Raw genomic sequence first — 44,351 nt, 5'->3', positions numbered from 1 at the left:
ATCAAGCCCGCAGCGCTCTCACGCCAAATCCTGGCCCTGACCGCCGACCTGGAAACACTCGCCCTCGCGAAGAAACCCGCAACCCTCAAACCCATCACCAGCGCCTGGAACCACACCCCAAGAACCCACCCATGATGCACTCCCGGCCATGACCTCATCCGGAGAAATTCAAATGAGGCAACGAATCAGTCTTCCCGGAGGTATTGCAATGAGGCAATAGGCCCCCGGATCCGGGCTGGAAAAGGGGGCCGCGGTTGGCTGCGGCCCCCTCTCCGTCCGGGACATTAGTCCTCGCGGTTCAGGAATTCGCGGATGCGGGTGCGGGCGGGTTCGCGGTCGTAGCTGTTGACCAGGGCGGCGGCCATGCGGACGGGATCGCCGAAGAAGAAGTATTCGTAGAGCGACTGGCGGCCGGAGAAGCCGGAGATGGAGGCGTCGAAGGCGAGCTTGAACAGGCGCACGCGTTCGGGTCCGGTGAGCGTCTTGCCCTGCAGGTACTTCTCGATGTCGGCGCGGGCGTCGCTGTTCACGTCGGCCTCGCCGGGCAGGGCCATCAGGCCGGAGGCGGAGAACTTGCGGATGATCTGCGGGAAGCGCTGGGCGATCTTCGGGTACCAGTTGCGGGCAGCATTGAGGGTGGTCCACTTCGGCAGCATGATGCCTTCGTCGCTGAGTTGGGCGTCGGCTTCGGCGGCGCGGACCAGGGCCTTGCCGATTTCGACGTCGACAATAAGTTCCGCGATGTCCTCCTGGATGTGCTGGAAGCCGTCGATGCCGATGGCATCGGCCAGTTCCGAGGCCAGGCCCAGGAAGAATTCGCTCTTGGCGACCGTGCGGGTGACCACCTGATGCGTCATCAGCGCGCCGGCCCCTGTCTCGGCGTACCACGCGTTGCACAGGTCCGGGCGGCCCAGCATGAAGATGCGCTCGTTCGGCACGAAGACATCCTCGAACACCACCACGGCGTCCATTTCCTCGAAGCGGGAGGCCAGCGGCTCATCGAAAGTGCTGCCGCCGTTGTGCAGGGAGGTGCGGCACAGGTAGCGCATGCCCGGAGTGTCGTTGGGCAGCGCGAAGGCGAAGGAGAACGGCGCATCCTCCGGCGTCCCGCGCAGCACGGTGGAGGGGAAAACCAGCAGCTCGTCCGCGATTGGGGCGATGGTGGCCAGCATGCGGGCACCGTTGATGATGATGCCGTCTTCGCGCTCTTCAGTGATGTGGGCCGCGAGCTGGCCACCGAGCTGCTCAGAGCCGGAGACGGAGCGGTTGACCTGCGGCGGGATCAGGGTGTGGGTGGCCAGCAGGTCGTTCTCGCGGGCGAATTCGTAGTACTTCTCGATCCGTTCGCCGAAGACCGGATCGGCCTTTTCGAAGAACTTCTTGGCCGTGCTCAGCGCGGTCAGGGACGAATTCATGTAGTCGCCGGTGCGGCCCAGGAAGCCGTTCGAGTACTGAGCCCAGGTGGAGATCGCGGCGCGCCGCTTCTCAAGGTCCTCGATGGTCCTCGGCACCAGGAAGGAGGCATTCACCAGGTCACCCGTGGTGGGGGACGTATAGGTCAACTTGTCCTGGTACTTGGGGTCGTGCTGCATGTCGAACAGGTGAGCATAAGTGCGCGCATTGTTGCGGAAGGCCGGATGCTCGGCGATCTTCTCGGAAACCACCTCGCCGTCTATCACGACATGGGGGCGCATGGCATTGAGCTTGTCCAGGTACTGCTGTCCGGTACGGATACCCATTGGTTTTCTCCAGTTTCCTCTTTGAATGGCTCTGACAGATGGGAAGGACGACGCCGGCCTACAGGAGGTCCTCGACGCCCAGTTGGCTTTCGGGAATGGTGGTGAAGCCGCTGTTGGCGAAAGCCAGGGCGTCGCCGCTGCGGTAGTTGAAGTCCGTAACCTCGCCCAGGTAGAGGGTGTGGTCGCCGCCGTCGTAGGCGGCCCAGGGATTGCATTCGAAGTACGCGAGAACATTTGACAGCCGCGGGGCCACCTCACCCTCGATCCACAGCGGATCCTGCCCGGGCTTGCCGGCGAAGTGTATCGCCAGGTTGCGTTGCTCCGCACCGAGGATGTTGACCGTGAACGGCCTGCCGGCGAGCTCGTCGTGCGCTTTGGTGCTGCGGGCGATGCTGACCAGGACCAGCGGCGGCTCCATGGAGACCGAGGTGAAGGAATTGACCGTGATGCCGTGGCGCTTGGACACACCGTCAAAAGTCACGATTGCCACACCGGTCGCAAACCGGCCGAGGCTCCCGCGGAAATGGTGCTCCCGGGGCCGGAGGGCTTTGGGCGGAATTCCCGGTTGGGCGGAAATAGCTGACTTGGGGGCGGCAATCATCATCGATCCTCAAGTAGTTCTATAGTTGAACACTTCGTCCTGATATAGAACAATAGACTACTGTGATCCGCTGCACAACCGCAATGGCCAAATTCAAGGCAACCCGCAGGATGCGGGTGATTAGGATGTTCAGATGACCGAGAGCGCAACCAAGACCGGTGCCGCCGCGGCCGCGCATTCCCAGACCCTCTCGCGCGGCATCCGCGCCCTGGAAATTCTGGCCGAGGCCCCCTCCCCCATGACCATCGCCGAGCTGGCCAAAGCATTGGGCGTGCACCGGTCCGTCGCCTACCGGATCCTCCGCACCCTGGAGGACCACTCGCTGCTGATGCGTGACGAAACCGGACGCGTCCAGGCCGGCCCGGGACTCGCCGCACTGGCCCGAGGGGTCTCCCGCGATCTGCAGTCGGCAGCGCTTCCGGAACTGGCGGAACTGGCCAATACCCTGGGCATGAGTGCCTTCGTCGCGGTCTGGGACCAGCACGACTGCGTGACCCTGGTGAATGTCGAACCCAGGCATTCGTCCGCGGCCCTGGTCCAGCGGCCCGGCACCCGGCACTCCTTCAGCGCCGGCGCACCGGGCATCGCCATCCAGTCGGCCCTGACCGAAGCCGAATGGGCACGCCAGGCACCCGGCAAGCCCTACCGCCCCGAGGCACGGACGGCACGGGAGGTCGGGTATGCGGTCAGCCATGACGAAGTGATTCCGGGCGTGTCCTCAGTTGCCGCCCCCATCAAGGTGGCGGGGCAGCTGCCGGCGGCCATCGCCGTCGTCTATATCCGCACCGACCGGCATGTGCTGGAAATCGGGCAGCTGCTGGTGCGCAGTGCCCGGGCCATCGAGGCGCAGCTGCGCTGAGCGCGCCGGCGCGGTTCAGCGCCGGCGCCTCCGCAGTGCCAAATGCGCGGTGGTGCCCACCGCCAGCAGCAGGACGGCAGCCGCTGCGGGGACTGTGAAGGCTGCCGCGTGGTCCGCTGCCTCGGCAATCGTGCCGGCCGCCGCCGAACCGAGGGCCACACCGACCACCACGCCACTGGCCAGCAGCGTCATTACTGTTCCCAACCTCTCCTTCGGAGATAACTGGCTGGCGATGCTGAACACGGTCACCATGATCGGCCCCACCGGCAGGCCCAGGACCAGCAGTACCAGGACCATCGGCGGGACCTCGCCAGGCAGGAACACCAACGGCACCAGCAGCACCATGAACCCGGCGGAAATGACCCAGCGCAGCGAATAGCCGATGGTCTGTGGCCAGTAGGCCACGGACAGTGCAGTAACGGCCGAGCTCAGCCCGATCACCGCATAAAGCAGGCCGCCGGATTCCGGCGCGCCGAAACTGCCGGCGAAGGCCGTCAAGGCAGCCTGCATCGAACCGAAGAACGTTCCCATCAGGATCATTCCGAGCACAGGAACCGCAATCAGACCCCAGCCGGCGGCCTTCCGGGCACCGGCCCGGACAACCTTCCGGCTGCGCTGCTGCTCGACCAGCGACCGGGGCATCGGCACCACGGCCCGGTGTGTTGGATGCACGGCAAAGGCGACCACCAGGGTAACGGTCAGGACCGCCGCCAGCGCCAGCGGCAGCCATGGTGCCGCGAGGCTGGCGAGCACTCCTACCAGCGCCGGGCCGAGCACGAAGGTCAGTTCGTCGGCGGTGCTCTCATAGGACAGTGCCGCATCGCGGTCGCTGTTGCCTTCCTGGCCCGCGGTCAGGGCTATCCAGCGCACCCGTGCCAGCGGCCCCACCTGCGGACAGGTGATGCCCGCGGCGAAGGCTGCGGCCAGCACGACGGCGGCCGGCAGCATCTGCCCGGCGGCCAGGTACGTTGTGACCACCAGGGCGATGACGGCCACGGCGTTGGCCAGGGCGGAAATGATCAGGACGGGGCGCTGGCCCTGCCGGTCGGCCAGGTAACCGATAGCGGGAGCGCCCACGGCGGAGCCGATGCCGACGGCTCCGGCGGCCGTACCGCCAATGGCATAGGACTGGCTGGCGGCGGTCACCATGGTCAGCGCGCCCACGGTCAGCATGCCCACAGGCAGCCGCGCGAAAAAGGCAATGGGAAGGAAACTGCGGCCGACGAGCCGCGGCAGGCGGGCGTAGCGGCCGGCTACGGAGGTGAAAACGGATGATGCAGACATGTTTTTCCGGTCGGTCAAGGGTGCGCAACGTCCCGCCACCCGATGCGCCCGACCCGGATACACCTCAATCTTACCCGCCTCGATCCTACCCTCCGGGCCGGCCAGGGCGGCGCAGCCTCAGCGTCACCAACTGGAACGGCCGCAGCTGAAGCTGCACCTCGGACCCTTCGCGGGCCAGCGAGCATCTGGTGTCGGAATACGGCCGTTCCAGCAGGTCTGTCTCCTGCACATCCGCAATGTCGAATCCCAGCGAAACCACCGCCCGCGCCCGTCCGCCATAGGCCTCGTACAGCCGGACGACGACGTCGCCGCTGCGGTCCTCCGCGGCTTTGACCGCTTCGACGACGACGGCCGGGTTGTCCACGCGCAGCAGCGGCACCAGCGCTGCTCCGGCCACGTCCCGCACCTCGCGCAGCGGCAGGTTCATGCGGTACCCCTCCGCAACGGCATCGGCGATCTGTGCGCCGATCCGAAGCGAGACGCGCATGCTGTTGGGACCCTGGTCGGCTTCCGGATCGGGATACAGGGGCGCCCGCAGCAGCGAGACGCGCACCTGCGTGGTGGTGCCGCCGTCGGCCCTGCCGACGCGGGCAATGTCATGCCCATAGCTGGCGCTGTTGGCAACCGCCAGCCCGTAGCCGGCCTCGCCAATGTGGACCCAGCGGTGCGCCACGGTTTCGAAGCGGGCCGAGTCCCAGGACGTATTGGAATGCGTGGGGCGGTGGATGTGGCCGAACTGGATTTCCGAGGCCGCCCGGTCCGCGTGGATGTCCGCCGGTATGGCGAGTTTCAGCAGTTTCTGGCGTTCCTGCCAGTCAATCTCGTAGGACAGCTGCACACTGGGCAGGCCGCCGGTGAGGGTGATGATCTCCTCGAGCCGGGACGAACCGAAGGTGCGGGTGATATGCAGCGATGCTTCGCCGTCGTCCGTTTTGAGGATGACTGAGTCGGCCGTGCGCAGTTCCTGGACGTTGCGCCGGTAATGCTCATCGATGTCCCACGCATCCCACTGGTTCGGCGTGTCCCTGAACAGCTGCAGCAGGTTCCCCACCGCGCCGGGCGGCAGCACCTGGCGGTCGGCGCGCCGGTCCAGCAGGGAGATGATCAACCCGTTGGCATCCACTTCAAGTTCCACATACTCGTTGCCCAGGAGGTATCGGCCGCCGGCCTCGCGCGCCGTTACGTTTCCCCGCGGCTTCCGGCCCCCGGCACCCAGGGCCGGTACGCCTTCCACCGGATACGGTCCCGCATTGACGGTGGTCCGGGCGTCTCCGCTGCCCAGCAGCGAACGCAGGGACGCCGCGATCCGGGACTCCAGGATGCCCGCCACCCGCCGGTAGTCCGCCTCGGCCTGGTCATGCACCCACGCGATCGAGGAGCCGGGCAGGATGTCATGGAACTGCAGCAGCAGCACGGTGTGCCAGGCTGCTTCCAGCTCGTCATAGGGATAGTCCGCGCCGCTGCGCACCATGGCTGTGGCGGCCCAGAGTTCGGCTTCCCGGAGCAGATGCTCGCTGCGGCGGTTGCCCTGTTTGGTGCGGGCCTGCGAGGTGTACGTGCCGCGGTGGAACTCCAGGTAGAGCTCCCCGCTCCACACCGGTGCCTGCGGATATTCGGCCTCCGCGGTCTCGAAGAAGCGGCGCGGACTGGACAGTTGCACCTTCGGCGACCCTTCCAGGTTCCCGGTCCGGCGCGCGGCGGCAATCATTTCCCGGGTGGGCCCGCCGCCGCCGTCGCCCCAGCCAAATGGCGCCAGCGAGGTGTTGGCCGCCCCCTTCTCGCGGTACTGCCGCTGCGCCCGGGCAAGTTCGCGTCCGGACAATTCGGAGCTGTAGGTGTCGATGGGCGGGAAGTGGGTGAAGATCTCCGTGCCGTCGATCCCGGACCACCGGAAGGTGTGGTGCGGCATGATGTTGGTTTCATTCCAGGAGATCTTCTGGGTCAGGAACCAGCGGGAACCGGCTGCCGCCACGATCTGCGGCAGGGCCGCGGAGTAGCCGAAGGAGTCCGGGAGCCAAACCTCCAGCGGCTCAATGCCGAATTCCTCCATGAAGAAACGTTTCCCCGCCACGAACTGGCGGGCCATCGCCTCTCCCCCGGGCATGTTGGTGTCCGCTTCCACCCACATGCCGCCCACAGGCACGAACCGGCCGGCGGCGGCTTTGGCCCGCACACGTTCGAACAACTCAGGGTACCGCTCCTTCAGCCAGGCAAATTGCTGCGCGGAGGACGCGGCGAAGACGAAGTCCGGATCCCGCTCCATGAGGTCGACGGCATTGGAGAAGGTCCGCGCCACCTTGCGGACCGTTTCGCGGACCGGCCAGAGCCAGGCGCTGTCGATGTGGGCATGCCCCACGGCATGCAGGCGGTGGGCCGAGGCGTAGGCCGGACTGGCCAGCACCGGAGCCAGGGCCTGGCGGCCGGCGGCCGCCGTACCGCCGACGTCGTGCGGGTCGATGAGGTCTATGGCGTGCTCCAGGGCGCGCGTGATTTCCGCCCGGCGGGGCAGGTCCTGCGGCAGTTCGTGCAGCAGCCCGTGCAGAGTCCAGAAGTCCTGCGCCAGCTCCCAGACCTGCCGGTCCAGCAGCGCCATCCGGATTTCGCCCAGCCGGTACAGCGGCTCCGTCCCCGCCGTCGCCGGGTCCCCGTTGGGCGTGGGCCGGAACTGCCAGCCCTGGGTCAGGTCCGGGTTGGAAGCGGCCTCGACCAGGAACTCGACGCGTCCACCGGGAGCAATGTCCAGCGGTACGGCCCGGTTCAGCGGCTCGACGCCCTTGAGGACGGTGCCGTCCGGACCGTAGACGAGTCCCTCGGTCTGGAAGCCCGGTGCGGTCGTGCTGAAGCCAAGATCGACAGTGGCCTCCAGTTCCAGCCCGCCGCCCAGCGGCCAGTCCGCCGGCACCACGCCGGTGGCGCGGAACCAGGTGGTGCCCCAGGGCCTGCCCCAGGGCGTGCCGGGAGTGATCGGCCGATACGTCTGTCCGGCGGCTGCGCTGAACGGCACAGGTTCCCCCGGTGCATCCCAGGCCTCGACGGACAGGGCCCGGGCCTCCCGGTAGATGGCCGGCGCGAGCCGTTCGGCCATGAACCGGTCGATCCGGCGGTATACCTGACGTACGTCGTCGTGCATGCGTTGGACACTACCTTCCGGGCCACGGGATTCCGCCGTCGGATCGGCACTTGCAACCGGCACCCGCACCGGGACTTCGCCGGTCCGCGCGGCTTGGCGCCGTGCTCCTTGGTACCGGACACCAACTGAATTCCGAGGGCCTGAACGGCAGACCGATCAGCGGCTACTACACCCCTAATAATAAAGTCAATAGAATTATGGGCCAAATGCCTCCCACCGACCGCAGGGCCCGGCCTGCAGGGCCTAGCCCGCAGCGCGGCCGGTATCCCTGTCCGCTTCCAGCAGGAGCCGCTGCGAGCTCGGCGAATACGCCTGCTCCAGCACCAGGCAGGCCGCGCCCACAGCCCCGACGTCCTCGCCGACACCGGTGCCGACCATCGTGACCTTGTGGATCTGGTGGACAATGTTCATGCTGTCCAGCAGATCCGGAATCCGCTCGAAATACGCCTTGGACAGCCGCCGCCAGAACGGGCCGCCGAAGACCACACGGTCCAGATCGAGGACATTCGTCAGCACGGAGACCGCCTTGGCGATGCGCATCGCCGATCGATCGATGATGCCCGCTGCTGCGGCGTTGCCCGATTCGGCCAGCGCGCACAGCTTGGTGAACTGTCCGTCGACGGTTTGCGCCTCGCCGTCGAAGCGGACGTCCTCGAGGACGCCCTCCCGGATGGCTTCGGCCACAAGATTCTGCGGCAGGCAGGAAACCGCGATGCAACCGCGCATGCCGCAGAAGCAATCGGGCCCGTCGGGATCGCCGATAATGTGGCCGATCTCCCCCGCATTGTCGGAAGAGCCCCGCAGCACCTCGTCACGCAGCACCAGGCCGGCACCAATGCCGGTGCCCAGGTAGAAGAACACGAAGCTGCCCATGCCGCTGGGACCGCCGGCCCACATTTCCGCCACCGCAGCCGCTGTAACATCTTTGTCCACCAGGACGGGCAGCCCGGTCGCAGCGGCCAGGCCGTCGCGCAGCGGTACGCGGCGCCAGCCGGGCAGCAGCGGCGCGTCCACGATCGTGCCCGTCGCCGAATCCAGCGGCCCTGGTGCGGCCACACCCAGGCCCAGCAGCTTCTGCCGATCGATGCCCGATGACTCGATCAGCTCCGCCACGTTGTCGGCAATGAAGCAGATGGTTGCGTCCGGATCGCTGGCAGGCGGTGTCTGCCGCGTGGAGTGGGCCGCCACTTTGCCGGTGAAGTCGAGGATCACGAAAGTGACGACCGCCGGATCGATATGGACACCCGCAGCGTACAGCCCCGCAGGATTGAGCCGCAGGATGGTCCGCGGCTTGCCCGGTCCGGAAATCTCCTTGCCGACCTCGGCGATCAGGTCCTGTTCGAGGAGGCGGCGGCAGATATTCGAAATAGTCTGCGCGGACAGCCCCGTAGCCTTGGCCACTTCCACGCGGCTCAGCCCGTCCGTCGAGCGGCGGATGGTGTCCAGAATGACCCGCTGGTTGAAGTCCCCCATCAGCGGCAGGTTGGTCCCGCGACGGCTCTTGCCGTCCTTACCAGAAGCCATTTATTGCTCCCTTTCAATCTGAGAGAAGAATACAGGGGACACGGCATTGGCCAGGCCAACCCGCGTCCGGCCGGTCACGCCGCGGGCGCCTCGATGGCGGCGAACTTCAGCGTTGAGCCGTTCCGCCCCTTGACGACCTGGAGCTGGGCACCGACCCGCAGCTTCATTTCCGCCACATGGCTGACCAATCCGACGACACGGCCTCCGTCCCGCAGGCCTTCCAGGGCATCCATGACCTGCTCAAGGGCCTGGTCGTCCAGGCTGCCGAATCCTTCGTCCACGAACAGCGTTTCAATGTCGACTCCGCCCGCTTCCTGCTGGACGACGTCCGCCAGTCCGAGTGCCAGCGCCAGCGAAGCCATGAACGACTCCCCGCCGGACAGCGTCGCTGTGTCCCGCTGGTGCCCGGTCCATTCATCCGTGACATGCAGCCCCAGGCCTGACTTGCGTCCCCGGGCGGCCAGCGAATCGCTGTAGACAAGGGTGTACCGTCCATCCGTCATGGCCGACAACCGTTCAGATGCCGCGATGGCAACCTGCTCCAACCGGGCCGCCAGCACATACGTATTCAGCGTCATGCGGTAGCTGTTCTCGCCGTTTCCCCGGGCGGAATCCGCCAGCCCCTGCAACCGTTCGAAACGGTCCCGCAGCGGGACAGCGGCGTCAAGTTCGCGTGCCAGTTCCCCCGCGCAGGCATCCAGCTGCAGGACGGATGCCCGCAGCAGGCCAAGCTGCACGTCGGCGTTCCGGATGGCACCGGACAGCTGGGCCAACTGCCCCTGAAGCTGTTCCAGATCCGCTTCGGAGGGAACCGCCAGCCCCTGGGCCCGTTCGGCGAGCGCCGTTTCGATGTCGGCGGATTCGCGCAGGATCCGGATGCGCTGCCTATCCATGGCGTACCGCTCGCAGAATTCCTCCAGTCCGGTGCGGATGTCATCGTCCAGCAGCGCCGCCCGGGCCTGCTCCAGATCGTCGAACACGGACTGCTCGACGGCGGCAGCCAGGGAGCGTTCGGCCCGTGCGCTTTCATCACGCGCACTGCCATGCCGGTGCAGTTCCGCTGTGCAGGCATCGTACAGGGCCAGGGCCTGCCGCAGGTCCGCAGCCCGGTCCGCCAGGCTCGGGTAGCCTTCCCGAAGCAGTTCCAGTTTCGCCGCCGCGTCCTTGATCTCGTCCGCCAGCGACGCTTCGGCGGTATGGAGCCGGGCCAGCTCCACTTCATTGTCCTGGCTGGCCGTCGCCAGTTCCGCCTGCTCCCGCTGCATGTCCGCCAATGCGGCCGCGGACTCCTCGAGCCGGCGGGCGGCGTCCGCGGCCTCGGCCTGCTCGGCTGCCGCCAGCTCCGACTGCTCCACGGCCTCTGCCAGCATGCCGGTTCCGCCCTGGGCGGCCAGGCCGGCCAATTCGCGTTCGGCCTCCGCCAAGGCGGCACCGGCCTGCTCAAGGACGCTCTCCGCCCGCTGCTGTGCAGCTTGGGCGGCTTCCTCATCCTCCGGGCGGATCAAGGCGCCATCGGCAGCCTTCGCCGGGCGGGGATGCTCCATGCTGCCGCAGACCGGACAGTCCACGCCCGTTTCCAGCGTCGCAGCGAGCTCCGCCGCGGCCTGTTCCAGCCGCCGCTGCATCAGCCGCAGCCATTCTTCCTTCAACCGCAGATGCTCGGCACGCGCAGCATCCCGGTCCTGCGTCCGGGCCTGCACCCTTTCGCGGCACCCGCGGTACTCCTCGATGATCCGGACCAACGCAGCAGCTGCCTCCGCCCGTGCCCGCCGCTGGTCCAGCGCCGAAGCGGCAGCGGCAGTCTCCTCGTGCAGTGTCCTGGCCGCTTCGATGCCGGCAGCCAGCCGCTGCAATTGTCCGGTCAGCTCGGCCTGTTCGGCTTCGCGGGCGCGGATGGCCTGCCGTTTGGAACCGAGGTCTTCGGTCTTGCGCAGCTGCCGTTGTTCGTCCGGAAGGGCCGCCTCGACCCTGCCTGCCTCCGCCCTTGCCCGGCCGGCCGCGGCCGACAGCAGTTCCAGCGACAGCAGACCGGCGGTATCCTGTCCGGCTGTCCATTCCGGCGGGAACAGGGCGCCGTCTGCGGGGACGACTGGTCCGCCGGCGAGGTAGCGGGCCGCCAGATCATGCTGCAGCACCTTCGCGGACGCTTCTGCTGCCGCCTGCGCCGCCTGGCTTTCCCGGGCTGCCGCCTCCTGCTGCGCACTCATCACGGGGACCAGCAATTCCGCGGAGCGGTGCGCGGCCAGCCGGCGCAGCGCATCGTCGTGGTCCTGCCGCGCAGCCGCCAGCTCCGCTTCAGACTGCTCGAGTCCGCCCAGTTTCTTGCCCCGGTCGTGCCGTGCGGCCAGCACCTCGCACCGGCCGCGCAGCTCCGTGTGCTCTTCGGTTGCGGCGCCGAGCTCCCGCTCGGCTGCCTCCACCTTGCCGGACAGCGCGGTCCGGAAGCCGGCCAGAAGTTCTCCGTCAGGGACAGTCCCGGCCACCATGGCTTCGAGTTCTGCAGCCTCCTCAGGCTCAGCGTGGCGCAGCACCTCGCCCAGGGCGCGCCGGCGCAACTGCGCCAGTCCGGCTTCGGCGTCCGTGCAGGCTGCCTTCGCCTCCGCGGCGTCTGCGGCGAGCCGCTTCTCGACCAGCTCGAAGCGTTCGGTGCCGAACAGTTGTTGGAGCAGATCCAGCCGTTCGGCGGCCGGTGACCGCAGGAACGCCGCAAAGTCGCCCTGAGGAAGCAGGACGACCTTGGTGAACTGCTCCCGGTCCATGCCGAGCAGGGCGGTAATCTCCGCGCCTGCCTCGTCATTGCGTGCGGACTTCTGCACCCATTCGCCGTCGATCCGTTCCCGCAGGAGCGTCCTGGCCTGTTCAGTGGTCATGCCGCTGCCATTGGCGCGCTTGGAAGGCCTGAGCCACTGGGGGCTCCGGGTCACTTCGAAACGGCGTCCGCTGGCGCTGAATTCACAGACGACTTCCGGGGCTACTCCGGTACCGGCATGGTCGCTGCGCAGCCGCTTCCCCTCGTGCCTGGCGCCCGGAACCTGGCCGTAGAGGGCGAAACAGATCGCGTCCAGGACGCTGGTCTTGCCGGCTCCCGTTGGACCGTTGAGCAGGAACAGACCGTCGGCGCTCAGCTCATCGAAGTCCACAGTCTGCCGGTCTGCGAAGGGTCCGAAAGCCTGGACCTCAAGCCGGTGGATCCTCACAGCGCCGCCTGTTCCGACTGTACTTTTTCCAATGTGTCGCGGAGGACCGCCTGTTCGGCCTCGTCCGCCGCCCGTCCGCGCACGTGTTCCAGGAAGCCGCAGCAGACGTCCAGGTCGCTCCGCGCGGTGGAGAGCCGCTGGCTGTAGGTGGCGGCTTCGGTGCGGCCGCCGGCTGGTTCGAAGGCCAGCACCAGGGTGTCCGGAAAGCGTGTCCGCAGCCTTTCCATGGCCTGGCGGGGACGCTCGTCGTCCGTCAGTGTCACATGGCAGTAAGCGTCTTCGGCCCAGTCGTGCTCCGGGGCCTGGAGGAGGTCCTCGAGCGGGCCCCGTAGCACGGCAAGCCTGCGCGCGGCAGGCCATTCGACACGTTCGACGGACCGGAGTCCGGCCCCGTCGAACTCAACCAGCCAGCCGCCCTTCTCCTGGCGCGCCTCGGAAAAGGAATACGGCAGCGGCGAACCACTGTAACGCACCGATTCACTCAGGGTCTGCAGCCCGTGGAGGTGGCCCAGCGCCACGTAGTCGATGCCGTCGAAGAGGTCCAGCGGGACGGCCCCGACACCGCCGATATTAAGATCCCGCTCGCTGTCCGAGGTGATGCCGCCGCTGGCGAAGGTATGCGCCAGCACCACCGAATGGACGGGACCGCCCGCTTTCGCCCTGGCCGCCAGATCATCGCGGATCCGGCCGAGCGCGGCGCGGAGCACACCGGTGTGGGTCGGCGCTTCGGCTTCCAGCTCATCGGCGGCCAGCCGCGGTTCCAGGTAGGGGATGCCGTAGATGGCCAGCTGCGCGTCCTCCGCGCCGGGAAGCGTGCGGACGACCGCGGCCGGGATGTCGGGGATGCGGGTGCGCAGGTGGACTCCGCCACGGCTGAGGACGCGGCTGCCGAATCCCAGCCGGGCCGGGGAATCATGGTTGCCGCTGGTCAGCACCACCTCGACCCCTGCCTCTGCCAGCCGGGCCAGGGCCTCATCGAAGAGGTTCACGACGTCGACGCCGGGAAGCGCCCGGTCGTAGACGTCGCCGGCGATCAGCAGGATGTCCACCTGCCGGTCGTCGACCGTCTTGAGCAGCTGGTCGACGAAGTTCCGCTGGGCGTCCAACATCCCGACGCCATGGAAGGACCGCCCGAGATGCCAGTCTGAAGTGTGCAGCAACCGCATGTTTTTAAGCTACCGGCCGGGTCGGACATAATCCGGAACCGCCACTCGGGAACCGGCCCGGAGCACCATCCGTCGCAGGAAAGGTGCCCCGGGCTGTCCCGCCTGCCGCAGTCTGCAAGCCGGCGGGCCGGGGCCTATTTCCGGCCCGGGCCGTCAAAGAAATCACGGGCATCGTCGGCCTCGGTGCGGGCCGGCTCCTGCGGTGCCGCTGCCCCGTGGGCCGGTGCCTGGGGAGCGGACGCGGCAACCGCGCCCGCGGCATCTCCGGGCGTGCCGGCGTCGTCAGCAGCCGTGACAGCGGCAGCAGCCGGCGCACCGGCGAAATCAATGCTCCGGTAGACCAGTCCGGCGACCGCAGCGCCGAGCAGCGGCGCAGCCCAGAACAGCCACAGCTGTCCAGCGGCGGCGCTTTCGGCAAAGTAGACCACCGCCGTCGAGCGCGCAGGGTTCACGGAGCCGTTGGTGATCGGCGCGAGCAGCGTCAGCAGCACGGCGTAGGTCAGGCCGATGGCAAACGGCGCTGCAGCTTTGTGTGCCCGGCGTGATGTAGCGCCCAGGAAGACCGCGACGAAGATGGCAGCAGCCACGAATTCCGCCAGGAAAGCGCTGGCGAGCGGGAACTGCGCCTGGGACCGCTCGGCGAAACCATTGCCGGCCACGGAGAAGAACTGCTGGGAGTTGGGGCCAAGCTGCGGGTGCGCGATGACCAGGACCCACAGGATCAGGGCAGCCAGTGAAGCACCGACGACCTGCGCAATGAAATAGGGCAAAACGCTCTTCCAGGAGGTACGTCCCGCCAGTGCCGCACCTAGGGTCACAGCGGGATTGAAATGTCCGCCGGAGACATAGCCGAAGGCAATGACGGCAGCCACCAAGGCCAGGCCGAACGCCAGCGCGGGCGTCACACCTCCCTGCGCCGCGAAGATCGTACTGCCGACGCCGGCCAGCACCAGCAGGAACGATCCCGCTGCCTCGGCTGCCGAACGTGCCATCAGCCCGTATGTTTTCATCTGGAAAAGCCATCCTTCCACTCGTCGTCGGTTGCGCCCGCCGATCCACGGCCCGGGCGCAAACCACCTCACCCTCGCAGACTATTCTGAGAGGTACCTGAAGGGGAGCCGAACACGGCTTGGAGGCGGCTCCCGGCGCCCATTGCGCCTAAGCTGGAGGAGTGACTTCCTCCCCCGGTTTTGCGTCCAAGGTCCGCGGCTGCCTCCTGGGCGGTGCGCTCGGTGATGCCCTCGGTTATCCCGTTGAATTCAGCTCGCTGGAAAAGATCCGGGCGGACTACGGTGCCGCCGGGCTCATCGACTTCTCCCAATTGGCCGGACCGGCGCAGTTTTCCGATGACACACAGCTGACCCTGTACACCGTCGACGGCTTGGTCGAAGCGCTCGAATGGGCCAACGACGGTGTGCCCGCAGATGAAACCGCCTGCCTCTGGCTGGCCTATCTGCGCTGGTTTGCCACCCAAGGCGGGGTCACGCCGGCGTCCGCTCCACGGCCCCAGCCGCGCTGGCTGGACGCCCAGCCTGTCATGCACCACCGCCGGGCCCCGGGCGAGGCGTGCCTGAGCGGACTGGCGACCGGGGAAATGGGCACGCTCGCCCGGCCGGTGAACCGCGATTCGAAGGGCTGCGGCACTGTGATGCGATCGGCCCCCTTCGGCCTGATTCCCTTCATCCCCCTGGACAGCCTGTACAAGCTCACCGTCGACGCCGCTGCCCTGACGCACGGACATCCGTCGGCGCACCACAGTGCCGCGGTCTTCGGCAACCTGATCCACCGGCTCGTGAACGACGGCGGTTCCCTCACCGACGCTGCCGGTGCCGCCCTGGAGCGCGCCCGGCAGGAGGAAGCCACGGAGCTTACGGACCGGCTGGAGACCGCCATCGACCTTGCCGATCCGGACCGCGGCCCGCTTCCGGCGGCCGACATGACGGCCGCCCTTGGCCAGGGGTGGGTTGCCGAAGAGGCCCTCGCGATCGCCGCCTACGCCGTCCTGGCGACGGCCGGAAGCGGCAGTCCGGAGGAGCACTTCCGGGCGGCGGTGGCAGCGGCGGTGAACCACGACGGCGACAGCGACTCGACCGCCTCCATTGCCGGCAACATCCTGGGAGCCTATTACGGCACCGAGGCGCTTCCGGCGGCATGGCTGGCTGCGCTGGAAGGCCGCGACGTGGTGGACGCGATGGCTGACGCCCTGCTCAAGGTCACAACGGCCCCGGCTTAGCCCCGGTGCTGGTCAGCTGCCGCCGATCATCTGCAGGAACTCCCCTTCGGACAGCACCTCGATCTGCTGGCCGCGTTCATGCAGGTCCAGCACCCGCTTCGCCTTGCTGGTGACACGTCCGGAGCGCAGGTCCGCGGCGACGAAACCGTCGCCCACCACCAGCACCGTGGTCCGGCGGGTGACGTTGCTGGCGGGCTGGGCGCCCAGATCAGCGGCCCGCTCCTTGGCCCGCTGCCGGGAGATGCCCAGATTTCCGGTAAACACCACTGTCTGGCCGAACAACGGATGGGAGCTGTCCGCCGCCGGATTCGCCAGCGGGTTGGGACCCTCCTCCGGCCAGGGCGCCCACGTCCGCCGTGCGTCAGCTCCGGCGGCGAGCCGGGCGCGCGCGTCCCGGGTCGCCTTGGAGATCACCGAGGTCCCCGGCTCGTAGGCGCCGGAACGGGACACCGGCAGACTCATGGCGGCCAGGAGCTCCGCCACGCTGCCGGCATTGTTCCTCGCGGCAATGTCGATCATGATTCCGGCACAGGCGCGGGCATCTTCGACGGCGTCATGATGGTTCAGGAGCGGAACACCGGCCGCTTCGGCCACGAAGGGCAGGGAATAGGACACGAGGCTGTAGTTCCGGCGGGACAGGATGACGGTGCAGGCGTAGTCGTAGGCCGGCCCGGCAAGATCGGAGACTTCCAGCGCCGAACGGATCACGCCCAGATCGAAGGCCGCATTGTGGGCCACCAGCAGGTCGTCTCCGATGAACGCGCCGATCTCCGGAAAGAGGTCGCCGAAGCGCGGCGCGTCGGACACCATCTCCGGCCGGATACCGTGGATCTGCACGTTCCGGGGATCGAAGTGGTCGTGGCCGGCCGGCGGACGCATCAGCCAGGATGCCTCTTCGACGACCCTGCCGCCGCGGACCTTGGTCAGTCCCACGGAACAGGGCGATCCCCGGAATCCGTTCGCTGTCTCAAAGTCGATTGCCGTGAACTCAATTCCCACGCAGTTAAGGCTACCTGCGCAGGTTGCTGGATTCGGGCCACTGCGGGCGTGAGGCGCACCATGTCCAGCACCCGGATGTTACGCAATGTTCACGTATCCGTCAGCTTCAAAACGGCACCGCAGCCGTACCCTGACCTTATGCGCGAACTCCCACGGAACGACCATTGGTATCTCTTCGACTATGGCATGGTCATCTCCACCGCGCCCGAAGAAGCGGACTGGGACGCACTCGAGGAAGCTGCCGGCGTCGAACTTCGCGACCCGTCCAGCTTCTACTGGAAGCACCGGCTGGATTTCGACGAAGGCAAGCTCAGTTCCCGCGACTATTGGAGCCTTGCCCTGCAGCGACCGGTGAGCATCGGGCTGTCCAACCAGCTGGACGCCCTGGATGCCAACCAGTGGTCGCACATCAACCTGGATACCCTGGATGTCCTGGAGGCGCTGAATGCGAGCGGCGCCCAGCTCGCGCTGCTGTCCAACATGCCGGCGGCCATGGCCGAACAGTTCGCCAGCGCCCCGTGGACCAAGTACTTCGCGCAGCTGTTTTTCAGCTCCAGGATCGGCATGGTCAAGCCGGACCCGCGAGTCTTCCACCACGTTCTGGCCGTCATCGGCGCCCAGCCGGACCATGTCATCTTCGTCGACGACAAGGAAGCCAACATTGCGTCGGCCCGGTCCCTTGGCATCACGACCATCCACCACATTCACGGAATCGATCTCCAGAGCGAACTGTCCTCGCTGCAGCCGCTGCCGCTGTAGCCGCACTGCTGCAGCCGCGAAAAGGGCGGCCGGTTCCCTTCGGAACCGGCCGCCCTCGCTGCATCGCTGCCTGCCGGAGGCCCTGCGGCGCGGAGGCCTTACGGCGTCGCCCTCCGCAGCGTCTGGTAGGACCCTACGGCGAGCGCCGCACAGAGCACGGCCACCAGTCCGCTGACGCTCAGCGGCGTCTGCCGGATGAACCAGGCGCCGATTTCCGGCCACCAGCCCTGCCAGGTTGCCAGCCCGACCGCCGCCACCAGGACCGCGGCGATGGCAATCCAGGCCACCAGCATGCCCGTTGCCTGCCAGCGCTTGTAGATGGTGGCGAACCAGAAGCCGATCATGAAGAGGAAGACCATCATCAGGAAGTAAAACAGGATCTGGACAACCCCCGGCTGCCCGGCGACCCAGCCGAGCGCGTACATCTGTCCGTTCATTCCCCAGCCGCCGGTGGCCTGCTCCACCAGCCCCAGCAGGTAATAGAGCACGCTGATCACCAGGGCCAGGGCGGCGAATACGCCGACAGTGCCGATATAGAACGTCCGGCGGCTGACACTCATGGCCTGGGAGAACGGGAAGGTCAGCGCCAGGGACTGGATGCCCAGCGCCAGGAAGTACCACATGACCGCCTGGACGCTTCCGGCGAAGCGCGGCCCGTCCCCAGCCGGCAGTATTGCCCACAGCGCGATTGTGATGAGGAACGCGGATGCCATGATGATCGCCGGGATCCCCAGGACGGTCCATTTGTTGATCAGTTGCATCCGGGCAACGTTGAGAGCGCGGTTCACCGGGACACCTCCAGTTCATTGTCGGCCGCAGCAGGCAAGTCGGCACCGGCGGCAGTGGTCCTGCGGACAACCAGCTGCTGCAGGGAGACGGGAGCAAGTTCCAGCCCCAGGGCCGCCGCCCGGTCCCGTTCCTCACCGGAGAACCTGGCCTGGACCGTGACCGAGGCCAGCGAGGCGAATGATTCCCGGTGCAGGACCTGCCGGCCAGCCACGAAGCCCTCCACCTGGGCAGCCGGGCCTACCACGGTCACTGCCGACCCGCGGATGGCTTCCGCGTCGTCGTCCATGATGATCCTCCCCCGATCGATCAGGATCACATGCTCCAGCAGGTTGGCCACCTCGTCGATCAGGTGCGAGGACAAGATGACAGTTCGCGGATGCTCCGCGTAGTCTGCCACCAGCCGGTCATAGAAAATCTGCCGGGCGACGGCGTCGAGCCCGAGGTAAGGCTCGTCGAAGAAGGTAATCTCAGCGCGCGAAGCCAGCCCGATGATCACGCCCACCGCGGACAGCTGTCCGCGGGAAAGCTTTTTGATACGCCGTTTCACCGGCAGCTGGAATTCCTGGGTCAGGCGGTCGGCAAAATCCTGGTCCCAGCGCTCGAAGAACAGCGCCGCCGCCTGGAAAGCCTGGCGCGGGGTGAAATCGTCCGGATACTTCTGGGATTCGCGGATGAAGCAGATCCGGCTCAGCACTTGGTCATTCTCGTAGGGGCGCTGGCCGAACACCAGAGCCTCTCCGGTTGTCTGGAAGCCCTGGCCCGTGAGCACGGACATCAGGGTGGTCTTGCCGGCACCGTTGCGCCCGAGCAGCCCGTAGATCCTGTTGCCGGCCAGGCTCAGGTTGACATTGTCCAGGGCGTTGGTGTCTTTGTAGCGCTTGGTGACACCGCGCATTTCAATCACATTGCCTATGGCATTCACGGTCCCACGCTTCCCTCTGCCAGTTCCGCGGCGGTCTCGCTGCGGCGTACCATCTCCGCCAGCTGGTCCGGGCCGATGCCCAGCTTGCTGGCTTCCCGTTTCAGCGGCTGCACATATTGCCGGAAAAAATCGTCCCTGCGCCGGGCCAGCAAGCGGTCCCGGGCGCCGGCTGTCACGAACATGCCTATCCCCCGTCTTTTGTAAAGTATCCCGTCGTCAACCAAGCGGTTGACTCCCTTGGCCGCGGTGGCCGGATTGATCCGATAAAAGGCCGCGAACTCATTGGTGGACGGCACCTGGGCCTCTTCCGCCAGGGCGCCCTCGACGATGTCGTTCTCGATCAACTCGGCGATCTGCAGGAAGATCGGCTTGCTGTCATCGATCATCGGGGCCTCGATTCTGTTCCCGGGCAGGAGCAGCGCGTCGGATGTTCCTTGCCTAGGTGGTTCATTACTTATGTAACTAACGATAGCAGCGGGGCCCCTGAAGTCAAACGAAGGCTGCATCGCCTCCGCCTGCCGGGAAGACGCAGCCGGCACACGAAAAACCTCCCCGGCAGCATGCTGCCCCCGGGGAGGTTTTGGAGTACGGATTGGCCGGGTTTAGCCCGATTTCCGCGCGCGGACGACCTTGAGGACACGTGAGAGTACGAAGTAGGCGACAGCGACCACGACGGCAACAATCACCAGTTTCTGGAACGTATCCGCGTACCGCTCCACGAGATGCCAGCTTTCGCCCAGCAGGTACCCGGCGAAGACAAAGATGGAATTCCAGATCAGGCTGCCGGCCGTCGTCAGACTCAGGAACTTGCCCAAAGGCATCCGTTCGATGCCCGCGGGAATGGAAATAAGGCTCCGGAACAGCGGAATCATGCGCCCAAAAAAGACCGCCTTGTAGCCGTGCCGGGCGAACCAGGCCTCGACCTTGTCCACGTCTTCGAGGTCCACCAGCGGGACCTTCGCCACGATCGCCCGCATCCGGTTCCGGCCCAGCCACGCGCCGAGGCCGTACAGCGCCCACGCACCCACGACCGACCCGAGCGTGGTCCACAGCAGGGCCTCGATGATGGAGAACTCGCCCCGGCTGGCGGTGAAGCCGGCCAGCGGCAGAATGACCTCACTGGGCAGCGGCGGAAAGAGGTTCTCCAGCGCGATCGCCAGTCCGGCGCCCGGAGCGCCGATGGTTTCCATCACGTCCACCGCCCACTGGGCGATCCCGGAGAGTGCGGAAGTGTCGCCGGTGGTCTGGGCAGCAATGAGTGCGTGGGAAAGTGAGTTCATAACGTTTCAAGTCTGCCCTATGGCCGCCGGTTTCGAAGAACCGACACTTAATCGATCCTAGGCGTCCAGTGCGTCGATGATATGCGGCAGCAGCGCCCGGAAAGCGTGGCCGCGGTGGCTGATGGCGTTCTTTTCCTCCGGTGCCAATTCCGCGCAGCTGCGGTCCAGGCCCTCGGGCTGCAGGATCGGATCGTAGCCGAAACCGCCCGCGCCCCGCGGCTCCTGCAGCAGGATGCCGCGCAGTTCCCCGCGTTCAACCGCTTCCGCTCCGCCCGGTACCGCGAGCGCGGCCGCACAGATAAAGCCCGCTCCGCGGTGCGCTTCGCCGATGTCCGCCAGCTGGGCCAGCAGGAGGCTCAGGTTGGCCGCATCATCCCCGTGGCGTCCGGCCCAGCGCGCGGAAAAAATCCCCGGAGCTCCGCCCAGCACGTCGACGGCCAGCCCCGAATCGTCGGCGATGGCCACCAGTCCCGTTGCCTCGGCCACGGCCCTTGCCTTCAGCAGGGCGTTCTCTTCGAAAGTCACACCGGTTTCCGGCACCTCCGGCGCGCCGGCGGCAGCGGCATCAACGACCTGCGTGTCCACATCGAGCCCGCCGATCCGGCCCCGCAGCAGGTCCCGCAGTTCCCGCAGCTTTCCCGCATTGTGTGTAGCCAGCACCAGCCGCGGCGCTCCAGGCTGCCCCATCATGCCTCGTCGAGCGTTTCGCCGAGCGTCTCGCGCTGGATATCCGCCAGCTGAGCCGTCCCGATCAGGGCCAGGTCGAGCAGCGCGTCCAGTTCCGCGCGGTCGAAGGGAGCGCCCTCGGCGGTGCCCTGCACTTCGACGAACTTGCCCGAACCGGTTACGACGACGTTCATGTCCGTCTCGGCCCGGACATCCTCCACGTACGGCAGGTCCAGCATCGGAACGCCGTCAATGATGCCCACGCTCACGGCAGCGACGGTATCGATCAGCGGCTGGGCATTCCGGGCCACGAGTTTGTTCTCCTTGGCCCAGCGCAGGGCATCCGCCAGCGCCACATAGGCGCCGGTAATCGCCGCCGTGCGCGTGCCGCCGTCGGCCTGGAGCACGTCGCAGTCCAGCACGATCGTGTTCTCGCCCAGGGCCTTGGTGTCGATGATCGAGCGCAGGGAGCGGCCGATCAGCCGCGAGATTTCGTGCGTGCGGCCTCCGATCCTGCCCTTGACCGACTCCCGGTCCGAGCGGGTATTGGTGGCGCGCGGCAGCATGGCGTATTCGGCGGTGACCCAGCCGCGGCCTTCGCCCTTGAGCCAGCGGGGAACGCCCTCGGTCACCGAGGCGGTGCACAGTACCCGGGTGTTGCCGAATTCGATCAGCGCGGAGCCTTCCGCTTGCTTCGACCAGCCCCTGGTGATGCTGATCGGCCTCAGCTGGTTGGGGGAACGGCCGTCCGCCCTGATGGTCGTGGAGCTGTCGGTGCCGGCTGAAACAGTATCCGTTGAGTCAGTATCCATTGCGGCACGGCCCATGGCGGCCGAGGGGGGTAGGGCAGAAGTCATGCCTCCAGTCTAGCCACGGACCGGACGCAGCCCGGCGGTGCTACACGGCGTAGGTGACCCCGGCGACGGCGACGGCAATCTCCCCGGTGTAGGTTTCCTTGGCTTCGGCGACTGTCAGGTTGACGTCGTTCCAGACCGGCAGGTGGGTCAGCAGCAGCCGCGAGACGCCCGCTTCCGTGGCCATCCTGCCGGCCCGCTTGCCGGTGAGGTGGACGCCGTCGATCGCGTCATCGCGGCCTTCATGGAAAGCAGCCTCGCACAGGAACACATCGGCACCGCGGGCCGCTTCCACCAGGCCGCTGCAGGTGTCCGTGTCCCCCGAGTAGGTCAGGGTGGAGACCGCCGCCTCGCCGCGCGGGCCGACATCGCGGGCCTCCACCCGGATGGCATAGGCCTCCTCGACGGGATGGCGCACCGCGTAGGGAGTGATGGTGAAGGGCCCCAGTTCGACGCCGGTGCGCTCCTGCCAGGCGTGGAACGCGAAGTCCTCGTGCATGCCGGGGGCCGGGTCCAGCCCGTACGCCGTTGCCATGCGGTCGGCGGTGTCCGCCGGCCCCCAGACGGGGATACGGTCCCGTCCCCAGCCGTTGGGGTCCCAGTGCACCGCCACGTGCAGCCCGCACAGGTCCATGCAGTGGTCGGGGTGCAGGTGGCTGATGAAAATGCCGTCGATGTCGCGCAGGTCCAGGTAGCGCTGGGCAACGCCGAGCGCGCCGCTGCCCAGATCCAGCAGGATCCGCCATGTGCGGTCGCCGTCGGAGGCAGTCACCAGGTAGCACGACGCCGGTGAAAGCGGGCCCGGGAAGGAGCCGCTGCAGCCTATGATCGTCAGCTTCATCGGCTATCTTCCTGCAAAGCGAAATTGGAAACACGGCCGGCTCCGGCCGCGGCCGCCGGAGTTGTGCCCGCCCCTGCCGCGGAGACCATCTCCGGAGTGATCCTTGCCATGCTGCCTGTCGGGTAGTACGCGGCCACGTGTTCGGCCTGCTCCACGCTCATGACTTCCGGGCCCAGGAAGCGCCGGGCCAGGATCCCGAACCGCGCGGGGTCCCCGGTGGATATGAAGTGGTGCACCGGAGCGGCGGCTCCCGTCCGGACCAGGCCGTGCGACACCAGCGCGTGGTAGACGTCCTTCGCCGTCTCCTCGGCGCTGGAGACCAGCGTCACCTCGTCGCCCATGACATAGGAGATCACCCCGGTCAGCAGCGGATAGTGGGTGCAGCCCAGGACCAGGGTGTCCACGTCCGCCGCCTTGAGCGGGGCCAGGTAGCGCTGCGCCGTGGACAGGACATCCGGTCCGGCCGTGACGCCGGCCTCGACGAATTCCACGAACGCCGGGCACGCCACGGAGGTGATGTCCAGGTGCGGAGCCGCGGCAAAGGTGTCGTTGTAGGCACGGGAGCCGATCGTCGCCGACGTGCCGATCACGCCGACCCTTCCGCTCCGCGTCGAGGCAACAGCACGCCGCACGGCGGGCTGGATGACCTCTATCACCGGGATCCCGTAGCGGGCCGTGTACCGTTCCCGGGCATCCCGCAGCACCGCCGCCGAGGCGGAATTGCAGGCGATGACCAGCAGCTTCACACCGGAGTCCACCAGCTCATCCATGACGCCCAGCGCATTCGCGCGGACCTCGGCGATCGGGAGCGGACCGTACGGTCCCTTGGCGGTGTCCCCGACGTAGAGGATGGATTCGTTGGGCAGCTGGTCGATGACGGCCCGGGCAACGGTGAGGCCGCCGACGCCGGAATCGAAGATGCCGATCGGAGCCGAATTATCTGCCGGACCAGCTGCCGGTTGATCTGCCTCGGAAGTGCCATAGGGTGCGGAGCTCATAGTTTATTGAGGATATGACTTCCTGTGAGTGAAGGTGAATTCAACCGGCCGTTCCGTCCGTCACATCCGCCGGTCCATTTCCGTTCTCCAGCGAAACCAGCAGCGCCTGCATCAGGGCCTCCTGCAGCCAGGTGACGAAGTTGTACACCAGCGCCAGGTAGGTCTCCACGTCCTCGGCCTTGGACCAGTCGTCGATTCGGTGCAGGGCCTCGGCATCCTCCTCCGTCTCGATCTTCAGCCGGTCCGCCAGCACCAGGCGCACGTCATTGAGCGCCCGTGCGAAACTCCTGGCCTGCTCCGGCGTCAGCACCATCGGGGTGCTCTCCAGCAGCATGGCGCTGCCCCGGAGGGCACCGATCTTGCTCTCCCGCAGCGAGCGTTCGGTGAGGCGGCGGAATTCGAGCGCCTCGCCGTCGTCGTTCTTCACCGCATCCGGCAGCAGGCGCAGCACGGCGGAGTCCTCGGGAGTGCGCGCCTGGGTATCGAGACCTACCAGCGCCGCGAGGGGATCCTCGGATTCCCGGCCCTCCGGTTCCAGCATCGTGATGACATCCTCGAACAGCTTGCGGATCAGCTCCCGCTCCCCGGGCTCCAGGTAGCCGGTGATGCCCTTTCGGGAATACTTGAACGCCTTGGCCATGGATCTCCTTGCCTCTAGTCTGATGCCGGCTAAGCGGCGTCGGCCTTCTGGAACGTTGCCCACAGACCGAAGGAGTGCATGGCCACGGTGTCCCGTTCGGCCTTTTCCTTGCTTCCCGAAGCGACCACGGACTTGCCCTGCACATGGACTTCCATCATCAGCTTATGGGCCTTGGCCTCGGAATAGCCGAAGTAGCTCTGGAAGACGTAGCTGACGTAGCTCATGAGGTTCACTGGGTCGTTCCAGACGATGACCACCCAGGGGATGTCGCTGGCCGTCAGCTCTTCCTGATGGGTCTGCCCTGCGGTTTCAGTCATGGAGCGTGGAGGAGCAATGCCGACAGTCATGACCCCCATTGTAGATTGGACCGCGGGCGCGTCCGGGACCGGGACCGGCGGCCGGCAGGGCGGGTACTGCAAATGCGGCCACGCGGCTACAGTTTCAACTGTGAGTAGCGCAACCGGCTGGCAGCCCAATACATCCCTGTACACCGACCACTACGAGCTCACGATGCTGCAGGCGGCGCTCCATTCCGGAGCCGCCCACCGCCGCTCCGTGTTCGAGGCATTCGCGCGGCGGCTGCCGGACGGGCGGCGGTACGGGGTCGTGGGCGGTACGGGCCGTCTGCTGGAAGGCCTGGAGCATTTCAGGTTCGGCGAGGACCAGCTGGACTTCCTGGCGCGCACCGACGTCGTCAACACCTCGACCATCGACTACCTGGCCGACTTCCGCTTCAGGGGGGATATCTACGGTTATGCGGAGGGGGACGCCTACTTCCCCTACTCCCCCATCCTCATCGTCGAAGCGAGTTTCGCCGAGGCCTGCATCCTGGAGACCTATATCCTCTCCGTGCTGAACTATGACAGCGCCATCGCCTCGGCCGCCTCCCGCATGACCGGCGCGGCGGGCGGGCGGCCGTGCATCGAAATGGGCTCCCGGCGTACCCAGGAGGAGTCCGCCGTCGCCGCGGCCCGGGCGGCCATCATCAGCGGCTTCCACAGCACCTCCAACCTGGAGGCCGGCCGGCGCTACGGCGTCCGGACGGTGGGCACCGCCGCGCACTCGTTCACCATGCTGCATGACACCGAGCGGGATGCCTTCCGGGCGCAGCTTGAGTCGATGGGGCACAGCACCACGCTGCTGGTGGACACGTACGACGTCGAAACTGCGGTCCGCACCGCCGTCGAGCTGGCAGGTCCGGACCTGGGCGCCGTCCGGCTCGACTCCGGCGACCTGATCGACCAGGCCCAGTGGGTACGCCAGCTGCTGGACGAGCTGGGCAACCACAACACCAGGATCACCGTGACCTCGGACCTGGACGAGCATGCCATCGCCGCGCTGGCCTCCGCGCCCGTGGATGCCTACGGCGTCGGCACGTCGCTGGTCACCGGTTCCGGCGCACCGACAGCCAGCATGGTCTACAAGCTGGTGAGCCGCACGGACGACGATGGCGACTTCGTTTCCGTGGCCAAGGCGGCCAAGAACAAGATCTCCCACGGCGGCCGCAAGTATGCGCTCCGCCGGCTCAACGAGCGCGGCCGGGCGACCGCGGAGGTCATCGGGGTAGGCCGCCGGCCCGCCGACGACGGCAACGACCGGCCCCTGCTGCAGCAGTTCGTCGCTGACGGCGAAGTGCTGGACGGCTGGACCGGTGCCAAAGCCGTCGAACGCGCCGTCGAACGGCACCGGCTGTCCATGGAAGAACTGCCCGGTTCCATCCGCCGCCTCCAGCGCGGCGAAGCTGCCATCCCCACAGAATTCGAGGAGCTGTGATGACACGCGCACTGATCATCGTCGACGTGCAGAACGATTTCTGCGAAGGAGGTTCACTGGCCGTCAAAGGCGGGACGGATGTGGCCCGCGGCATCAGTGAATACATCGAGGACCAGCAGGGGCGCTTCGACTTCATTGTGGCGACCCAGGACTGGCACGTCGATCCCGGATCCCACTTCTCCGAGGACCCGGACTTCGTGGACAGCTGGCCGGTCCACTGCGTTGCCGGCACGTCCGGTGCGCAGCTCCGTCCGGAGCTGGACACGGAGTACATCGACGCGTACTTCCGCAAGGGTAAGTACGAGGCCGCCTACTCGGGCTTCGAGGGGCTGCTGGCTCCGGAGGACGAAGTGCCCACCGGTGAGCACAAGGCGGTCGGTTCGGAAACCGGAGCAGACAACATCAGCCTGGACGACTGGCTGCAGGAGAACGAAGTCGACGAAGTCCGGATCGTCGGTCTGGCCACGGACCACTGCGTCCGCGCCACGGCCTTGGACGCCGTCCAGGCCGGCTACACCACGTCCGTCGTGACCGACCTGGTGGCCGGGGTCGGCGTGGACAGCTCCGAGGCGGCCCTGGAGGAGATGGAGGCGGCCGGCGTCGAACTCGTCGAACTCTGACCTGCCGGGCCCGCCGCAAGACTATTTCCGGCCGATGAACCAGTCCTGCAGCTTGCGCAGCCGCTTGGTCAGCTGTTCCTCATTGGCCTGCGCCACCGCGGGCCCGCCGCAGATCCGGCGCAGTTCGCTGTGCACTACTCCGTGCGGAGTGCCGGTACGCGCGGCCCAGGCCGAGACGTTCTTGGCCAGCTGGTTGCGCAGTTCAGTCAGCTGCCGGTGGTCCATCACCTGCGGCTGGAGAGCCGGATCTGCCGCCGGAGCCTGCTTCCGGCGCGACTGCTGTTCGTGCTGGCGCTGGCGCAGCAGCATGCTGACCTGGTCCGCGTCGAGCAGGCCCGGGATGCCCAGGAAGTCCAGCTCGTCCTCGCTGCCGATCTCGCCGCCGGTGCCGAATTCGCCGCCGTCGAACAGCACGCGGTCGAACGCGGCCTGGGATTCCAGTGCCTCGAACTTTTGCTTGGTCAGCGAATCGGAGGCCTTCTCTTCCCGGTTGGCCTGCTCCATGAGGTCTTCTTCCGGAATGAAGCCCTCGTCGTGCTTTTCCGGCCGGTCCAGCGCGTGGTCGCGTTCAAGCTCCATCTGGTTGGCCAGCCCCATCAGGTTCGGCACGGAGGGCAGGAAGACCGACGCCGTTTCGCCGCGCTTACGGGCACGCACGAAACGGCCCACGGCCTGGGCGAAGAACAGCGGGGTCGCGGTCGACGTCGCATAGACGCCGACCGCCAGCCGGGGCACGTCCACGCCTTCGGACACCATGCGCACGGCCACCATCCAGCGCTTGTCCCCCGCGGAGAATTCCTCGATCTTGTGCGAAGCCTTCGCGTCGTCGGACAGAATCACTGTCGCCGATTCACCGGTGATCTTCTTCAGCTGTCCCGCATAGGCCCGGGCGTCGTCGTGGTCGGTGGCAATAACCAGCCCGCCGGCGTCGGGAACTGCCCGCCGGACCTCCGTCAGCCGCTTGTCCGCGGCGGACAGGACGGCCGGGATCCACTCGCCGCTGGGATTCAGCGCGGTCCGCCAGGCTTGGGCGGTGACGTCCTTGGTCACGGCGGCCTCGCCCAGCGACGCCGCCATCTCCTCCCCCGCGCTCGTGCGCCACCGCATCTGTCCCGAGTAGGCCATGAAAATGACGGGCCGGACCACGTGGTCCCGCAGCGCGGCACCGTAGCCGTAGGAATAGTCGGCCCGCGAACGGCGGATGCCGTCCTTGTCCTCCACGTACTCCACGAAAGGGATCGCGGCAGTGTCGGAACGGAACGGGGTACCGGTCAGCGCCAGGCGCCGGACAGCTGGATCGAACGCCTCACGGATGCCGTCGCCCCAGGAGAGCGCGTCGCCTCCGTGGTGGATTTCGTCCAGGATCACCAGAGTGCGGGCTGCCTCGGTCTTGGCCCGGTGCAGCATCGGCTTGCTGGCCACCTGCGCGTACGTCACGGCGACGCCGATGAAGCCGCGGCCGTGCTGGCCGTCGGAGTTCTTGAAGTTCGGATCAAGGGCAAGACCCACGCGGGCGGCCGCATCGGCCCACTGCCGCTTCAGGTGGTCGGTGGGCGCCACCACGACGATCCGGTTGACCGTGCCGCGGTCCACCAGCTCGGTGGCGATGCGCAGCGCGAAGGTCGTTTTGCCGGCACCCGGCGTCGCGACGGCGAGGAAATCCCGGGGCGCCATGGCGAAGTACTTTTCCATCGCCTCCTGCTGCCACTGGCGCAGCTTCGGGGCGGTGCCCCAGGCGGCACGTTCCGGATACGCCGGCGGCAGTGACGGTCCCGTTCCAAACAAGGTGTCGCTGCTCACAGGTTTACGGAACCTTCCTTCTCAGTGCTTTCCACATGCTTACGACGGCGGTGCCCACCACGGCGACCGGGCCGGCACCGGCGCTGGCGACGGCCTCTCCGCGACTGCGGCTGAGGGCAGCAGCCGGCGGGCGGCGCCAACCAGCCACGATAGCAAGTGCCCACGGCCGTTGTCCGCAGCCGTCGAGGTGATTTGCGTTTCTCCCGCAGGGCAGGGATTGGCCCGGACGGCAGGCTAAAGCGCCGCGGCGGACTGTACGTCCGCCGCGGGTCATGCACGCGGTGTGGCCGGCGCGCTCTATTCCTGCGGACTACTTATCCGGGTTCGAGCCGTCGTTGCTGGGACGCAGGCCTTCGTAGATTTCCTTGCAGGCAGGGCAAACCGGGAATTTCTGCGGATCCCTGCCGGGAACCCATACCTTGCCGCACAGTGCGATGACCGGTTCTCCGGTCAGCGCCGATTCCATGATCTTTTCCTTGCGGACATAGTGCGCAAAGCGTTCACGGTCGCCGGGTTCCAGCTCTTCGCGCAGTTCCTCGCGCTCAATCGTGGCGGTAGAGCCGCCCGGATCGGACGGGCCCCGCCGCGGATCTGTCTCGAATGGATCTGCTGGCATACTCATGGGTCCATCTTACCCGTGCACACTGCAGGCCCCGGCCGCGCCGGCCCTCAGGAGGAGCCGGCCGCGGTCCGGGCAGCGGCACAGCGGCTGCCCTCGGGACTACTTATTGCGGAACACCGACTCCAGCAGTTCGGGGGTGCGGGAATCGTACCAGCGGCCGCCGACGCGCAGTCCCACCGCCAGCAGCACCGAACCCAGCAGCAGCCCGGCCGCAAGCGAGAGCCAACCGTAAACCGGTTCCGACGTCGTCACGGCCAGGATGGTCAGGACCAGTTCAGGCCCCGACAGCACCAGCAGTGTGAGCAGGCCCAGCCCCTGCACCAGCATCATCGAGAAGGCGCTGCCTGGAGGGGTCTTCAACGGACTCTCGCCAGGCAGCGGGACATTGTAGATGTACCGCGCGGAAGCCACGCTGGACAGTCCGGTCCCGGTGAGCAGCAAACCCAAGGCGAGGCCCAGCATCGCCGGAAGGAGTTCCCAGCTGCCGGCTGCCCATAGCGGTACCACCGTGAACAGCACCGTCACCGGAACGGCGAATACGCTCAGCGCCACGGCCCGTCCGCAGCGGTCGGCAAATCCGGAGACGCCGGTGGAGACATGGAGCCAGAACGCGGTGTTGTCATAGGAAATATCAGCGGAGACGGACCAAGCGATCAGGAAAGCGGTGATCGGGCCGGTGAACTGCAGCAGTGCATAGTCGCCGTTCTGGGAGCCAACAAACCACAGCAGGACCGGAATCAGCGGCACCATGATCAGCGATGCGCTGTACCTAGGGTCCCGTATCCAATAGGTGAGGGACCGGGCGGCCACAGCACCGGCGGGCGTCGCGGGAAAGCGGCGGAAGAAGCCGAGGTTGCCAGCGGCCTTCTTGGACACCGCATTGTAGGGCGGCGTGACCAGTGCACGGCCCAGGCTGGCTTTCCAGAGCCAGGCCAGGACCAGCAGCGACACCACACCGATGAGCACCCGCAGCAGGGCGGTCAGCCACAGCCCTTCGGCAACATCGGCCGGAACCGACCAGAGGCTTCCCAGCGGCGTCCAGGCCAGCACTGCTGCCAGCCCGGGAAGAAAGTCGGCCGAATCCTCGATGCCGGCTGTGATACCTCCGATGATCGGCCCAAGCAGTACCAGTGGGATTATGAGCACGATTCCGCTCACGTCCTTGAAGCGGCGCGAGTTGAACAGGCTGGTCGCAGCAGCGGCCATCATGCGCGAGGCAACAACGCACAGCAGGACGATCAGCACTGAACACACCACTGCCGCCGCAGCCGCGGCGGGCTCACGCCACCAGGTTCCAATCTGGCCCAGCGCCGCCAGCAGGGTCACCGTCCCCGGCACGCCGATCAGCCCACCGAGTGCAAGGCCGGCCATCAACTGCGGCATCGGGACCGCAAACGTGACGAACCGGGCCGGGTCCAGGGTCATGTCCACCCCCGTCATCACCAGCGGGATCACCAGCCAGCCGAGGACTACCGCCGAACCCGCGAGGACCGTGACGGTGCGGATCAGGTCCGGCTCGGCGACCGCTCCCAGCGCAACCAGGCCGATGAGCAACAGCACCAGCAGGGACAGCCCGTACAGACCGCCCAGCACCACCCCCACCAACTGCCAGGGGCTGCGGCGCAGCGAATTCCGCAGCAGCGTCAGTTTGAGCCTCAGAAGGTGCGCAACCATGAGAGTCCCTCCGTCTGGTTACGGCCCCCAACCAACTGGACGAACCGGTCTTCGAGCGTGGCACCGGCCCTCACCTCCTCCACCGAACCGGCGGCCAGCACGGACCCGTTGGCGATGACGGCCACGTGGTCGCACATCCGCTGGACCAGGTCCATGACGTGGCTCGAGACGATCACCGTACCGCCGGAATCCACGTAGCTGTGCAGGATGTCCCGGATATTGGCGGCCGAAACCGGATCAACCGATTCAAAAGGCTCATCCAGGACCAGGAGCCGAGGTGCATGGATCAGTGCCGAGGCCAAGGCGATCTTCTTGGTCATACCTGCCGAGTAGTCGACCACCAGGGTTCCGGCGTCCTTCGCCAGGTCCAGTGCGCCGAGCAGGTCGGCGACCCGCTCGGCGACGGTGGCGCGGTCCATGCCCCGCAGCAGGCCGGCATAGGTGACAAGCTGTTCGCCGGTCAGCCGGTCGAACAGCCGCACTCCGTCGGGCAGGATGCCCATCAGGCGCTTGGCCTCCAGCGGCCGCTCCCAGACGTCGACACCATGCACCCAGACCTGCCCGAAATCCGGACGCAGCAGCCCTGTAGCCATGGAGAGAGTCGTCGTCTTGCCGGCTCCGTTGGGCCCGACGAGGCCATAGAACGAACCGAGTGGAATGTCCAGGTCCACGCCATTGACGGCAATCTTGTCACCGAACCGCTTGGCGAGGCCGCGGATGACGAGCGCCGGCGGAACCGGCTGGCTTTCAGGGGAGGGTTGCGCAAGGACATCATCGCTCATGCGAAAACGCTATCAAGCCGCGGCCTTCAACCGGATCATCCGAAAGGACGAAGTGTTCGGGCCCGGCCGGGCCCGCCTCCGCCTGTTAGAACAGGGCCCGTGCCAGCGCCGCGCGGGCCTTGACGACGCGTTCGTCCGAAGCGCCGACAACGTCGAACAACTCCACCAGGCGGGCACGTGCTGCTTCACGGTCCTCCCCCGCGGAGCGGCCGACGAATCCGACCAAGCGGGCGAAGGCATCCTCCACATGGCCGCCGACGGCGTCGAGGTCCGCCACTGCCAGCTGAGCCTGGAGGTTGTCCTGGTTTTCGGCTGCGTCGCGCCGCACCTGCGCTGAATCCATGCCCTCCACGCGCTGCATCAGCTCGACCTGTGCCAGCCCCGTCCTGGCTTCGGCATCCGCGGGCTGCTCTGCCAGCGCCTTCCGGTAGGCAGCCGCTGCGGTGGCATAGTCACCGGCTTCGATCGCGTCGAAAGCCTCCTGATGCAGCGGCGGGAGTGCGGTCTGTTCGTCGGCTGCGGCTCCGCCTGCGGACTCGTTCAAGGTGCCCGTGACACCATTGGCCTCGGCGACCTTCAGCAGTTCGTCGATGTACGCACGGACCTGCTCCTCCGGCAGCGACCCTTGGAACAAAGGAATCGGCTGGCCCTTGAGCACGGCCATCACGGTCGGGATGCTCTGCACCTGGAATGCCTGGGCGATCTGCGGGTTCGCATCGACGTCGATCTTGGCCAGCAGGATCCGGCCGCCGTAGTCCGCAGCGACCTTCTCCAGCACGGGGGTCAGCTGCTTGCACGGCTGGCACCATTCGGCCCACAGGTCGATGACCACGGGGACCTGCGCCGAAAGCTGGACAACCTGGCTGAAGGTCTGATCCGTAACGTCGAGGACATAGGTCCCCGCAGCACCGGCATCGGCCTCAGCGCCGGCCGCCGGGGCGGGGGCTGCCGGAGTGGCCGGACGGTTCTTCAGTGCAGAGAGATCAACTGCGCCCCGCAGGTTCATGGAGCCGGGCGTGGGGCCCGGCCGGGAATTAGCTGTGCTCATGGGACCACCCTACTTCAATGCGACATCGAGCAGATGCTGGGCAGCGCCCACAACCTGCACGGGATCCTGGCTGCCAGCCGGCGGCACATACAGCATCACGGACTCACCGAACGTGATGTCCACGCCGGTTGTGGTCGTGCTGGCCCCGGCCTGCAGCGCATAGTCTTCCTCCAGCGCAATAGTGGCTCCGGTCTGCGCCGGAACACCGGTCATGGTGTTCCGCAGGTGACCGAATACGATCGCTCCGCCATCCCCGGTCCGCAACGCCCGGGTCCGTGCGGCCTCCGGAACGTGGTTGAACGTAATGGTGGCGTTCGCATTCCCGGCCACCTCGTCCCGCTGGAACTGCGCAATCTGCTCAACGAAGGTATTGGGGGCAAGATTCTGCGCAAAGGGGTCCGCCGTATTGACCAGGACGGCGCCCACCCCGGCCACAGCGCCCTGCGGCGATACCTTCAGGCCTTCAGCGGAAGCCGGATCGATGCTGGTTGTTCCGGCCTCCTCGGGAGCCGGCAGCGGGAACGACGCGCCCGGTAGCATCTGGACCGCACCGGTGAGTTTGTAGTTTTCGCGCGGGCTGCCCTGCACCAGGGTGAGCCCCTGGGGAACCGGGTTCCCCTCCCCCTGGGTGACGGCGACGACGGTGCGCGGCCACGCCGGCGTGGAGGTAATGAACCGGGTCAGGACGGGAGCAGCCGCCACCGGCGCGGGCACGGCCGCGTCCGCATCCAGCGTCCGGACCTCGTAGTTCGCGGTGCGGAGAGCAAGCGCGGCACCGTCCACGCGGGGCGCCAGGGATCCCCCGTCACCGGAGGCATCGGCTGCCTGCACGGTGCTGGCCACGGAGTCCAGGATCCGCTGCAGCTGCTGCTCCAGCAGGACCGGGTACGCCTCCGCGTCCCCTTCCGGCGGCGCCGGAGTCCCGGCCGCGGAGGCGTCAGTAATACCCCAGGCGGACAACCCGACGGCGGAGGCCAGGGCCAGCGCGGTGAAACCCGCTGCCCCGCCGGGCCCGCCGTGGCCAGGCTTGGTGTCAGCCGGCTTCGGCCCGGCTGCCGGGGCGTCAGGCGCGGCGGCCGAAGGGCCAGCGGCGGAAGGGCCAGCGGCGGCGGGAGCAGAGCCGGCAGCGGCAGCCTCACCGGATCCGCTGGCCGGCGCCGGCCGGTTCCGGCCGCCGAACCTGTCCACGAAGAGCAGCGCCAGCCCGAAAATCGCCAGCAGCGCCCCGATGATGATCAGCGGAACAGCGAAAGGCGTGGTCTGGTCATTGGGCCAGGAGACGGAAACATCGGCCGGTGCCGGCCGGGTGCCGTCCGCAGCCAGGAGGATGGACCAATCGCCGGGAGCAGGTTCCTCCCAGCGGAACTGGGCCTGGCCGTCGGCGCTTTCCTCATGGACCCACAGGTCGCTTCCACTGGGATTGGGCACCTGCGCGGTGCCCTCGGTGAAGGCGGTGCGCAGCTGTCCGTCCCCGACGCTTTCGATGCTCAGGTGGGAGGCGTCCGCAACCCAGGCTTCGACGTCGTCAGCGCGGCCCAACGCCAGCATGAAGGTTCCTTCGCCGCGGACCGTAACCTCGACGTCGTCGGCCACCTCCCCGACCGCAGCGTCGATGACGGTGAGCGGCCCGGTTTCCGTACCGGCCGGGACGGTGGCGGTGAGGACCTCCGGCGGCGCCCAGAAAGTCCGCTGGCCTATCCCCAGAACGGTGAGGATCACGCCCAGCACGATCAGGGGAACTGCTATCTTCAAACGCACAAAAAATACCTATCTTCAGTCACTGCATGAACGCCGCTCATACATGTGCCCCCGGTGCCGGGCCGTCCGGGGCCGAACAGCCTCTTAAAAAGTCCCGTCAGGTGGTATAAGAAGACGGAACCATCTTTTATAACCCTATGGTAACGAACCGTGCAATCCGCGAGTTCAACCGGTGCGGGACGGCCGCTGCGGTACCACGGCGCCGGAACACCGCCGCTGGTACTGTGGCACGCAACGCCGGGCCGTACCGGCCGGACCGCGCACGGCGTGGCGGACCTTGGAGTAAGGCAGCGAGAAAAGCGTGACGAACGATCAGGACCACCCCATCGACAGGCCGCTGCCGGAGCCGCAGGAGCCGGGTCCCGACCAAGAACCGGAGCCGCGGCCGGAGCCTGGCCGGCAGCCGTCCGGCCGCCGGGGCTACCTCGAGTCCTTCAGGCGCCGGCTGCGCCAGCCGATTCCCGGTGCGCAGCGCCGGCCGCGGTTCGAGATCCCTCCCGAGGCAGAGGTGGACCCCGCCACCGATCCCGATGTCAAGCTCGGTGACGAGCGGCTGAAGTTCAGCCGGCCGACGGTGCAGACGGCAGCCCGCCACCCCATCCATTTTGGCTTCATGGCCACCGTCGGCGTCGGCTTCGCCCTGCTGGCCTACTCCATCCTGGCCAGCGTGAACCAACTGCTGATCTGGATTGCCGCAGCGCTGTTCATCGCCCTGGGGCTGGATCCAATCGTCCGGTTCCTGGAAAAGCAGCGCGTGCCGCGTCCGATCGGCGTGACGGCGGCGCTGCTGGTGCTCGCGGGCCTGGTCGCTGCCTTCTTCGCCACGTTGATTCCGACCATCGTGAACCAGACAACCCAGCTCGTGGAGCGGGCCCCGGGCTTCGTCACCGACTTCCTGAACTCGGAATTCTTCCTGAGGGTCGACGAACAGTTCCAGATCCGGGACCGCGTCACCGAAGAGGTCAACAGGTTCTTTGCCGATTCCGAAGCGGTGGGCGGCATCTTCGGCGGGGTCCTAGGCGTCGGAAGCGTCATTGTCAACAGCCTCTTCGGCGTCCTGATCGTGCTGGTGCTGACCCTTTACTTCCTGGCGTCGCTGCCGGCCATGAAGCGGTGGGCCTACCGCCTGGCACCGCGGTCACGCCGCAAGCGGGTGGAGCTGCTCTCCGAGGAAATCACCCGCAGCGTCGGCAACTACGTGATCGGTCAGGCCTGCGTCGCGCTGCTGAATGCCACCGTTGCCTTTATCTTCATGACTATCGCCCGTGTCCCGTTCTCGGTCCTGCTGGCGTTCGTGGTCGCCCTGCTGGCCTTTATTCCGCTGGTGGGAGCAATGATTGCAGGCGTGCTGGTCTCCGTCATTGCCCTCACTGCCGGCTGGCAGACCGCTGCGCTGTTCGCGATCATGTACTTCGCCTATCTGCAGTTCGAGGCGTATTTCGTCTCGCCCCGTATTATGCAGCGCGCCGTCGCCGTCCCGGGTTCGGTGGCCGTAATTGCCGTCATCGCCGGCGGTACGCTCCTGGGCGTCCTCGGCGCCCTCATGGCCATCCCGGCTGCCGCGGCCTGCATGCTGCTGCTGAAGGAGGTTTTCATCGCCCGGCAGGACCGCCTGTAGCGCTAGCCGCGGTACCGGTACGTGCGGGTACGCCAGCAATTCGTGTGCCAGTGGCGGCGGTCCGCCACCGCTGCTTCGGCGCCGAACAGCGAGTCCTCCTGCCAGACCACCAGATGCTCGATGCCGGGCAGGATCGCCCGGCTGCAGCCGGGACAGCGGTATTCCTTGGCGGCATTCCGTGCCGTAATCCGGCGGACGGCCCACTCGCCGTCGGGCGCGCTTTCACGGGTCGGAAATCCGGCCCGGGCCCGCTCCAGGTCCAGTTCGGGCGCTTCGCCGTACTTGCCCGCCCCGCCGCGCCCCTGCCCGCCGCGCCCCGACCTGCGGCCGCCGGCAGACGGACTGCGGCGGGGTCGGTTGGAGCGGGGCATGTCCCCATTCTGCCTGAATCCGATCCCGTCTCCGTAAACGCCTGGGTAAAGGCAAGGACCCGCCCGCTGCCTGCAAGCGGGTAAAGTGTCCAACTGTGCGTTTAGTAATTGCCCGCTGCTCCGTTGACTATATTGGCCGCCTCCGTGCCCATCTTCCCCTGGCCACGCGCCTGCTGATGGTCAAGGCGGATGGCTCGGTGCTGATCCATTCCGACGGCGGCTCCTACAAACCGCTGAACTGGATGAGTCCGCCGGCCTCGCTGCGGGTGGTCGAGCCGGAGGAGGCCCATGCCGCCGAGGGCGTCATCGAAACGTGGAATGTGCAGCATGCCAAGAGCGACGACCGCCTGGTGATCAACATCCATGAACGGCTGCACGACACCTCCCATGAACTGGGCGTCGATCCCGGGCTGATCAAGGACGGGGTCGAAGCGGACCTGCAGCGGCTGCTCGCCGAGCAGATCACCGTGCTGGGCGAGGGCTACACGTTGATCCGGCGCGAGTACATGACCGCGATCGGCCCGGTGGACATTCTGGCGCGGGACCCGCAGGGCGGCACGGTCGCCATCGAGCTCAAGCGCCGCGGTGACATCGACGGCGTCGAGCAGCTCACGCGCTATCTGGACCTTTTGAACCGGGACCCGCTGATGGCCCCGGTGCGCGGGATCTTCGCTGCGCAGCAGATCAAGCCGCAGGCCCGCGTGCTGGCTACTGACCGCGGCATCGACTGCCTGACGCTGGATTACGACGCAATGCGCGGCGTGGACGACAGCGCTTCCCGGCTCTTCTAGTCCTGCTCTGGTTCTGATGCGCAGGCGGGAGCCGGTGTGGCGATCCGGCCGGCCACATAGAATCGTGCTATGACGCACATCGGCGGTCCCAGCAGGTTTCCATCCGGCCCGGCTCCATCCCGGCAGTTCATCACCGGCTGCATCATTTCGGACGGCAGAACCATCGACGACGGCCTCGTCGCCTACGAGGACGGCAGGATCGCCTATGCCGGACCGGCCCAGGATTTCGACGACGCGGGCTGGACGCGGGGACGCGAACTCTCCGCCGGCTCCCTGCTGCTGCCCGGCCTGGTCGATGTCCACTGCCACGGCGGCTTCGGCGGCGACTTCCCGTCCGGAGACGAACAGTCGGCGCGCAAGGCGGTGGATTTTCTTCACCGGATGGGCACCACAACCCTGCTGGCGAGCACCGTCACCGCCGCCCGCGAAGACCTGCTCACGGCGTTTTCCACGTTGGCCGGGCTCGCCCACGAGGGCCTGATCGCCGGGATCCACGCCGAGGGGCCCTTCCTGTCCCATGCGCGCCGCGGCTCGCAGGACCCACGGTTCGTGGCCACCCCGGACCTCGATTTCGCGCTCGAGTTGATCGAAGCCGCGGAGGGCAAGCTCATCACTATGACCTATGCCCCGGAGCTGCAGGGCTCGGATGCGCTCATCGACCTGCTGACGACCCACGGCGTGACGCCATCGGTGGGGCACACTGACTGCGATGCAGCCACCGCTGCCGCATCACTGGCCCGCGCCCGGGAGGAACTCGGTTCGGGCGGATTCGACGGCTACAGCGAACGCCCCACCGTGACCCATCTGTTCAACGGCATGCGTCCCTTCCACCACCGCTCGCCGGGACCCGCGATGGCCTGCCTGCTGGCAGCAGCGGCGGGAAACGCCGTCGTCGAACTCATTGCGGATGGCGTGCATCTTGACCCGCAGACCGTCCTCGGAGTCTTCGAACTGGTCGGTGCCCAGAACATAGCGCTGGTCACGGATTCCATGGCCGCCTCCGGCCTGCAGGACGGCACCTATCCACTGGGGCCCGGCACGGTCACCGTGGACGGCGGAGTGGCACGGCTGGGCGCCAACGGTGAACTCGCCGGCGGGACGGCCAGCATGCTCGACGTCGTCCGCGAAGCCGTCGCCGCCGGGGTCAGCATCGAGGACGCCGTCACCTCCGCCACGGACGTACCCGCCAACATCCTCGGCCTGGCCGACGAGGTCGGCAGCCTGCACCTTGGCTTCAGCGCCGACGTCGTCGTCGCCACCCCCGATTTGCGGCTGGAGGCGGTGCTTCGCAATGGACAGTGGCTGGCGCCGATCGGAGGCTAAATCTGTTCCGATCCGGCAGGCAGGGGAACAATTTCGACGTTCACGCAAACTTCTTGTTAACAAACAGTCCAACTGCCGAAAACTTCATTGACCTGCCCGGGGCCGTGTGATTTGCTTGTCTCAGTCTTTGTGTACGTGGTTTTCATGCTCGCAAGACGGGGTTGCGAGCGTGGAGCTCCGACAATGGCGGCCGTGCCGTCACTGCGGATTCTCCCGTGTAGTAACTAAGAACAGTACGAGGTGTGCTGGTCTTAACGCAGTTGAATTATGAGGAGAATGTAAATGGCACAGGGAACCGTCAAGTGGTTCAACGCTGAAAAGGGTTTCGGCTTCATCACCCCGGATGATGCGGAGGGTGACGTTTTTGTCCACTACTCGGAGATCCAGGTCGGCGGCTTCAAGACCCTGGATGAGAACCAGCGCGTTCAGTTCGAAATCGGCCAGGGCGCCAAGGGTCCCCAGGCGACGGGCGTAACGCTTCTCTAGGGTTCGACCCAACTGCAAATGCGGGCCGCGGCAACTGCCGCGGCCCGCATTTCGCGTTTCCCGTGCTTTCCAGTCCGCAGGGACTTATCGCCAGGTGCCGATTCCGATGACCGGTCCAGCTTCCAGCCACGACGACAGCCCGGCGTAAACGTCGAATTTCATGGCCAGCAGCAATTCACAGCCCTCATGTTCCAGCATGACCACAATGGCGCCGGGCTGGATTCGCGCTTTCTCCGTCTCCGTGGGCTGCCGCCAGCCCTTGAGCACGAGGGAGCTTCTGAGGAAGCGGTACCGCGGGCGGGGACTGAGCGACATCATCCGAAGCCACTCGAGGTGCTTGTCCTCATAACGACAAACCCCCATCCGCCAACTGCCGGGCAGCAGGCAAATGGAGGCGTCGAACGTGCCCAGGGCGCGCCGCAGCTGGAAGCGGCGCACCCAGAAGGCAAGCAGTGTCAGGACCAGCAGCAGGAAGACAGCTGCCAAGATGATGAACGGAACACCGAAATCGTTCATCTCAGGTGGCGTTAGCGTGACCCTGCCGTTGCCGAGTCGATTATCTGGGCGTTGTCCGCCACGATAACTACTCGGTTGCTGTCCACGGAGAAGAAGCCGCCGTCAACAGCAACAGCAATCCGATCGCCGGAAACCGGCTGAATGACAAGCTCGCCCTCGGCCAGGATCGCCAGCACCGGAGCGTGCTCCGGCAGGATGCCGATCTCGCCGTCACTGGTCCGTGCCTTGACCATGGTCGCCGCACCGGACCACACGAAGTGGTCCGCTGCAACGAGCTCTACTTCAAGTTCGGCTGCCATGCTTACTTACCGGTCTGCTCTTGGATCTTGGCCCAGTTGCGCTCGACATCGTCGAGGCCGCCGACGTTGAAGAACGCCTGCTCCGCAATGTGGTCCAGTTCGCCGTCGCAGATCGCCTTGAAGCCCTCGACGGTGTCCTTGATGGAAACCGTCGAGCCCTCGACACCGGTGAACTGCTTGGCAGTGTAGGTGTTCTGGGACAGGAACTGCTGGATACGGCGGGCCCGCGAGACGACGATCTTGTCCTCTTCGGAGAGTTCGTCGACGCCGAGGATCGCGATGATGTCCTGGAGTTCCTTGTTCTTCTGCAGGATCTGCTTCACGCGGACTGCCGTGTCGTAGTGGTCCCGGCCGATGTACTGCGGATCGAGGATACGCGAGGTGGAGGTCAGCGGGTCCACGGCGGGGTACAGGCCGCGGGACGCAATTTCACGGGAAAGTTCCGTGGTCGCGTCCAGGTGCGCGAAGGTGGTGGCCGGCGCCGGGTCGGTGTAGTCGTCGGCAGGGACGTAGATGGCCTGCATGGACGTGATGGAGTGGCCCTTGGTGGAGGTAATGCGCTCCTGGAGCACGCCCATCTCGTCGGCAAGGTTCGGCTGGTAGCCCACTGCGGACGGCATGCGGCCCAGCAGCGTGGAGACCTCGGAACCGGCCTGGGTGAAGCGGAAGATATTGTCGATGAAGAGCAGCACGTCCTGCTTCTGCACATCGCGGAAGTACTCCGCCATGGTCAGGCCGGTCAGGGCCACGCGCAGACGCGTTCCCGGCGGCTCATCCATCTGGCCGAAGACAAGGGCGGTGTCCTTCAGGACGCCGGCCTCTTCCATTTCGACCCAGAGATCGTTTCCTTCACGGGTACGCTCGCCAACACCGGCGAACACGGAGGTGCCACCGAAGTTGCGGGCCACACGGGTGATCATTTCCTGGATCAGAACGGTCTTGCCCACGCCGGCGCCGCCGAACAGGCCGATCTTTCCACCCTTGATGTACGGGGTGAGGAGGTCGATGACCTTGATGCCCGTCTCCATCATTTCGGTGGAGCCTTCGAGCTGCGCGAAGCTAGGAGCCTTGCGATGGATCGGCCAGCGCTCGGTGATCTCCAGCGCGGACTCCTCCACGTCCAGCGGCTTGCCGAGCACGTTGAAGATATGGCCCTTGACCACGTCGCCAACGGGAACAGAGATGGGTGATCCGGTGTCCTGAACGGTGGTACCGCGGACCAGGCCGTCGGTTGCCTGCAGGGAGATGGCACGGACGAGGTTGTCACCCAGGTGCTGGGAGGTCTCGAACGTGATGGTGCGGGTCTCACCGTTGAGCGTTACCTCGGTGGTGAGGGCGTTGTACATGTTGGGAATTGCGTCAGCCGGGAATTCGACGTCGACAACCGGGCCGATGACACGGGCGATACGGCCGGTGGCGCCGGGAATGGCTGCAACAGATCCCTGCTCGTTCAGTTGGGCAGTCATCTCTCTCACTTCATTCAGTAGATGGCGTGGGGTTAAGTTTATCTGGTTTCCGGAGGCTCTTGCCGCGGACGGCTAGGCGCTGAGGGCGTCCGCGCCGGCCACGATCTCGGTGAGCTCCTGGGTGATTTCCGCCTGCCGGGCCGTGTTGCGAAGCCGGGTGTACTTCTTGATCAGCTCGGTGGCGTTGTCGCCGGCGGACTTCATCGCCCGCTGGCGGGCAGCGAGTTCGCTGGCGGCGGACTGCAGCAGAGCAGCGAAAATGCGCGACTCGATGTAGCGAGGCAGCAGGGCGTCCAGCACCGCCTCCGGTTCCGGCTCATACTCGTAGAGCGGCAGCAGGTCGGTTTCCTGCGTGACCTGTTCCTCTACAACCTCCAGCGGCAGCAGGCGGATGACCGTGGGCTCCTGCGTGACCATCGACTTGAAGCGGGTATAGACAACGTGGATCTCATCCACGCCACCCTCTTCATAGGCGGTGCTGAAGTCCTCCAGCAGTACGTTGCCGATTTCCTTGGCCGTGGCGAACTCCGGAGCATCCGTCCCGCCGGTCCATACCTGCTGGTACTCCAGGTTGCGGAAGTCGAAGTAGGCCTGGGCCTTCCGGCCGACCAGATAGAACTTGACCTCTTTGCCCTCCTCGCGGAGGAGTTCAACCAACTGCGTGGCCTGCTTCAGGACGCTGGCCGAATACGAGCCGGCAAGGCCGCGGTCCGACGTCATAATCAGCACTGCGGAGCGGCGGATCGACTCCGGCTCGGTGGTCAGCGGGTGGTCGATCTCAGACTGCGATGAAACAGCAGAAACGGCACGGGTAATCGCATTGGCATAGGGCTGGGATGCCGCAACGCGGGCCCGCGCCTTACCAATGCGAGAGGTAGCGATCAGTTCCATCGCCTTGAAGATCTTGCGCATCGACGAGGTCGAATTGATCTTCTGGCGGTAGACCCGAATCTGGGCTCCCATACGTTATTTTCCCTTCAGTGTCCGGTAGAGCACTTATGTGTCCCAACAGGCATCCGGGGCCGGCCTGCGGCTGGCCCCGGATGCAGCAGGAGCATCAGCGCCGCTGCTTGACGATCTTTTCCTGGTCGACAGCTTCCCCGGGCAGAGCCTCGTGCTCCTCGTGGCCGGCGCCCACCAGTCGGTTGTCGCCCTGGCCAAAGAAGCCCCTCTTGAAGTCCACGATGGCGGTCTTGAGCTCGCCCACCGTAGAGTCTTCCAGCAGGTTCGTCTGGGCAATGGTGGTCAGGACCGGCGAGGTGTGGCGAAGATGCTCAAGGAACTCGCGCTCGAAGCGGCTGATGTCCTCGACCGGGACGTCATCCAGGTAGCCGTTGGTGCCGGCCCAGATCGACACGACCTGGTCCTCGACCGGGTACGGCGTGTACTGGCCCTGCTTGAGCAGCTCCATCAGGCGGGCACCGCGGGTCAGCTGCTGGCGGGACGCAGCATCCAGGTCGGATGCGAACATCGCGAAGGCCTGCATATCCCGGTACTGGGCCAGGTCCAGCTTCAAAGTACCCGAGACCTTCTTCATGGCCTTGACCTGTGCCGCACCGCCGACGCGGGACACGGATACGCCGACGTCGACGGCCGGACGCTGGTTGGCGTTGAAGAGGTCCGACTGCAGGAAGATCTGACCGTCGGTAATCGAGATCACGTTGGTCGGAATGTACGCGGACACGTCGTTGGCCTTGGTTTCGATGATCGGCAGGCCGGTCATCGAGCCGGCACCCAGCTCGTCCGAGAGCTTGGCGCAGCGCTCCAGCAGGCGGGAGTGCAGGTAGAACACGTCGCCCGGGTACGCTTCACGTCCCGGCGGACGGCGCAGCAGCAGGGACACGGCGCGGTAGGCTTCGGCCTGCTTGGACAGGTCATCGAAGATGATCAGGACATGCTTGCCGCCGTACATCCAGTGCTGGCCGATGGCCGAACCGGCGTACGGTGCCAGGTACTTGAAGCCGGCCGGATCGGACGCGGGTGAAGCGACGATGGTGGTGTATTCCAGGGCCCCGCGATCTTCGAGGGTCTGGCGGACCGCAGCGATGGTGGAGGCCTTCTGGCCGACTGCAACATAGATGCAGCGCACCTGCTTGTTGACGTCACCGGATTCCCAGTTGGCCTTCTGGTTCAGGATGGCATCGACGGCGATAGCGGTCTTGCCGGTCTGGCGGTCACCGATGATCAGCTGGCGCTGGCCGCGGCCGATCGGGATCATCGCGTCAATGGACTTCAGGCCGGTCTGCAGCGGCTCGTGCACCGACTTACGCTGGGTAACACCGGGGGCCTGGAGTTCCAGCGCACGGCGTCCCTCGGGCACAATCTCGCCCAGGTCATCGATCGGCTGGCCCAGCGGGTCGACAACGCGGCCCAGGAAGGCATCGCCAACAGGGACGGACAGGATCTCACCGGTGCGGTGAACTTCCTGGCCTTCTTCAATGCCGGTGAACTCACCGAGGACGACGACACCGATCTCGCGGGTATCGAGGTTCTGGGCAAGGCCCAGCGTTCCATCCTCAAAGCGCAGCAATTCATTAGCCATAACCGAGGGAAGCCCCTCGACACGGGCAATACCGTCACTGGCGGCGGTCACACGACCAACTTCGACGCGCTCGGCTTTTCCGGGCTCGTAGGACGCCGCGAACTCGTTCAGCGCATTACGGACGTCGTTGGCGTTGATGGTCAATTCGGCCATCTGCAGTCCCTGCTCTCCTAAGTTGTGATCATCGAAGGTTCCGATGACCGGGGTGTAATTCAGTCTGTATAAAGCCGGCGATCCAGCCGTCCCCGGGAGGGTAACGGCTAGACCGCGAGCTTCCGGCGGAGTTCGGACAGGCGGGTGACCACGGAGGAATCGACAACCTCGTCCCCGACCTGGACCCGGATGCCACCGATGAGTGATGGGTCGACGTTGAAACTGATC

At 66.5% G+C, this 44,351-nt stretch carries 41 protein-coding genes (1 of these 41 only partly in view); 9 read left to right on the top strand and 32 right to left on the bottom strand.

All coding sequences use genetic code 11. The annotated features are described in order from the left end of the window. Positions 1-284: 284 nt before the first annotated feature. Entirely contained in the window at positions 285-1,739 is a 1,455-nt protein-coding gene (hpaB, locus tag AC5RWU_RS10445; RefSeq protein WP_494027832.1) for a 4-hydroxyphenylacetate 3-monooxygenase, oxygenase component, read from the bottom strand. 58 nt (positions 1,740-1,797) lie between these two features. After that, a complete protein-coding gene (locus AC5RWU_RS10440; RefSeq protein ID WP_494036978.1) occupies positions 1,798-2,340 on the bottom strand; it encodes a flavin reductase family protein in 543 nt (180 codons plus the stop codon). Between the two features lie 133 nt (positions 2,341-2,473). Here AC5RWU_RS10440 and AC5RWU_RS10435 point away from each other — a divergent pair, with 133 nt between their 5' ends. Then, positions 2,474-3,199 carry an IclR family transcriptional regulator gene (locus tag AC5RWU_RS10435; RefSeq protein ID WP_494027834.1) on the top strand — a complete coding sequence of 242 codons (726 nt, stop codon included), beginning with the start codon at positions 2,474-2,476 and terminating at the stop codon, positions 3,197-3,199. Between the two features lie 15 nt (positions 3,200-3,214). Here the strand turns inward: AC5RWU_RS10435 and AC5RWU_RS10430 are convergent, their stop codons facing one another. The 6 genes from AC5RWU_RS10430 to AC5RWU_RS10405 form a co-directional block, all read right to left on the bottom strand. Beyond that, the gene (locus tag AC5RWU_RS10430) at positions 3,215-4,483 is read right to left on the bottom strand and encodes an MFS transporter (protein WP_494027835.1); all 1,269 of its coding nucleotides are present in this window, start codon (positions 4,481-4,483) and stop codon (positions 3,215-3,217) included. 85 nt (positions 4,484-4,568) lie between these two features. Beyond that, positions 4,569-7,613, bottom strand: coding sequence for an alpha-mannosidase (locus AC5RWU_RS10425; protein ID WP_494027836.1), 3,045 nt, complete (start codon positions 7,611-7,613; stop codon positions 4,569-4,571). A gap of 243 nt (positions 7,614-7,856) precedes the next feature. Beyond that, on the bottom strand, positions 7,857-9,137 hold the full coding sequence (locus AC5RWU_RS10420; RefSeq protein ID WP_494027837.1) for an ROK family protein: 1,281 nt from the start codon (positions 9,135-9,137) through the stop codon (positions 7,857-7,859). A gap of 74 nt (positions 9,138-9,211) precedes the next feature. Beyond that, positions 9,212-12,334 carry an AAA family ATPase gene (locus AC5RWU_RS10415; RefSeq protein ID WP_494027838.1) on the bottom strand — a complete coding sequence of 1,041 codons (3,123 nt, stop codon included), beginning with the start codon at positions 12,332-12,334 and terminating at the stop codon, positions 9,212-9,214. Further along, positions 12,331-13,500 (bottom strand): exonuclease SbcCD subunit D, encoded by a 1,170-nt coding sequence (locus tag AC5RWU_RS10410; protein ID WP_494027839.1) that lies wholly within the window; start codon positions 13,498-13,500, stop codon positions 12,331-12,333. The genes AC5RWU_RS10415 and AC5RWU_RS10410 overlap by 4 nt, the downstream gene beginning before the upstream one ends. 134 nt (positions 13,501-13,634) lie before the next feature. Then, positions 13,635-14,510 carry an aquaporin gene (locus tag AC5RWU_RS10405; protein ID WP_494027840.1) on the bottom strand — a complete coding sequence of 292 codons (876 nt, stop codon included), beginning with the start codon at positions 14,508-14,510 and terminating at the stop codon, positions 13,635-13,637. 161 nt (positions 14,511-14,671) lie between these two features. Between AC5RWU_RS10405 and AC5RWU_RS10400 the strand changes: the two genes are divergently transcribed. Beyond that, complete coding sequence (locus AC5RWU_RS10400) at positions 14,672-15,733, top strand: ADP-ribosylglycohydrolase family protein (RefSeq protein WP_494027841.1); 1,062 nt, start codon at positions 14,672-14,674, stop codon at positions 15,731-15,733. A gap of 12 nt (positions 15,734-15,745) precedes the next feature. Here AC5RWU_RS10400 and AC5RWU_RS10395 read toward each other — a convergent pair whose 3' ends face one another. Continuing rightward, positions 15,746-16,732, bottom strand: a complete 987-nt coding sequence (locus AC5RWU_RS10395; protein ID WP_494027842.1) for an exonuclease domain-containing protein — start codon at positions 16,730-16,732, stop codon at positions 15,746-15,748. Between the two features lie 138 nt (positions 16,733-16,870). Here AC5RWU_RS10395 and AC5RWU_RS10390 point away from each other — a divergent pair, with 138 nt between their 5' ends. Next, the gene (locus AC5RWU_RS10390) at positions 16,871-17,491 is read left to right on the top strand and encodes an HAD family hydrolase (protein ID WP_494027843.1); all 621 of its coding nucleotides are present in this window, start codon (positions 16,871-16,873) and stop codon (positions 17,489-17,491) included. Positions 17,492-17,589: 98 nt separating this feature from the next. On the opposite strand, the gene AC5RWU_RS10385 is transcribed toward AC5RWU_RS10390, so the two are convergent. The 10 genes from AC5RWU_RS10385 to clpS all read right to left on the bottom strand — a co-directional run bounded on the left by AC5RWU_RS10385 (position 17,590) and on the right by clpS (position 24,828). After that, positions 17,590-18,279, bottom strand: a complete 690-nt coding sequence (locus AC5RWU_RS10385) for a hypothetical protein (protein WP_494027844.1) — start codon at positions 18,277-18,279, stop codon at positions 17,590-17,592. Then, positions 18,276-19,193, bottom strand: a complete 918-nt coding sequence (locus tag AC5RWU_RS10380; RefSeq protein ID WP_494028129.1) for an ABC transporter ATP-binding protein — start codon at positions 19,191-19,193, stop codon at positions 18,276-18,278. Before AC5RWU_RS10380 ends, AC5RWU_RS10385 begins: the two co-directional genes overlap by 4 nt. 5 nt (positions 19,194-19,198) lie before the next feature. Beyond that, the gene (locus tag AC5RWU_RS10375) at positions 19,199-19,588 is read right to left on the bottom strand and encodes a GntR family transcriptional regulator (protein ID WP_494027845.1); all 390 of its coding nucleotides are present in this window, start codon (positions 19,586-19,588) and stop codon (positions 19,199-19,201) included. Between the two features lie 216 nt (positions 19,589-19,804). Beyond that, positions 19,805-20,482, bottom strand: a complete 678-nt coding sequence (locus tag AC5RWU_RS10370; RefSeq protein WP_494027846.1) for a DedA family protein — start codon at positions 20,480-20,482, stop codon at positions 19,805-19,807. Positions 20,483-20,539: 57 nt separating this feature from the next. Next, positions 20,540-21,172, bottom strand: a complete 633-nt coding sequence (gene rdgB / locus AC5RWU_RS10365) for an RdgB/HAM1 family non-canonical purine NTP pyrophosphatase (RefSeq protein WP_494027847.1) — start codon at positions 21,170-21,172, stop codon at positions 20,540-20,542. Then, complete coding sequence (gene rph / locus AC5RWU_RS10360) at positions 21,169-21,960, bottom strand: ribonuclease PH (protein WP_494028130.1); 792 nt, start codon at positions 21,958-21,960, stop codon at positions 21,169-21,171. The genes rdgB and rph overlap by 4 nt, the downstream gene beginning before the upstream one ends. Before the next feature lie 85 nt (positions 21,961-22,045). Next, positions 22,046-22,843 (bottom strand): MBL fold metallo-hydrolase, encoded by a 798-nt coding sequence (locus tag AC5RWU_RS10355; RefSeq protein ID WP_494027848.1) that lies wholly within the window; start codon positions 22,841-22,843, stop codon positions 22,046-22,048. Beyond that, positions 22,840-23,841: a glutamate racemase gene (gene murI, locus AC5RWU_RS10350; RefSeq protein ID WP_494027849.1), complete on the bottom strand. Its 1,002-nt coding sequence runs from the start codon at positions 23,839-23,841 to the stop codon at positions 22,840-22,842. Before murI ends, AC5RWU_RS10355 begins: the two co-directional genes overlap by 4 nt. Before the next feature lie 40 nt (positions 23,842-23,881). Beyond that, positions 23,882-24,481: a DUF2017 domain-containing protein gene (locus AC5RWU_RS10345; RefSeq protein ID WP_494027850.1), complete on the bottom strand. Its 600-nt coding sequence runs from the start codon at positions 24,479-24,481 to the stop codon at positions 23,882-23,884. Between the two features lie 29 nt (positions 24,482-24,510). Continuing rightward, on the bottom strand, positions 24,511-24,828 hold the full coding sequence (gene clpS, locus AC5RWU_RS10340; protein ID WP_494027851.1) for an ATP-dependent Clp protease adapter ClpS: 318 nt from the start codon (positions 24,826-24,828) through the stop codon (positions 24,511-24,513). A 100-nt stretch (positions 24,829-24,928) separates the two neighbouring features. On the opposite strand from clpS, the gene AC5RWU_RS10335 reads away from it, so the two are divergent. Together AC5RWU_RS10335 and AC5RWU_RS10330 are read left to right on the top strand one after the other, a co-directional pair. Continuing rightward, entirely contained in the window at positions 24,929-26,254 is a 1,326-nt protein-coding gene (locus AC5RWU_RS10335; RefSeq protein WP_494027852.1) for a nicotinate phosphoribosyltransferase, read from the top strand. Next, entirely contained in the window at positions 26,254-26,874 is a 621-nt protein-coding gene (locus AC5RWU_RS10330; protein ID WP_494027853.1) for an isochorismatase family protein, read from the top strand. The genes AC5RWU_RS10335 and AC5RWU_RS10330 overlap by 1 nt, the downstream gene beginning before the upstream one ends. 21 nt (positions 26,875-26,895) lie before the next feature. Here AC5RWU_RS10330 and AC5RWU_RS10325 read toward each other — a convergent pair whose 3' ends face one another. The 6 genes from AC5RWU_RS10325 to AC5RWU_RS10300 form a co-directional block, all read right to left on the bottom strand. Then, complete coding sequence (locus tag AC5RWU_RS10325; protein WP_494027854.1) at positions 26,896-28,674, bottom strand: DEAD/DEAH box helicase; 1,779 nt, start codon at positions 28,672-28,674, stop codon at positions 26,896-26,898. Between the two features lie 310 nt (positions 28,675-28,984). After that, positions 28,985-29,296, bottom strand: coding sequence for a DUF3039 domain-containing protein (locus tag AC5RWU_RS10320; RefSeq protein ID WP_494027855.1), 312 nt, complete (start codon positions 29,294-29,296; stop codon positions 28,985-28,987). A gap of 99 nt (positions 29,297-29,395) precedes the next feature. Then, positions 29,396-30,970 (bottom strand): transporter, encoded by a 1,575-nt coding sequence (locus AC5RWU_RS10315; protein ID WP_494027856.1) that lies wholly within the window; start codon positions 30,968-30,970, stop codon positions 29,396-29,398. Beyond that, entirely contained in the window at positions 30,952-31,752 is an 801-nt protein-coding gene (locus tag AC5RWU_RS10310) for an ABC transporter ATP-binding protein (protein WP_494027857.1), read from the bottom strand. Before AC5RWU_RS10310 ends, AC5RWU_RS10315 begins: the two co-directional genes overlap by 19 nt. 85 nt (positions 31,753-31,837) lie before the next feature. Continuing rightward, entirely contained in the window at positions 31,838-32,800 is a 963-nt protein-coding gene (locus tag AC5RWU_RS10305; RefSeq protein ID WP_494027858.1) for a tetratricopeptide repeat protein, read from the bottom strand. A 9-nt stretch (positions 32,801-32,809) separates the two neighbouring features. Further along, the gene (locus AC5RWU_RS10300; RefSeq protein ID WP_494027859.1) at positions 32,810-34,558 is read right to left on the bottom strand and encodes a DUF8094 domain-containing protein; all 1,749 of its coding nucleotides are present in this window, start codon (positions 34,556-34,558) and stop codon (positions 32,810-32,812) included. Between the two features lie 301 nt (positions 34,559-34,859). On the opposite strand from AC5RWU_RS10300, the gene AC5RWU_RS10295 reads away from it, so the two are divergent. Then, positions 34,860-36,176 (top strand): AI-2E family transporter, encoded by a 1,317-nt coding sequence (locus tag AC5RWU_RS10295; RefSeq protein ID WP_494027860.1) that lies wholly within the window; start codon positions 34,860-34,862, stop codon positions 36,174-36,176. Positions 36,177-36,178: 2 nt separating this feature from the next. Here the strand turns inward: AC5RWU_RS10295 and AC5RWU_RS10290 are convergent, their stop codons facing one another. Further along, positions 36,179-36,547: an Rv1322 family protein gene (locus tag AC5RWU_RS10290; protein WP_494027861.1), complete on the bottom strand. Its 369-nt coding sequence runs from the start codon at positions 36,545-36,547 to the stop codon at positions 36,179-36,181. Between the two features lie 95 nt (positions 36,548-36,642). Here AC5RWU_RS10290 and nucS point away from each other — a divergent pair, with 95 nt between their 5' ends. The 3 genes from nucS to AC5RWU_RS10275 all read left to right on the top strand — a co-directional run bounded on the left by nucS (position 36,643) and on the right by AC5RWU_RS10275 (position 39,147). Continuing rightward, positions 36,643-37,338 (top strand): endonuclease NucS, encoded by a 696-nt coding sequence (gene nucS, locus AC5RWU_RS10285; RefSeq protein WP_494027862.1) that lies wholly within the window; start codon positions 36,643-36,645, stop codon positions 37,336-37,338. Between the two features lie 69 nt (positions 37,339-37,407). Continuing rightward, on the top strand, positions 37,408-38,661 hold the full coding sequence (locus AC5RWU_RS10280; protein ID WP_494027863.1) for an N-acetylglucosamine-6-phosphate deacetylase: 1,254 nt from the start codon (positions 37,408-37,410) through the stop codon (positions 38,659-38,661). 282 nt (positions 38,662-38,943) lie between these two features. After that, complete coding sequence (locus AC5RWU_RS10275) at positions 38,944-39,147, top strand: cold-shock protein (protein ID WP_494027864.1); 204 nt, start codon at positions 38,944-38,946, stop codon at positions 39,145-39,147. Positions 39,148-39,231: 84 nt separating this feature from the next. On the opposite strand, the gene AC5RWU_RS10270 is transcribed toward AC5RWU_RS10275, so the two are convergent. From AC5RWU_RS10270 to AC5RWU_RS10245, 6 genes are all read right to left on the bottom strand, one after another. Further along, positions 39,232-39,663, bottom strand: coding sequence for a DUF2550 domain-containing protein (locus AC5RWU_RS10270; protein ID WP_494027865.1), 432 nt, complete (start codon positions 39,661-39,663; stop codon positions 39,232-39,234). A gap of 11 nt (positions 39,664-39,674) precedes the next feature. Continuing rightward, positions 39,675-39,962, bottom strand: a complete 288-nt coding sequence (locus AC5RWU_RS10265; protein ID WP_494027866.1) for a F0F1 ATP synthase subunit epsilon — start codon at positions 39,960-39,962, stop codon at positions 39,675-39,677. A 2-nt stretch (positions 39,963-39,964) separates the two neighbouring features. Beyond that, entirely contained in the window at positions 39,965-41,428 is a 1,464-nt protein-coding gene (atpD, locus tag AC5RWU_RS10260) for a F0F1 ATP synthase subunit beta (protein WP_494027867.1), read from the bottom strand. Between the two features lie 72 nt (positions 41,429-41,500). Continuing rightward, positions 41,501-42,391: a F0F1 ATP synthase subunit gamma gene (locus tag AC5RWU_RS10255; RefSeq protein ID WP_494027868.1), complete on the bottom strand. Its 891-nt coding sequence runs from the start codon at positions 42,389-42,391 to the stop codon at positions 41,501-41,503. Between the two features lie 94 nt (positions 42,392-42,485). Further along, positions 42,486-44,123 (bottom strand): F0F1 ATP synthase subunit alpha, encoded by a 1,638-nt coding sequence (gene atpA / locus AC5RWU_RS10250; protein ID WP_494027869.1) that lies wholly within the window; start codon positions 44,121-44,123, stop codon positions 42,486-42,488. A 107-nt stretch (positions 44,124-44,230) separates the two neighbouring features. Continuing rightward, positions 44,231-44,351: the end of a F0F1 ATP synthase subunit delta gene (locus AC5RWU_RS10245; RefSeq protein WP_494027870.1), read on the bottom strand. 689 nt of this gene lie beyond the right edge of the window; only the last 121 of its 810 coding nucleotides appear in the window; its start codon lies off the right edge, out of view; the stop codon is at positions 44,231-44,233.

It is taken from the genome of Arthrobacter sp. B0427-1-12 (genome assembly GCF_059092905.1).
The sequence above is the reverse complement of the archived record's forward strand: the minus strand, read 5'-3'. Positions and strand labels throughout refer to the sequence as shown.

Excerpts from the sequence above, each read along its gene's own strand:
- hpaB (WP_494027832.1), bottom strand. The coding sequence starts at position 1,739 with ATGGGTATCCGTACCGGACAGCAGTACCTGGACAAGCTCAATGCCATG.
- AC5RWU_RS10440 (WP_494036978.1), bottom strand. The coding sequence starts at position 2,340 with ATGATTGCCGCCCCCAAGTCAGCTATTTCCGCCCAACCGGGAATTCCG.
- AC5RWU_RS10435 (WP_494027834.1), top strand. The coding sequence starts at position 2,474 with ATGACCGAGAGCGCAACCAAGACCGGTGCCGCCGCGGCCGCGCATTCC.
- AC5RWU_RS10430 (WP_494027835.1), bottom strand. The coding sequence starts at position 4,483 with ATGTCTGCATCATCCGTTTTCACCTCCGTAGCCGGCCGCTACGCCCGC.
- AC5RWU_RS10425 (WP_494027836.1), bottom strand. The coding sequence starts at position 7,613 with ATGCACGACGACGTACGTCAGGTATACCGCCGGATCGACCGGTTCATG.
- AC5RWU_RS10420 (WP_494027837.1), bottom strand. The coding sequence starts at position 9,137 with ATGGCTTCTGGTAAGGACGGCAAGAGCCGTCGCGGGACCAACCTGCCG.
- AC5RWU_RS10410 (WP_494027839.1), bottom strand. The coding sequence starts at position 13,500 with ATGCGGTTGCTGCACACTTCAGACTGGCATCTCGGGCGGTCCTTCCAT.
- AC5RWU_RS10405 (WP_494027840.1), bottom strand. The coding sequence starts at position 14,510 with ATGAAAACATACGGGCTGATGGCACGTTCGGCAGCCGAGGCAGCGGGA.
- AC5RWU_RS10390 (WP_494027843.1), top strand. The coding sequence starts at position 16,871 with ATGCGCGAACTCCCACGGAACGACCATTGGTATCTCTTCGACTATGGC.
- AC5RWU_RS10375 (WP_494027845.1), bottom strand. The coding sequence starts at position 19,588 with ATGATCGATGACAGCAAGCCGATCTTCCTGCAGATCGCCGAGTTGATC.
- AC5RWU_RS10370 (WP_494027846.1), bottom strand. The coding sequence starts at position 20,482 with ATGAACTCACTTTCCCACGCACTCATTGCTGCCCAGACCACCGGCGAC.
- rdgB (WP_494027847.1), bottom strand. The coding sequence starts at position 21,172 with ATGATGGGGCAGCCTGGAGCGCCGCGGCTGGTGCTGGCTACACACAAT.
- rph (WP_494028130.1), bottom strand. The coding sequence starts at position 21,960 with ATGGATACTGACTCAACGGATACTGTTTCAGCCGGCACCGACAGCTCC.
- AC5RWU_RS10355 (WP_494027848.1), bottom strand. The coding sequence starts at position 22,843 with ATGAAGCTGACGATCATAGGCTGCAGCGGCTCCTTCCCGGGCCCGCTT.
- murI (WP_494027849.1), bottom strand. The coding sequence starts at position 23,841 with ATGAGCTCCGCACCCTATGGCACTTCCGAGGCAGATCAACCGGCAGCT.
- AC5RWU_RS10345 (WP_494027850.1), bottom strand. The coding sequence starts at position 24,481 with ATGGCCAAGGCGTTCAAGTATTCCCGAAAGGGCATCACCGGCTACCTG.
- clpS (WP_494027851.1), bottom strand. The coding sequence starts at position 24,828 with ATGACTGTCGGCATTGCTCCTCCACGCTCCATGACTGAAACCGCAGGG.
- AC5RWU_RS10330 (WP_494027853.1), top strand. The coding sequence starts at position 26,254 with ATGACACGCGCACTGATCATCGTCGACGTGCAGAACGATTTCTGCGAA.
- AC5RWU_RS10320 (WP_494027855.1), bottom strand. The coding sequence starts at position 29,296 with ATGAGTATGCCAGCAGATCCATTCGAGACAGATCCGCGGCGGGGCCCG.
- AC5RWU_RS10315 (WP_494027856.1), bottom strand. The coding sequence starts at position 30,970 with ATGGTTGCGCACCTTCTGAGGCTCAAACTGACGCTGCTGCGGAATTCG.
- AC5RWU_RS10310 (WP_494027857.1), bottom strand. The coding sequence starts at position 31,752 with ATGAGCGATGATGTCCTTGCGCAACCCTCCCCTGAAAGCCAGCCGGTT.
- AC5RWU_RS10305 (WP_494027858.1), bottom strand. The coding sequence starts at position 32,800 with ATGAGCACAGCTAATTCCCGGCCGGGCCCCACGCCCGGCTCCATGAAC.
- AC5RWU_RS10290 (WP_494027861.1), bottom strand. The coding sequence starts at position 36,547 with ATGCCCCGCTCCAACCGACCCCGCCGCAGTCCGTCTGCCGGCGGCCGC.
- AC5RWU_RS10280 (WP_494027863.1), top strand. The coding sequence starts at position 37,408 with ATGACGCACATCGGCGGTCCCAGCAGGTTTCCATCCGGCCCGGCTCCA.
- AC5RWU_RS10275 (WP_494027864.1), top strand. The coding sequence starts at position 38,944 with ATGGCACAGGGAACCGTCAAGTGGTTCAACGCTGAAAAGGGTTTCGGC.
- AC5RWU_RS10270 (WP_494027865.1), bottom strand. The coding sequence starts at position 39,663 with ATGAACGATTTCGGTGTTCCGTTCATCATCTTGGCAGCTGTCTTCCTG.
- AC5RWU_RS10265 (WP_494027866.1), bottom strand. The coding sequence starts at position 39,962 with ATGGCAGCCGAACTTGAAGTAGAGCTCGTTGCAGCGGACCACTTCGTG.
- atpD (WP_494027867.1), bottom strand. The coding sequence starts at position 41,428 with ATGACTGCCCAACTGAACGAGCAGGGATCTGTTGCAGCCATTCCCGGC.
- AC5RWU_RS10255 (WP_494027868.1), bottom strand. The coding sequence starts at position 42,391 with ATGGGAGCCCAGATTCGGGTCTACCGCCAGAAGATCAATTCGACCTCG.
- atpA (WP_494027869.1), bottom strand. The coding sequence starts at position 44,123 with ATGGCCGAATTGACCATCAACGCCAACGACGTCCGTAATGCGCTGAAC.